Source organism: Microbulbifer sp. ABF4_107 (assembly GCF_056312215.1).
In genome coordinates, this window is record NZ_CM149983.1 from 288,357 (window position 1) to 342,500 (window position 54,144).

General features: G+C 57.8%; 45 protein-coding genes and 1 pseudogene (2 of these 46 running past the window's edge). 32 read left to right on the top strand and 14 right to left on the bottom strand.

The features are described 5' to 3' along the window. On the bottom strand, nt 1-1,006 hold the 5' end (the start) of the coding sequence (gene uvrA / locus ACYX4K_RS01040) for an excinuclease ABC subunit UvrA (protein WP_475090634.1). It extends 1,820 nt beyond the left edge of the window; the window shows 1,006 of its 2,826 coding nt (coding positions 1-1,006); its start codon is at nt 1,004-1,006; the stop codon falls past the left edge of the window. A 150-nt stretch (nt 1,007-1,156) separates the two neighbouring features. Here uvrA and ACYX4K_RS01045 point away from each other — a divergent pair, with 150 nt between their 5' ends. From ACYX4K_RS01045 to ACYX4K_RS01060, 4 genes are all read left to right on the top strand, one after another. After that, nucleotides 1,157-2,560, top strand: a complete 1,404-nt coding sequence (locus ACYX4K_RS01045; RefSeq protein ID WP_475090633.1) for a mannose-1-phosphate guanylyltransferase/mannose-6-phosphate isomerase — start codon at nt 1,157-1,159, stop codon at nt 2,558-2,560. A 115-nt stretch (nt 2,561-2,675) separates the two neighbouring features. Further along, nucleotides 2,676-3,848 (top strand): MFS transporter, encoded by a 1,173-nt coding sequence (locus tag ACYX4K_RS01050; RefSeq protein WP_475090632.1) that lies wholly within the window; start codon nt 2,676-2,678, stop codon nt 3,846-3,848. A 250-nt stretch (nt 3,849-4,098) separates the two neighbouring features. Continuing rightward, entirely contained in the window at nt 4,099-4,668 is a 570-nt protein-coding gene (ssb, locus tag ACYX4K_RS01055) for a single-stranded DNA-binding protein (RefSeq protein WP_475090631.1), read from the top strand. A gap of 16 nt (nt 4,669-4,684) precedes the next feature. Next, nucleotides 4,685-5,533: a sugar nucleotide-binding protein gene (locus ACYX4K_RS01060; protein ID WP_475090629.1), complete on the top strand. Its 849-nt coding sequence runs from the start codon at nt 4,685-4,687 to the stop codon at nt 5,531-5,533. A 95-nt stretch (nt 5,534-5,628) separates the two neighbouring features. Here ACYX4K_RS01060 and fabB read toward each other — a convergent pair whose 3' ends face one another. Continuing rightward, complete coding sequence (gene fabB / locus ACYX4K_RS01065; protein ID WP_475090628.1) at nt 5,629-6,852, bottom strand: beta-ketoacyl-ACP synthase I; 1,224 nt, start codon at nt 6,850-6,852, stop codon at nt 5,629-5,631. Nucleotides 6,853-6,928: 76 nt separating this feature from the next. Continuing rightward, a complete protein-coding gene (gene fabA, locus ACYX4K_RS01070; protein WP_105103213.1) occupies nt 6,929-7,453 on the bottom strand; it encodes a 3-hydroxyacyl-[acyl-carrier-protein] dehydratase FabA in 525 nt (174 codons plus the stop codon). Nucleotides 7,454-7,751: 298 nt separating this feature from the next. Here fabA and galU point away from each other — a divergent pair, with 298 nt between their 5' ends. Together galU and ACYX4K_RS01080 are read left to right on the top strand one after the other, a co-directional pair. After that, a complete protein-coding gene (gene galU / locus ACYX4K_RS01075; RefSeq protein ID WP_475090626.1) occupies nt 7,752-8,588 on the top strand; it encodes a UTP--glucose-1-phosphate uridylyltransferase GalU in 837 nt (278 codons plus the stop codon). Further along, nucleotides 8,589-9,938, top strand: a complete 1,350-nt coding sequence (locus tag ACYX4K_RS01080; protein ID WP_475090624.1) for a phosphohexomutase domain-containing protein — start codon at nt 8,589-8,591, stop codon at nt 9,936-9,938. It abuts the gene before it with no gap. Between the two features lie 423 nt (nt 9,939-10,361). On the opposite strand, the gene ispB is transcribed toward ACYX4K_RS01080, so the two are convergent. Continuing rightward, complete coding sequence (gene ispB, locus ACYX4K_RS01085; protein ID WP_475090622.1) at nt 10,362-11,324, bottom strand: octaprenyl diphosphate synthase; 963 nt, start codon at nt 11,322-11,324, stop codon at nt 10,362-10,364. 369 nt (nt 11,325-11,693) lie between these two features. Here ispB and rplU point away from each other — a divergent pair, with 369 nt between their 5' ends. The 4 genes from rplU (at nt 11,694) to proB (ending at nt 14,809) form a co-directional block, all read left to right on the top strand. After that, nucleotides 11,694-12,005: a 50S ribosomal protein L21 gene (gene rplU, locus ACYX4K_RS01090; protein ID WP_010132159.1), complete on the top strand. Its 312-nt coding sequence runs from the start codon at nt 11,694-11,696 to the stop codon at nt 12,003-12,005. Nucleotides 12,006-12,036: 31 nt separating this feature from the next. Next, on the top strand, nt 12,037-12,294 hold the full coding sequence (gene rpmA / locus ACYX4K_RS01095; protein ID WP_010132157.1) for a 50S ribosomal protein L27: 258 nt from the start codon (nt 12,037-12,039) through the stop codon (nt 12,292-12,294). A gap of 102 nt (nt 12,295-12,396) precedes the next feature. Then, entirely contained in the window at nt 12,397-13,602 is a 1,206-nt protein-coding gene (gene cgtA, locus ACYX4K_RS01100) for an Obg family GTPase CgtA (RefSeq protein ID WP_475090621.1), read from the top strand. Nucleotides 13,603-13,675: 73 nt separating this feature from the next. Then, nucleotides 13,676-14,809 carry a glutamate 5-kinase gene (gene proB, locus ACYX4K_RS01105; RefSeq protein WP_475090619.1) on the top strand — a complete coding sequence of 378 codons (1,134 nt, stop codon included), beginning with the start codon at nt 13,676-13,678 and terminating at the stop codon, nt 14,807-14,809. A gap of 218 nt (nt 14,810-15,027) precedes the next feature. On the opposite strand, the gene rpsT is transcribed toward proB, so the two are convergent. The 5 genes from rpsT to ACYX4K_RS01130 all read right to left on the bottom strand — a co-directional run bounded on the left by rpsT (nt 15,028) and on the right by ACYX4K_RS01130 (nt 19,685). Further along, the gene (rpsT, locus tag ACYX4K_RS01110; RefSeq protein WP_043320846.1) at nt 15,028-15,294 is read right to left on the bottom strand and encodes a 30S ribosomal protein S20; all 267 of its coding nucleotides are present in this window, start codon (nt 15,292-15,294) and stop codon (nt 15,028-15,030) included. 299 nt (nt 15,295-15,593) lie between these two features. After that, on the bottom strand, nt 15,594-17,654 hold the full coding sequence (locus ACYX4K_RS01115) for an ATP-binding protein (protein ID WP_475090617.1): 2,061 nt from the start codon (nt 17,652-17,654) through the stop codon (nt 15,594-15,596). Nucleotides 17,655-17,663: 9 nt separating this feature from the next. Continuing rightward, the gene (gene pdsR / locus ACYX4K_RS01120) at nt 17,664-18,356 is read right to left on the bottom strand and encodes a proteobacterial dedicated sortase system response regulator (protein WP_475090616.1); all 693 of its coding nucleotides are present in this window, start codon (nt 18,354-18,356) and stop codon (nt 17,664-17,666) included. A 279-nt stretch (nt 18,357-18,635) separates the two neighbouring features. Next, entirely contained in the window at nt 18,636-19,346 is a 711-nt protein-coding gene (locus tag ACYX4K_RS01125; protein ID WP_475090615.1) for an OmpA family protein, read from the bottom strand. Between the two features lie 198 nt (nt 19,347-19,544). Continuing rightward, nucleotides 19,545-19,685, bottom strand: a complete 141-nt coding sequence (locus ACYX4K_RS01130) for a hypothetical protein (protein WP_475090614.1) — start codon at nt 19,683-19,685, stop codon at nt 19,545-19,547. Between the two features lie 196 nt (nt 19,686-19,881). On the opposite strand from ACYX4K_RS01130, the gene murJ reads away from it, so the two are divergent. From murJ to ACYX4K_RS01195, 13 genes and pseudogenes are all read left to right on the top strand, one after another. Next, nucleotides 19,882-21,528 (top strand): murein biosynthesis integral membrane protein MurJ, encoded by a 1,647-nt coding sequence (murJ, locus tag ACYX4K_RS01135; RefSeq protein ID WP_476178746.1) that lies wholly within the window; start codon nt 19,882-19,884, stop codon nt 21,526-21,528. Between the two features lie 85 nt (nt 21,529-21,613). Further along, on the top strand, nt 21,614-22,591 hold the full coding sequence (gene ribF, locus ACYX4K_RS01140; RefSeq protein ID WP_475090613.1) for a bifunctional riboflavin kinase/FAD synthetase: 978 nt from the start codon (nt 21,614-21,616) through the stop codon (nt 22,589-22,591). Nucleotides 22,592-22,688: 97 nt separating this feature from the next. Then, complete coding sequence (ileS, locus tag ACYX4K_RS01145) at nt 22,689-25,493, top strand: isoleucine--tRNA ligase (RefSeq protein WP_475090612.1); 2,805 nt, start codon at nt 22,689-22,691, stop codon at nt 25,491-25,493. Then, entirely contained in the window at nt 25,486-26,004 is a 519-nt protein-coding gene (lspA, locus tag ACYX4K_RS01150; protein WP_475090611.1) for a signal peptidase II, read from the top strand. The genes ileS and lspA overlap by 8 nt, the downstream gene beginning before the upstream one ends. 17 nt (nt 26,005-26,021) lie before the next feature. Then, entirely contained in the window at nt 26,022-26,462 is a 441-nt protein-coding gene (locus tag ACYX4K_RS01155) for an FKBP-type peptidyl-prolyl cis-trans isomerase (protein WP_475090610.1), read from the top strand. 34 nt (nt 26,463-26,496) lie between these two features. Beyond that, nucleotides 26,497-27,429, top strand: a complete 933-nt coding sequence (gene ispH, locus ACYX4K_RS01160; RefSeq protein ID WP_475090609.1) for a 4-hydroxy-3-methylbut-2-enyl diphosphate reductase — start codon at nt 26,497-26,499, stop codon at nt 27,427-27,429. Between the two features lie 190 nt (nt 27,430-27,619). Then, nucleotides 27,620-27,700 (top strand): annotated as a pseudogene (locus tag ACYX4K_RS01165) (prepilin-type N-terminal cleavage/methylation domain-containing protein); the annotation flags it as partial. Between the two features lie 45 nt (nt 27,701-27,745). Continuing rightward, entirely contained in the window at nt 27,746-28,141 is a 396-nt protein-coding gene (locus ACYX4K_RS01170) for a GspH/FimT family protein (RefSeq protein ID WP_475093892.1), read from the top strand. A gap of 11 nt (nt 28,142-28,152) precedes the next feature. Next, on the top strand, nt 28,153-28,644 hold the full coding sequence (pilV, locus tag ACYX4K_RS01175; protein ID WP_475090608.1) for a type IV pilus modification protein PilV: 492 nt from the start codon (nt 28,153-28,155) through the stop codon (nt 28,642-28,644). A 1-nt stretch (nt 28,645) separates the two neighbouring features. Beyond that, the gene (locus ACYX4K_RS01180) at nt 28,646-29,611 is read left to right on the top strand and encodes a PilW family protein (protein WP_475090607.1); all 966 of its coding nucleotides are present in this window, start codon (nt 28,646-28,648) and stop codon (nt 29,609-29,611) included. After that, nucleotides 29,611-30,144 (top strand): pilus assembly PilX family protein, encoded by a 534-nt coding sequence (locus ACYX4K_RS01185; RefSeq protein ID WP_475090606.1) that lies wholly within the window; start codon nt 29,611-29,613, stop codon nt 30,142-30,144. The genes ACYX4K_RS01180 and ACYX4K_RS01185 overlap by 1 nt, the downstream gene beginning before the upstream one ends. A 39-nt stretch (nt 30,145-30,183) precedes the next feature. Next, nucleotides 30,184-33,516 (top strand): pilus assembly protein, encoded by a 3,333-nt coding sequence (locus ACYX4K_RS01190; protein ID WP_476178747.1) that lies wholly within the window; start codon nt 30,184-30,186, stop codon nt 33,514-33,516. A 50-nt stretch (nt 33,517-33,566) separates the two neighbouring features. After that, nucleotides 33,567-34,007 carry a type IV pilin protein gene (locus ACYX4K_RS01195; protein ID WP_475090604.1) on the top strand — a complete coding sequence of 147 codons (441 nt, stop codon included), beginning with the start codon at nt 33,567-33,569 and terminating at the stop codon, nt 34,005-34,007. 32 nt (nt 34,008-34,039) lie between these two features. Here the strand turns inward: ACYX4K_RS01195 and ACYX4K_RS01200 are convergent, their stop codons facing one another. The 3 genes from ACYX4K_RS01200 to ACYX4K_RS01210 form a co-directional block, all read right to left on the bottom strand. Then, nucleotides 34,040-34,603 (bottom strand): GspH/FimT family pseudopilin, encoded by a 564-nt coding sequence (locus tag ACYX4K_RS01200; protein WP_475090602.1) that lies wholly within the window; start codon nt 34,601-34,603, stop codon nt 34,040-34,042. Nucleotides 34,604-34,694: 91 nt separating this feature from the next. After that, nucleotides 34,695-36,092, bottom strand: coding sequence for a sigma-54-dependent transcriptional regulator (locus ACYX4K_RS01205; protein ID WP_475090601.1), 1,398 nt, complete (start codon nt 36,090-36,092; stop codon nt 34,695-34,697). A 39-nt stretch (nt 36,093-36,131) separates the two neighbouring features. Further along, on the bottom strand, nt 36,132-37,781 hold the full coding sequence (locus ACYX4K_RS01210) for an ATP-binding protein (protein WP_475090600.1): 1,650 nt from the start codon (nt 37,779-37,781) through the stop codon (nt 36,132-36,134). Between the two features lie 114 nt (nt 37,782-37,895). On the opposite strand from ACYX4K_RS01210, the gene ACYX4K_RS01215 reads away from it, so the two are divergent. Beyond that, nucleotides 37,896-39,524, top strand: a complete 1,629-nt coding sequence (locus ACYX4K_RS01215; protein ID WP_475090599.1) for an NAD+ synthase — start codon at nt 37,896-37,898, stop codon at nt 39,522-39,524. 80 nt (nt 39,525-39,604) lie between these two features. Here the strand turns inward: ACYX4K_RS01215 and ACYX4K_RS01220 are convergent, their stop codons facing one another. Next, nucleotides 39,605-40,552, bottom strand: a complete 948-nt coding sequence (locus ACYX4K_RS01220; RefSeq protein ID WP_475090597.1) for an outer membrane protein assembly factor BamD — start codon at nt 40,550-40,552, stop codon at nt 39,605-39,607. 166 nt (nt 40,553-40,718) lie between these two features. On the opposite strand from ACYX4K_RS01220, the gene rluD reads away from it, so the two are divergent. The 5 genes from rluD to ACYX4K_RS01245 all read left to right on the top strand — a co-directional run bounded on the left by rluD (nt 40,719) and on the right by ACYX4K_RS01245 (nt 49,876). Then, a complete protein-coding gene (rluD, locus tag ACYX4K_RS01225; protein ID WP_475090596.1) occupies nt 40,719-41,684 on the top strand; it encodes a 23S rRNA pseudouridine(1911/1915/1917) synthase RluD in 966 nt (321 codons plus the stop codon). A gap of 45 nt (nt 41,685-41,729) precedes the next feature. After that, nucleotides 41,730-42,491, top strand: coding sequence for a peptidoglycan editing factor PgeF (gene pgeF, locus ACYX4K_RS01230; RefSeq protein ID WP_475090595.1), 762 nt, complete (start codon nt 41,730-41,732; stop codon nt 42,489-42,491). 287 nt (nt 42,492-42,778) lie between these two features. After that, entirely contained in the window at nt 42,779-45,385 is a 2,607-nt protein-coding gene (clpB, locus tag ACYX4K_RS01235) for an ATP-dependent chaperone ClpB (RefSeq protein ID WP_475090593.1), read from the top strand. A 178-nt stretch (nt 45,386-45,563) separates the two neighbouring features. Beyond that, nucleotides 45,564-46,757 carry an efflux RND transporter periplasmic adaptor subunit gene (locus ACYX4K_RS01240; RefSeq protein ID WP_475090591.1) on the top strand — a complete coding sequence of 398 codons (1,194 nt, stop codon included), beginning with the start codon at nt 45,564-45,566 and terminating at the stop codon, nt 46,755-46,757. A gap of 29 nt (nt 46,758-46,786) precedes the next feature. Further along, entirely contained in the window at nt 46,787-49,876 is a 3,090-nt protein-coding gene (locus tag ACYX4K_RS01245; protein ID WP_475090590.1) for an efflux RND transporter permease subunit, read from the top strand. A 51-nt stretch (nt 49,877-49,927) separates the two neighbouring features. Here ACYX4K_RS01245 and ACYX4K_RS01250 read toward each other — a convergent pair whose 3' ends face one another. Beyond that, nucleotides 49,928-50,416: a DUF4124 domain-containing protein gene (locus ACYX4K_RS01250; protein ID WP_475090588.1), complete on the bottom strand. Its 489-nt coding sequence runs from the start codon at nt 50,414-50,416 to the stop codon at nt 49,928-49,930. 532 nt (nt 50,417-50,948) lie between these two features. On the opposite strand from ACYX4K_RS01250, the gene ACYX4K_RS01255 reads away from it, so the two are divergent. The 3 genes from ACYX4K_RS01255 to ilvC form a co-directional block, all read left to right on the top strand. Further along, entirely contained in the window at nt 50,949-52,685 is a 1,737-nt protein-coding gene (locus ACYX4K_RS01255; protein ID WP_475090586.1) for an acetolactate synthase 3 large subunit, read from the top strand. Between the two features lie 15 nt (nt 52,686-52,700). Further along, entirely contained in the window at nt 52,701-53,192 is a 492-nt protein-coding gene (ilvN, locus tag ACYX4K_RS01260; RefSeq protein WP_043320882.1) for an acetolactate synthase small subunit, read from the top strand. 78 nt (nt 53,193-53,270) lie between these two features. Then, nucleotides 53,271-54,144: the 5' portion of a ketol-acid reductoisomerase gene (gene ilvC, locus ACYX4K_RS01265; protein ID WP_475090584.1), read on the top strand. 152 nt of this gene lie beyond the right edge of the window; 874 of the gene's 1,026 nt are visible here — the first part of the coding sequence; its start codon is at nt 53,271-53,273; the stop codon falls past the right edge of the window.

A 54,144-nucleotide genomic window follows, 5' to 3' on the forward strand; every position in this document is an offset into this window, starting at 1 on the left:
TCCACGGTTTGTCCAGGTCGAAGCCGTAATGCTCGGAGAGAGAGTCGAGCATGTGGTAGTAGTAGATATTGCGTCTGTCCCAGCCGCGGATAGCGCCTTCTGAAATGCTGCTCTCGGGGTCGAGGATCACCTTGTCCTCGTCGAAGAACTGGTTGACGCCGAGGCCGTCACAGCTGGGGCAGGCACCGGCCGGGTTGTTAAAGGAAAACAGGCGCGGTTCCAGTTCGTCCAGTGAGTAATCACATACAGGGCAGGCGTGGCGTGCGGAGAACAGGTGATCATCGCGGTCGCCGTCCATAAAGCTGATGGACGCGATACCGTCGGTGAGGTTCAGGGCGGTCTCGAAGGATTCCGCCAGGCGCAGCTGCAGGTCGTCGCGGACCTTGAAGCGGTCCACCACCACCTCGAGGGTGTGTTTTTTGCGCTTGTCCAGCTTGGGTGTGTCGTCGAGATCGCACACGGTGCCATTGATGCGCGCGCGCACGAATCCGTCCCGCCGCAATTGTTCGAACACATGCAGGTGTTCACCTTTGCGGTCGCGTACCACCGGCGCCAGCAGCATCACCTTGGTGCCCTCCGGCAGCGCCAGTACATGGTCCACCATTTGGCTGATGGTCTGGGCCTGGAGCGGTACGTGGTGATCCGGGCAGCGGGGCTCGCCGACGCGGGCAAACAGCAGGCGCAGGTAATCGTAAATCTCGGTGATGGTGCCCACGGTGGAGCGCGGGTTGTGGGAGGTGGACTTCTGCTCAATGGAGATGGCCGGAGACAGACCCTCTACCGTGTCCACATCCGGCTTTTCCATCATCGACAGGAACTGGCGCGCGTAGGTGGAGAGCGACTCCACATAACGGCGTTGGCCCTCGGCGTACAGGGTGTCAAAGGCGAGTGAGGACTTACCAGAACCGGACAGGCCGGTAATCACAATAAGCTTGTCGCGGGGAATATCCAGGTCGATATTCTTCAGATTGTGGGTGCGGGCACCCCTGACGTAAATCGTGTCCACTCGGATTCCTGTTTCGGTATTTGGTGTGACTCGCGCGTCGGGTTAGGCGGGACCCGGCGGAAGCAAACGGTCAAGTATAATGTGCTGCGCCGTTGTGCCAAAATCCCCGGCCATCCGAACGTGAATAATTCTGCAGTGGATACGGCAATCATGATCCCCGTTATTTTGTGTGGTGGCACCGGTTCGCGCCTGTGGCCGCTTTCCCGCGAGGCCTACCCGAAACAATTTCTTTCCCTGGTCGGTAGCGAGACCATGCTGCAGGCCACTGCCCTGAGGCTGGAGGGGCTGGCCGAGGTGCAGGCGCCGATACTGGTGTGTAACGAATCCCACCGCTTTGCCGCCGCCGAGCAGCTGCAGGAAGTGGGCCGTGCCGCCCAGTCGATTTTGCTGGAGCCCTGTGCACGCAATACCGCGCCGGCCATTGCCCTGGCTGCGCTGGCGTCGCTGGAAAGCGGTCAGGATCCGCTGCTGCTGGTGTTACCGGCGGATCATGTGGTCGCCGACAAGACCGCTTTTCAGGCGGCGGTGTCTGCGGCAACCCCGCTTGCCGAGTCCGGTCGCCTGGTGACCTTTGGCATCGTGCCCACCTCTGCGGAGACTGGGTATGGCTATATCCGTAGCGGCGGCCGCCTTGAGGGCGGATGGGAAGTGGCCGAATTTGTGGAAAAGCCGGACCTTGCCACCGCGGAAAAATATCTCGCCAGCGGTGATTACAACTGGAACAGCGGTATGTTCCTGTTCCGTGCGTCCCGTTTTCTTGAGGAGCTTGCTCAGTTCCAGCCGGAAATTCTGGAAAGCTGCCGCGCCGCCATTGCCGGTGCAGTGCGCGACCTGGACTTCACGCGGGTGGATGCCAAGGTGTTCGCCCACTGTCCATCGGACTCGGTGGACTATGCGGTAATGGAGAAAACCGAGTCTGCCGCAGTGGTACCCATGGATGCCGGCTGGAGTGATGTGGGCTCCTGGTCGGCACTTTGGGAGCTGGCGCAAAAGGACGAATACGGAAACCTGTTGCAGGGCGATGTGCTGACCGAAGATGCCAGCGGCTGTCTGATACACGGCGGCGACCGGCTGATCGGTGTGCTCGGCGTCAGGGATCTGGTGGTGGTGGATACCGACGATGCATTGATGGTCGCGGACAAGAGCCGGGTACAGGACGTCAAAAAACTGGTTGCGCAGCTTAAACACAGCGAGCGCAGGGAAGCAGAGAATCACCGCAAGGTGTTCCGTCCCTGGGGTTATTACGACTCCATCGATGCCGGCCCCCGCTTCCAGGTGAAGCGCATCGTGGTCAAACCCGGCTGCCAATTGTCCTTGCAGATGCATCACCATCGCGCCGAGCACTGGATCGTGGTGCGCGGCACCGCAAAAGTGACCCGCGGCGACGATCAGCTGCTGCTGACCGAAAACGAATCCACCTTTATCCCTCTCGGGGTGGTGCACCGTCTGGAAAACCCGGGAGCTATCCCCCTGGAACTGATCGAGGTCCAGTCCGGCAGCTATCTCGGCGAAGACGATATTGTGCGCTTTGAGGATCAATACGGGCGCGACTGAACGGCCGCCCCGCCATAGCTTTGAACTATGTTGCTGTTTGGCCGCAGGGGGATCATTCCCCGCGGCCAGCACTGGTACAATGCCCGCCGTTATTCCCTGTGTCCGGATCTTTTGAATGAACTCCACCGAACGCCGCGCGCTCGCCGGTCTCGCTTCCCTCTACGTCTTCCGCATGCTCGGCCTGTTTATGGTGCTGCCGGTACTGTCCCTGTATGGCAGTGATTATGCGGGTAGCACGCCGGCTTTGCTGGGGCTGGCGCTGGGTGCTTACGGCCTGAGTCAGGCGATTCTGCAGATCCCTCTGGGGGTGTTGAGCGACCGGTGGGGCCGCAAACCGGTCATCTTCCTGGGGCTTATCGTGTTTGCCCTGGGGAGCGTGGTGGCGGCGACCACCGACTCTGTATACGGGCTGATCGCCGGGCGAATCCTGCAGGGGGCCGGCGCTATCGCCGCTGCGACTATGGCCCTCGCCGCCGACCTGACGCGGGACGAAAACCGCGGTAAGGCGATGGCGGTCATCGGCGCCTCCATCGGAGTGGCGTTTGTGCTGGCCGTGGTTCTGGGGCCGCTGGTCGCGGGGCTGGGTGGCCTGTCGGCCATTTTCTGGCTGACCGCGGTGCTGGCCCTGTTGGGGATGCTGCTGGTGTGGCGGTTGGTACCGAATCCGGAACGCACTGAACGCCGCGGCCCCCAATCCGGTGACTTCTCGAAATTGCTTGCCGACGGCTCCGTGTGGCGCCTGGTGTGCGGGGTGTTCTTCCTGCACTTGCTGCTCACCGCCCTGTTTGTCCCGCTGCCGCTGATGCTGGTCGAACAGCTGCAATTGCCCAGTGAGCAACACTGGAAGCTCTATGCACCGCTAATGCTGGGTGCCTTTGTGGTCATGCTGCCATTGATGCGCATGGCGGAAAAGCGCCAGCAGGTACCTGCGGCCATGCGCCTCGCCTTGCTGGGACTGGTATTTGGCGGTGTGGCTCTGATGCCCTCGGTGCAGGGAAGCTGGATTGTGGTCTGCCTGGGGTTGTTCTTCCTCGCCTTCAATCTGCTGGAAGCCTTGCTGCCGGCGCAGCTTACCCGGGTGGCTCCGGCGGAGTGTCGCGGTGCGGCAACCGGTCTCTACGCCACCGCCCAGTTCCTCGGCGCGTTTGTCGGTGGCAGTGTGGCCGGAACCCTGTTTGGGCTGGGGGGCGCGGGCCCGGTCGCGACCTTCGTTCTGGGCGTGCTGGTGCTCTGGTCCATCAGTTGGCGGCAACTGCGCGGTACCCGCGTGCCGGTTGTCAGCAGCTGATTCGGCGATTTCTGCAAATCTTCCATCGAGTCGGGCAGGTCGGCTGCGGCGGCGGTGACGGCGCCCCGCCGAGTGTTGTATCCTGCTGGATATAAATACACTGCTGGCTGCGCTCAGAGCCCCGGACGAGGGTTCCGAAAGAGGGGGCTTATTGAAAGTCCTGAGAGCGCTGATTTTCCGTCAGAATTTTTAACTTTATCTTGAACATGAGAGCTCCCGTGATTTCGGGAGCGGCAGAGAGGAGAGGCACATGGCTTCCAGAGGCGTGAACAAAGTAATCCTGGTGGGCAACCTGGGTGGTGATCCGGAGACCCGCTACATGCCGAGCGGCGGAGCCGTAACCAATATCACGGTAGCCACTTCCGAGACCTGGAAGGACAAACAGAGTGGCCAGCAGCAGGAGCGCACCGAATGGCACCGCGTGGTGTTTTTCAACCGCCTTGCGGAAATTGCCGGTGAATACCTGCGTAAAGGCAGCAAAGTGTATCTGGAAGGCTCTCTGCGTACCCGCAAATGGCAGGACAAGAACTCCGGCCAGGATCGTTACACCACCGAGATTGTTGCCGCTGAAATGCAGATGCTCGACAGCCGTGGCGAAGGTGGTTACCAGCAGAATCAGGGTGGTGGTTACCAGCAGCAACAAAACCAGGGTGGCTACGGTCAGGATCAGGGTGGCTACCAGGACGACTACTCCCAGGGCCGCTCCTCACCGTCTCCCATGGCCCCGGCGCAGCAAGGCGGCCAGCCGCAGAACAAGCCTTCCAATCAGCCGCCAGCCGGTGGTTTTGACAACAGCTTCGACGATGATATTCCGTTCTAATCGAGGCTGAGTTTCGATGCAGCATACGGGCTACAAACCGGATACGGTGGCGGTTATCGGAGCCGGTAACGCACTGGATAGCGCCCTGCAGAAAGGTCTGCAGAAGGTGGGGTTTCGGGTGCAGCTGCTGGGGGCGGAACAGTTTGCTTCGGGCGGTCTTACCGCCGGCGCCAAGCCGATTGTGCTGAATGCCGCCAGCTGTGCTGGCGGTGCCCGCATGGGCGAAGCCAAGGCGGTGTGTGAAGCTCTGTTGGATCAGCCCTGTCATGCGGTGCTGCATCTTTCTTCCTACGGTGTTTTTGGTCGCGTTCGCGGCAAAAAAATTGATGAGGAGTCTGAGCCCGGCCCTCTGTCCGAGCGCGGTAAAGACTGGCTCGCTTGCGAGCAGATCCTGTCCGGCGTGGATAATGCCAGTGTGCTGCGCCTTGGCTGGCAGGTGGATCGCAGTGAGGATGCGCTGCTCGGACGGATACTGCGCAGTCTGCTGGATGGGCGCGCGGTATCACTAGACGATGTGAGTCGCGGTAACCCGGTGACTGTGTCGGATCTGGTGCGGGTTGCCGTCGCGGTTACCCAGCAGCTGGCCAGCGGCGCCCCTAAATCCGGTTTGTATCACTACGGCTCCGCCGATACCTGCACCGCCATGGATTTCGGCCGTGAGGTGGTGGACCGGGTGCGCTCCCTGTACGGGGAGGACTTTGCCGCGGAACTGGTTACTCTGGAGCCAGATGAGGAAGACCGCTCGTCGGTACTTTCCTGCGAGCGACTGCGCGATGTGTTCGGCATCCAGCAGCGCAGCTGGCGCCAGGGGCTGACCCGTCAGGTGGAGTTGTGGCTCGAGCGGTTGCAGAAGAGCGCGATCTGACCGGACTGATTGCTGAGTTTCAACACGAAAAAGGGCGAATCCCACGGGATTCGCCCTTTTTCGTTCTGCTTGCCGGACAGTGCCCGGCAGCGCAATCAGATCTTGTCGAAGATCAGGCTGGCGTTGGTGCCGCCAAAGCCGAAAGAGTTCGACAGCGCGCGATCGACTTTGGTCTCCCGCAGCTCGGTCACCAGATCCAGGCCTTCCGCCGCTTCATCCACAGTCTCCACATTGGCGGAGGCGGCGATAAAGTCGTTCTGCATCATCAGCAGGGAGTAGATGGCTTCCTGTACGCCAGCGGCGCCCAGGGAGTGGCCGGTCAGGGACTTGGTGGAGGCAAATGCCGGTACCTTGTCACCGAATACTTCCTTCATCGCGCGCAACTCGGCCACGTCGCCCACCGGGGTGGAAGTGCCGTGGGTGTTGATGTAGTCCACATCGCCTTCCAGGCCCTTGCCGTCCATACCCGCCAGTGCCTGCTGCATGCAGCGCGCCGCGCCCTCACCGCTCGGTGCGACCATGTCGTAACCGTCAGAAGTGGCGCCGTAGCCCACCAGCTCAGCGATGATGTTGGCACCGCGGGCCTTGGCGTGTTCGTACTCTTCCAGCACCACACAGCCGCCGCCGCCGGCGATGACAAAGCCGTCGCGATTGGCGTCGTAGGGGCGGGATGCGGTAGTGGGGGCATCGTTGTACTTGGAGGACAGGGCGCCCATGGCATCGAACAGATGGGTCAGGCTCCAGGCCAGCTCCTCACCGCCACCGGCAAAGACCACGTCCTGCTTGCCCATCTGGATCAGCTCCGCACCGTTGCCGATACAGTGTGCGGAGGTAGCACAGGCGGAGGAGATGGAGTAGTTGACGCCTTTGATCTTGAAGGGGGTGGCCAGACACGCGGACACGGTACTGCCCATCACCTGAGGTACCCGGTAGGCACCTACGCGGCGCACACCCTTGGTTTTCAGGATGTTGGCGGATTCGATAATGGCAGCGGTGGAAGTACCACCGGAGCCCATCACTAGACCGGTGCGCGGATTGGAAACGTCGGATTCTTCCAGACCGGACATTGCGATGGCTTCCGCCATGGAAATGTACGCATAGGCGGCGGAATCGCCCATAAACCGCAGGTGCTTGCGGTCGATATGCTCTTTGAAGTCGATATCGACCACACCGGCGATCTGGCTGCGCAGACCCAGCTCGGCGTACTCATCCATGGTGCGGATGCCGCTGCGGCCGGCTTTCAGGGAGGCCAGCACTTCTGTCGTGTTGTTACCGATGCAGGAAGTGATGCCCATTCCGGTAATGACTACCCGGCGCATAGTGATCTCCAGTAAAACTTGTTGTGTAAATTGTTATTGTTTTATGTGACAGGCGGTCGTTTGACCGCCGATCGGATCAGAAGTTGTCGGTGCGGGTGAACAGGCCCACACGCAGGTCTTTGGCGGTGTAAATCTCACGGCCATCGACGGAAACGGAGCCGTTGCCGATACCCATCACCAGCTTGCGTTCAACCAGGCGGCTCATCTGGATATGGTAAGTCACTTTTTTGTTGGTCGGCAGGATCTGGCCGGTGAACTTCACCTCGCCACAGCCCAGGGCGCGTCCGCGGCCGGGGTTGCCTTTCCAGGCCAAAAAGTAACCGAGCAGCTGCCACATGGCATCGAGGCCGAGGCAGCCGGGCATGACCGGGTCGCCGGGGAAGTGGCAGTCAAAGAACCACAGGTCCGGCGTGATATCCAGTTCGGCGATCAGCTCCCCTTTGCCGAATTCACCGCCGTCTTTGGCAATGTGCGTAATGCGATCCAGCATCAGCATGTTGGGAGCTGGCAGCTGGGCGTTGCCCGGGCCGAACATTTCGCCCCGGCCACAGGCCAGGAGTTCTTCACGGGTGTAGCTGCTTTTTTGAACGAAATTACTCATTGGGTCCCCGATTCTGGGTATTTCTTACACGAGCCGGCATTCTAAGCGCTAAGGCGTCCTTGTCCAGTCGGTCATAACCCTTTTTGTGACCGGAACTGTCCCAATTAGCCCTTGACCAGCCATCTGTGGCTTGAAACTCCGGACATCTTGCCAGATTGCCCGGCCACGCTGCCGGATGCGAGCTGGCGGGATATTGCACCTGAATGTTGCAACAGAATTGTGATAACTTTCGGCGTTTCGGGAAATGGCCAGATGCTGCCACAGGTTCCCAGGCACGAATATTAATGAAGGGAGTGTCATGCTCAAAAAATGTCTTTTCCCGGTTGCCGGCTACGGTACCCGCTTTTTACCCGCCACCAAGGCCATGCCCAAGGAAATGTTGCCTCTGGTCAACAAGCCCCTGGTGCAATACGGAGTAGAGGAAGCCATTGAGGCGGGGTTGACCGAAATCGGCTTTGTGACCGGTCGCGGCAAGCGCGCCATCGAAGACCATTTCGATACCAACTTTGAGCTGGAACACCAGATTGCCGGAACCGGTAAAGAGCGCTATCTGGATTGTGTGCGCCAGGTGATCGACAGCGCCAGCTTCTCCTACACCCGCCAGGGCGAAATGCGCGGCCTCGGGGACGCCATCCTGCAGGGGCAGCGGCTGATTGGCGATGAGCCCTTCGGCGTGGTGCTGGCAGATGACCTGTGCCTGAATGAGGAGCTCGGTGTACTGGGCCAGATGGTGCAGCTGTACAAGCAGTTCCGTTGCAGTATCGTAGCGGTCGAGGAAGTGCCCAAGGAGCATATCCACAAGTTCGGTGTGATTGCCGGCAACGAAATCAAGCCCGGCCTCTACCAGGTCACCGACATGGTGGAAAAACCCAAGGCCGAAGATGCGCCGAGCAATATGGCGATTATTGGCCGCTATGTGCTGACCCCGGATATCTTCGATCTGATTCGTGAAACGCCGCCGGGCAAAAACGGCGAGGTGCAGATCACCGATGCGCTGCTGACGCAGGCCAAACGTGGTTGCGTTCTTGCATACCGTTTTAAAGGCCGCCGTTTTGACTGCGGCTCGGTGGATGGCTTTATCGAAGCCACCAACCATGTATACCAAAATATTTATCTGCCAGGGGAGAGTGGCTGAATGTCTGAGTTAACCTGTTTTAAAGCCTATGACCTGCGCGGCCGCGTGCCGGATGAGCTGAACACGGATGTCGCTTATCGAGTAGGTCGCGCCTTCGCGCAATTCCTCGGCGCCCGCCGCGTGGTGGTTGGTCACGATATCCGTCTGACCAGTAGCGAACTGACCGATGCCCTGGCCAATGGCCTGCGCGATGCCGGCGCCGACGTTTACCACATCGGTGAATGCGGTACCGAAGAGATTTATTTTTCTACCTTCCATGGCGACTTTGATGGCGGCATCTGCGTGACCGCCAGCCACAACCCCATGGACTACAACGGCATGAAGTTCGTGCGCGCCGGCTCCCGCCCGATCAGTGGTGATACCGGCCTGCTGGATATCAAAAAGCTCGCCGAAGAGAACAACTTTGGCGAGGTGGAAAAGCGCGGAGAAATGCACACCTTTGCGCACCGCGACGATTTCGTAAAACACCTGCTGGGTTACGTGAACGTTTCCGAACTGAAGCCGCTGAAACTGGTGGTCAACGCCGGCAACGGCGGTGCCGGTAGCGTGGTCGATGCACTGGCTCCACACCTGCCGTTTGAGTTTGTGCGGGTACACCACGAGCCCGATGGCAATTTCCCCAACGGTATCCCCAACCCGATCCTGCCGGAAAACCGCGAGTCCACTGCGGCCGCGGTGCGTGAAAGCGGTGCGGATTTCGGTATCGCCTGGGACGGCGACTTCGACCGTTGTTTCTTCTTTGATGAAAGCGGCAACTTTATCGAGGGTTACTACGTTGTTGGCCTGCTCGCTGAGGCCTTCCTGAGCAAGCACCCGGGTGCGAACGTGGTACACGATCCGCGTCTGACCTGGAATACCGAAGACATCGTAAAGGCGGCCGGCGGCGAGCCGGTGCAGAGTAAAACTGGTCACGCGTTTATTAAGGAGCGCATGCGCAAGGAAGACGCTATTTACGGCGGCGAGATGAGCGCACACCACTATTTTCGCGACTTTGCCTACTGCGACAGCGGTATGATCCCGTGGTTGCTGGTGGCCGAACTGGTAAGCCGCAGCGGCAAGTCCCTGTCCCAGCTGGTGGGTGAGCGCATGGCTGCTTTCCCTTGCAGTGGCGAGATCAATTCCAAAGTGGAAGATCCCAAAGCGCTGCTGAAAGCGGCGGAAGAAAAATACGCGGGCGGCGCCAATAGCGTCGAACACGTGGACGGCCTGAGCGTTGCATTCGACGATTGGCGATTCAACCTGCGTATGTCCAACACTGAGCCGGTTGTGCGTCTGAACGTTGAATCCCGTGGGGATGAGGCGTTGATGAAGGCCAAGACCGAGGAGTTACTCGGCCTGATTCGCGGGTAGTTATTTGCTTCGTAGAGATGTGTTTTCGGCGCTCGTCGTTGGGTTCTATCGAGCTCCGTAGTTGAGGCTAGTGGCGGCTCTGCTACCGGGTACGACTTTGCGAGACACGCCGTGAACCCATCCCTGGGGGCTCTTCCGCGAGGTCCCTCTCGCGGAAGGTCTCGCAAAGTCGTACCCGGTATCAGAGCCTTAGCGTGAAATCTTTTACTTCGTTTCGTATAGAGCAAAGGAATCGAAGCGCAACAGTTAAGTGCGAAGGCGGGGTGCCGGGGGAAAGGTTTCGAAAGCGTCGGCGACAGGGATGTATTCACAGGGGGGCGCCTAGCTCGGTTTCGAAACCTTTACCCCGGTGCCCCGCCGCCACCTCAAGAAATTAAAGCCTCTAAAACCAAGAAAGCCCCGGAATAACTCAGGGGCTTTTTGTTAAGTGGTCCGCTGAATCGAAAACTCTGCCAGCTGCCGAAGCGCAGTCTTGTATTCACCGTCCGGCAAAAACTCCAGCTTCTCCAGAGCAAGCGCGACTTCGTTCTTCGCGCGATCAAAGGTGTAATCCAGGGCGCCGCAGCTCTCGATGGCGGCAACGATCTCGGTGAGCTTCTCTGAACTCTTCTGTTCAATGGCTTCCCTTACCAGTGCCGCCTGTTCCGCAGAGCCATTGGCCATCGCGTAGATCAGCGGCAGAGTCGGTTTGCCCTCGGCCAGGTCATCGCCCACATTCTTGCCCAGCTCCTCGGAATTGCCCCGGTAATCCAGCGCATCGTCCACCAGCTGGAACGCGGAACCCAGGTGGCGGCCGTACAGTTTCAGGGATTCCCGTTCGTCGTCAGTACAGCCGGCCAGTACTGCCGCGGTCTCACAGGCGGCCTCGAACAGGGCGCCGGTCTTCTTGTGGATAACCGTCAGGTAGTTTTCTTCGCTGACCGCGGGATCGCCAGCGTTCACCAGTTGCTGCACCTCACCCTCGGCGATGGTGTTGGTGGTGTCGGATAGGATGGACATGATGTCCATATCCTTTAACGCCACCATCATCTGGAAGGCGCGAGAGTAGAGGAAGTCCCCCACCAGCACCGCCGGCGCATTGCCCCACTGGGCATTAGCGGTGATGCGGCCGCGGCGCATGTCCGAGGTGTCCACCACATCGTCGTGGAGCAGGGTCGCGGTGTGGATAAACTCGATGATCGCGGCCAGGGTGATATGGCTGCTGCCCTGGTAGCCCGCCGCGCGGCTGCACAGCAGAACTAATAGAGGCCGCAGGCGCTTGCCGCCCGCCTCGACCAGATAGTGTCCGATGCTCTCCACCAGAGGAACGTCGGAGTGCAGCTGGTCAATGATATGTTGGTTGACGGCCGCAAAATCGTCGGCGGCTACCTGGTGGAAGGGCAACATGCAGGGGTCCTTACTAGGGTACTTATCGATTACTTATCTATGCGCTGATCATTTCTCTCGGCGGCAAGACTAGCCGTTTTGGCCGCGGTCGGAAAGGCAGGTTGTTCGCTTGGGGACTGCGAGCTTGAACGAGGGCCACAAAGCCCGCCTGTCCGAAAAACGCACTATTGTATCAATCGGACGAATTGATTAGAATCTGCGCCCCGCTCGAACCGGGTGCCTTGTCTGTGGATACAGGCTATGGGTACCGGGCGAAGGGAAAAGAAGTTTTCAACATCAACGGCGCAAGCTCCCAAAATGCTGGCTGACCGGTCATTTTTAACCTGACCAGGCCGCTGCTTCGTGTCGTCCATTTTGGAGCATAGAAATATGTACGCTGTTATCGAAAGCGGTGGCAAACAACACCGTGTAGAAGAAGGCGAAGTACTGCGCCTGGAAAAAATTGAAGTCGCTACTGGCGAATCTGTCGATTTCGACAAGGTTCTGATGGTAGTGAACGGTGACACCATCAACATCGGTGCGCCGGTAGTGGAAGGTGCCAAGGTGACTGCAGAAGTGCTGAGCCACGGCCGCGGCGAAAAAGTACGGATCATCAAGTTCCGTCGTCGTAAGCATTCCATGAAGCGTCAGGGCCACCGTCAGTGGTACACCGAAGTTAAAATCACTGGCATCAAAGGCTAATCACCAGGTAATAGAAGAGGAGTAACTACTCATGGCACATAAGAAAGCTGGCGGTAGTACGCGCAACGGTCGCGATTCCGAAAGTAAACGCCTGGGCGTTAAGCGCTTTGGCGGCCAAGCGGTTTCCGCAGGCAGCATCATCGTTCGTCAACGCGGCACCAAGTTCCACGCTGGCGTAAACGTTGGTATGGGCAAAGATCACACCCTGTTCGCAACTGCCGATGGCGTTGTGAAGTTTGAGGTGAAAGGCGCCAACAACCGCAAGTTTGTTTCCATCGAAACAGCCTAAGCGGTCATAACGCCCGATCGAAAAGCCCCGCATTCGCGGGGCTTTTTTGTATTGATCAGCCGCAAATTACACTGAAGACCGGACAACCCGGTAAGTAGAGACATGAAATTTGTAGATGAGGCGCCGATTACGGTGCAGGCCGGCAACGGCGGTAAAGGGTGCTTGAGCTTCCGTCGTGAGAAGTTTGTCGCCAAAGGCGGCCCCGATGGGGGTGACGGCGGCGACGGCGGCTCCGTATATCTGGTGGCCGATGAGTCACTGAATACTCTGGTGGATTACCGCTACCAGCCCAACTATCAGGCCCAGAACGGCGAGGCCGGTCGCGGCCGCAACTGTACCGGTGCCAAGGGCGAAGAGCTGGTGCTCAAGGTGCCTGTGGGCACTACCGCCATCGACGTGGACACCGGCGAGACCCTCGGCGACCTGCTGGAACCCGGTGAGAAGCTGCTGGTGGCCCAGGGCGGCTGGCACGGCCTCGGCAACACCCGCTTCAAATCCAGTACCAACCGCGCCCCGCGCCAGACCACGCCGGGCAGCGAAGGTGAGCGCCGCAATATCAAGCTGGAGCTGAAGGTGCTGGCGGATGTGGGCATGCTCGGTTTGCCTAATGCGGGCAAGTCCACCTTTATTCGCGCGGTGTCTGCGGCCAAGCCCAAGGTTGCCAACTACCCGTTTACTACTCTGGTGCCGAATCTGGGCGTGGTGAAGGTGCAGAAATACCGCAGCTTTGTGATTGCCGATATTCCCGGTCTGATCGAGGGGGCCGCGGAAGGTGCCGGCCTCGGTATCCGCTTCCTCAAGCATTTGACCCGCTGTCGCGTGCTGCTGCACCTGGTGGATCTGGCGCCGTTCGACGGCTCCGATCCCGTGCAGAACGCCCTGGCGATCGAGCGCGAGCTGGAAGCTTTCAGTCCGACCCTGGCCGGGCGCGAGCGCTGGCTGGTGCTGAACAAGACCGACCTGGTGCCGGCGGATGAGCTGGAAGAGCGCTGCCAGTCGGTCGTCAATGCGCTGGGCTGGCAGGGTCCGGTATTCCGTGTGGCGGCGATTCGCGGCGAAGGTACCGATGTGCTGTCCGGTCAGCTGATGGACTACCTGGAAGATATCAAGGAGCAGGAGGAGCGCGATGGCGAGCTGTTCGAGGCCGAGCAGGAAGCCCAGCGCCAGATGCAGCGGGAAGCCCGCGAGCGCATCGACCACCTGCGCGAGGCCCAGCGTGCCAAGCGCAAAGCGGCGAAAGAATCTGGTGAGGATGACGAAGATTGGGACGACGATGACTACGACGTCGATGTAGAATATCGTCCCTAAGTAGTCTGCCCCTGCAGCGCAAAATCCTGTGTGAGGATTTGACCGCAGGGGCATATCCCCACACGAGGAAGAAATGGACTCCATCTCGCCGCGCCAGCAGCTTGCCGCCAGCAAGCGCTGGGTCGTAAAAATTGGCAGTGCCCTGTTGACCGACAACGGCCGCGGCGTAAACCGCGCGGCCATCCAGAACTGGGCCGGCCAGATCAGCGCCCTGCGTCGTCAGGGCATCGAAGTATTGCTGGTTTCCTCCGGGGCTGTGGCGGCGGGGATGGATCGATTGGGTTGGCGCAAGCGCCCGGAGTCCATTCATCAATTGCAGGCGGCGGCTGCCGTCGGTCAGAGCCATCTGGTGCAGGTCTACGAGCACGCCTTTGGCCAGTTCGACTGCCGCACCGCACAGATCCTGCTGGATCACGACGACCTCTCAAATCGCACCCGTTACCTGAATGCCCGCAGCACCATCAAGACACTGCTGTCTCTCGGCGCGGTGCCAATCATCAATGAAAACGACACAGTGGTGACCGACGAGATCCGCTTTGGCGACAACGACACCCTGGGTGCGCTGGTGGCCAATCTGGTGGAGGCGGACGTGCTGTTAATTCTCACCGATGCCGATGGTCTGTTTACCGAAGATCCTCGCGATAACCCCGCTGCTGAGCTGGTGCGTGAGGCGACAGCGACGGATCCGCGCCTGGTGGCCATGGCGGGCGATTCCCGCAGCGGCCTGGGGCGCGGAGGGATGGCGACCAAGGTGCGCGCGGCGCAGCTGGCGGCGCGCTCCGGTGCGCGGACAGTGATTGTGGGTGGCGCCGAAGATTCGGTGATCGAGCGTGTGGCGGCGGGGGAGGATCTGGGCACGCTGCTGCTGCCGGAGGCCGATCTGCTGACAGCGCGCAAGCGCTGGCTGGCGGGGCAGTTGCAGGTGCGCGGCAAGCTGGTGCTGGATGCGGGTGCCGAGCGGGCGCTGCGCGATCAGGGTAAGAGTCTGCTGCCGGTGGGTGTTGTGGAGCTTGAAGGCCGCTTCCACCGCGGTGAGCTGGTCAGCTGTGTGAATAGTGCAGGGGAAGAGATTGCCCGCGGGCTGGTGAATTACGACAGTTCCGAGGCGGTAAAAATCTGTGGTCAACCCTCTGACCGCATCGTCGAGCTGCTCGGCTATCGCGACGACGACGAGCTGATCCACCGCGACAACCTGATTCTTCTTTAGGTTTTCTTCTGGATATTTTGGCGGTTCCGCTACCGGTTAAAGCCTTGCGAGACACGCCGTGCACCCATCCCTGGGGGCTCTGCGAAAACATCCCTGTTTTCGAAGGTCTCGCAAGGCTTTAACCGGTATCGAAACCTTCTCGTCGGCTGCTGGTAGTTTCTTTCCGGCAATAAAAAACCCCGCATTAGCGGGGTTTTTTGTGCTCAAAAAGCGGCGGCTTAGGCAGCCAGCTTCTTGATCTGGGCATTCAGGCGGCTCTTATGGCGAGCGGCCTTGTTCTTGTGAATAATGCCCTTGTCAGCCATGCGGTCGATAACCGGCACAGCAGCCTCGTAGGCAGTCTTGGCTTTTTCCGCATCACCTGCATCAATGGCCGCAACTACCTTTTTGATGTAGGTGCGCACCATGGAGCGCAGGCTGGCGTTGTGATTGCGGCGCTTTTCGTTCTGGCGCGCGCGTTTCTTCGCTTGGGGTGAGTTGGCCACCGGTTGCTCCTGTCTGGAATCTGTAAAATCTCGAACAATCGGGCCGGGGGCCCGTTTGGGACGCGACATTATCCCCAGCGTTGGTTGTTTGTCAACCGCTTGGGGTGTCAGTTTGTGACCACCTAGGCGGGGGTGGATACGCCTCGATGGTTTGCCTGATGTAAAACCCCGTCATGCCGGACTTGATCCGGCATCCAGCGTCGTGGCACTGGATTCCGGGTCAAGCCCGGAATGACGAGTTGGTGTCTGATCGTAGGGTGGATAAGCGCAGCGAATCCACCTGAATTATCCGGGGAGTATTAACGGGGCATTAAAAGCGTAAACACGACGCCGCGCCCGTCTTCCCGGTTGGCCGCCTTAAGCTCCCCCTGGTGGAAATCCGCAATCAACCGCGCGATATGTAACCCCAGCCCCAGATGCCCCGCCTTGCCGCCGTCATTGCGCACCGATACCAGTGAGTCAAACAGCTTTTGCCCGAAGCCTTCCGGTAGCAGAGGCCCATCATTGCTGACACTGAGCAGATACGCCTTGGTTGTTGCCTCCAGTGCAAACCGGATTTCGGTGTTTTCTGGGGCGAAACTCACCGCGTTGTCGGCGAGCTTGTCCAGCAGCTGTGCCAGCAGCTCCGGGGCGCCGTAATAGAGCTGGGGGCCGTCCGGGCTGTGCAGGGTAAACCGGTGTTGCGGGTGTGCGTCGGCGTAGCTCTGGGTGAGCAGCTGCAACAGGTCGTGCAGGTCAAACTCCTCACGCTCCGCCTGACTGATACTGGCCTCCAGATGATTGGCGGCAGACAGCGCGTTGAGGATGGAGGACAGGCGCGCGCCCCCTTCCGCAGCGCGCTCCGCGTAGCGCCGGCTGTCGCTATCCAGTTCACCGGCGGCGAGGTTGTCGAGGGAGGAACGCATGACCGCCAGGGGCGTGCGCAGCTCGTGGGAGAGCTTGCTGGCCAGGCTGCGCAGATACTGGTGGTAGTGATCCAGCTCATTCAGCAGGCTGGCGAAGGCCCGGTTCAGGGCGCCGAGCTCGTCGTTGAGAATCGGCCGTGGAAAGTCGCCGCGCAATCGCCCGCTGGCGTCCACGGCGGTTTGCGCCGCCTTGTGCAGTTTGCGAATGCGCCAGGACAGCCAGCTGGCGTAGCCCAGCAGCAGTAGTAAAACCAGGCCGGCAGCGCCGGCGGTGGTCAGCCACAGGCGGCGTGCGGCGGATTCGGTCAGCGATTGTAGGGCGCTGGTGGACTGGGCGGTGATGACCCGCCCCAGCAGCGGGCGCTCGATAATATTGTCTGCGCGCGTGACGACCGGCACGCTCACCGCGCCGATGCGTTCGTCGCTGGCCGCGTTTCTGTATTCGGATGGCGCGCCAAACCACTGGCTGGCGGTGTCCCGGTTCTGTGTCAGCGCATTCGGGAAATGGTGGTCCGGCAGTGGCGGCAATTGGTCGGTAGCGAGCACCTGCCGGTAGAACCAGTCTCTCAACCAGTTGCGCCCCCCGCTCGTGTTGTCCTCGGATTCGCGGGTGTGCCAGTCGCGGCCAGTGCGCGCCAGTACAAATCCTTCCTGATCCACAATCGTCAGTTGTAGTTCCGGGCGCGCAAAGTGCTCCAGTTCCTGTTGCAGCGCCGGCAGAGGCTCTACCAGCGCGCCCGGCCTGCCATCGGCGGGGAGTGTGCTGGCAATGCGCGCTGGCTGACCGCCGTCGCTGCGCTCGCGGTCCAGTATGCGCACCGCCAGTTCGCCACCGGTAAGGGCAAAGGGCATGCGCAACTCCAGCTGGTAGCCGCGCGGGGAGGCGGTCCAGCGGCCGCGGATACGCAGCTCCCGTTCGTACTGCCCGCGCCGCGGGTTGTACCACATGGCCTGCACCGGGCCCTGGCTGGCCACCGGCAGAGTGTATTGCTGGCGGGCGGTAAACAGTTCGACGGTATCGCCGTTGGATACCCCGGCAATGCGCGGGTCCCGGTAGCTGGGGGATTTATCTTTGGCGGTAAGCAGCAGGTAGATCTGGCTGCCGTGCCTGCCGAGGGTGATGCGCGCCTGTGTCTCGCCCTCCTGATCTTGCAGCACTCTGGGGCTCAGTCCGCGGGCGCGCCATTCTTCGCCATAGCCGTCCAGCACAGGTGTCTGCTCAAGTGGGTTCAGGTACAGCTGAGCGCCCGGTGGTCGCCCGGTGCGTTTGGCGTCTGGCGCAATCAGTTCCGGGGCGCTGGCGAGGCGCGCGGCAATGGCGTTGCCCGTTGCCTCTAAAGTCTGCATCTGTCCCTGGCTCAGGGCGTCGTCCACCTGACGCAGGTACTGGCAGCCGGCCCAGGGCAGGGCGAGTGTACAGAGGCTCAGTAAAACCAGTTGGCTGCGAAGCTTCATAAAAAGGCGTTACACCTGCCAGCGATAGCCCATGCCATAGGCGGTGCCAATGGCATCAAAGTGGCTGTCGATGGTCTGGAACTTGCGGCGGATGCGCTTGACGTGGGAGGTGATGGTGTTGTCGTCCAGTACCACCCGCGCGGCTTCCATCAACTGACTGCGGGATTTCACGTGGCCGGGGCGCTTGGCCAGGGCGTGCACGATCCAGAACTCGGTGACAGTGAGGTCAACCAGCTCGCCTTTCCAGTGGCAGTGCAGTCGCGAGACGTCCAGTTCCAGATCGCCCTGGGTGATGACTTCCTCATCGCCACCTTTCGACTGCATGACGCTCACCCGGCGCAACAGGGCGCTGATGCGCGCCTGCATATGGGGCAGGGAAATGTCTTTGGTGAGGTAGTCGTCGGCGCCGAGACGCAGGCCGGAGATGATATCCAGCTCCGAATCCCGTGCGGTGAGAAACAGAATCGGCAGCGTCGGCGCCATCGCACGCAGCTCCCGGCACAGCTCGAAGCCCCCTTCGATTTCCGCGCCCAGCCCCACATCGATCACCGCCAGGTCCGGCAGGCGTTGCTGAAAGGCGGCCAGGGCATCCGGGCGGGTGTGGTAGAGGTTGACCTGGTAACCGCTGCGGCGCAGGGCGTCGCGGTAATTTTCTGCGATGGCGATTTCGTCTTCGACGATGGCAATGGTGGGGCTGCTCATGGGGCTTTATTCTGATTTCCGGCGGAGAAAAACGGTTATTCGTATGGGATGCGGAAAATCATGCCCGAAGTGCGTGGAGCAGGCAAAAGTAACTGGAGGTCCGTTGCTTGATCGTCGCGGGTTCAACACAAAAAAGCGCGCAGCCAGTGGCGCTGCGCGCAAGGTTACTGCTTACAGGGTTGCACTTGAGTTGCTCGGTGAGCCGGTTACCGCTTTTGTAGAGCGGTAACCGGCGACTATTCAAGGGACCGAGAGGTCGAATGGTCGGTTCGGGGGGGGTTAGAATGAGCCGGCTACAGCCTCTGGCATTCCGAAGTGGATGTCGACACGACGCTCCATCGCGTAGGCGTCGAGATCACCTTTGCCGGCTTTGGACTGGCTGGCGCCAAGGGCGCGGCGTTCGATGCGCTCGGGAGCGACGCCATAGGCTTCCAGGGTGCGCTGGACGCTCAGGGCGCGCTGGTCTGAAAGTACATTGTTGTAGCCGTCGCTGCCGCGCGGGTCGGAATGACCTTCCAGGTATACCTGCAGCTGCGGGTTGCGATTGAGGAAGTCTGCCATGGCGGCCACCTGCTGCTCCTGCGCCTCCTGCAGCTCGTCGTCACCGGTAGTGAACAGCATCTGGAATTCCAGGCTCTCCAGTGCCAGCTCCCGGGCGTCGTTGGCGGACAGTCGCGCCGCATCCAGCTGTTGTGCGAGGTTACCCAGTTCGGTACGGCTATCTGTGAGTTGAGTTGCGAGCATGTCTGCCTCTTCTGCTTGCTTGATCTGTTCGCCCAGCCAGGCTCCACCGAGGGCGCCGGCAATGAAGCCGATCGGGCCACCCACGGCGGCGCCCGCAACTGCGGCGCCGGTAAATACTGTGGCCTGCTTGGCCGGAGTCAGGGCAGAGCCCTGTAATTCTTTCTCGGTGTCAGTAGCGGCCTCGGCGGAAGCAATAGCATTCAGGGTCAGAGTGCTTACGGTTACTGCCATCAACAACTTTTTCATGATCGTGTTCCTTGCGATTGGATAGAAATGACTGCTCTTTGTTTCCGACCGGGTGTGTATCCCGCTTCGGTTGAGTGTCATTTAAATCCCGCAAGGAGGCACTGACGTGGCGCCTCTGGGGCAAATTCCGCAGCAATTATGGCGAAATGTGGCAATGCCCCCCGTGACTCAGTTCAGCGTCTGGATTTGAGGGCTGTCTCAGTCTCCGCGTCGCCGGTAGCGCCGATCCCGTGGCTGGTCGATGCGCACCCGTACCCGCTGGGGGCGAGGGCCCATGGCGACTGCGGCGTACAGTAGTACCGCCAGGATCAGTGCGATAATTAACGCGTTGATGGTCATTCCGTCTCTCCTTTGTTGCTACCGCTCCCTGTAGCGCGCCAACTGCTTAACCTGAGTATAGTTCCCCCTCGCGCCAAACGTAGGGCGCCTTTTGGAATGAAAGAGGGGTTACCGTCTCAGACCAGATGGCCGAGAAAGTGGATTGCGGTAGACTTGCCGGCCATTATGTAGCGATCACAAATCAGGAATCAGGGAAGTGGCAGGAACTTCGCCAAACCAGACGCCTAATCCGCAGCCGGAATCTTCCGAGCAGGCACCGCAGGCTCCAAAAGATAGTCCGCAACGGGGATTGTTGCGCGGAACCTCGGTAGTGGGTGGTGCCACTTTATTGTCGCGGGTAATGGGGCTGGCGCGAGATATCGTCTTTGCACGACTCACCGGTGCCAGTGATGCCGCGGACGCATTTTTCGTGGCGTTTAAAATCCCCAATTTCTTCCGCCGATTATTTGCCGAGGGTGCCTTCTCGCAGGCCTTCGTTCCTGTGCTGGCGGAATATCGTACAAAGGGTGGCATTGCCGCGGTGCGCGAACTGAATGACCGGGTGGCCGGTGCCCTCGGTGGTACCCTGTTGCTGGTGACTCTGTTCGGCGTGCTGTGTGCGCCACTGGTGGCCGGGCTCTTTGCCTTTGGCTGGTGGTGGGGCGGCAGCGAGCCGGCAAAGTTTGCCCTGGCCACCGAGATGCTGCGCATCACCTTCCCCTACCTAATGCTGATTTCGCTGACCGGCTTTGCCGGCGCCATGTTGAACAGTTTCGACCGCTTCGCGATTCCCGCATTGACCCCAATACTGCTGAATCTGGTGTTGATTGGTGCGGCCACCATCGCTGCGGGCTGGTTTGAGCCCGAGGTGATGGCGCTCGCTTGGGGGGTGCTGGTTGCCGGGGTGGTGCAACTGCTGTTTCAGATTCCGTTCCTGATGCAGCAGGGGTTACTGCCGCGGCCCAAGTGGGACTGGCAGTTTCCGGGGGTGCGCAAAATCTTGCGCTTGATGGCGCCTGCGATCTTCGGTGTGTCCGTGACTCAGATCAGTCTGGTGCTGGATACGGTGCTGGCTTCCTTCCTGCCCACCGGCTCCGTAACCTGGCTCTATTTCTCCGATCGCCTGGTCGAGTTGCCCCTGGGGGTGTTCGGGGTGGCGGTCGCCACTGTGATATTGCCCAACCTGTCCCGCCAGCACGCCGGCGGCGACCCGAAAAAATTCCGCCACACCATCGACTGGGCCCTGCGCAGCGTCACTCTGATTGCCTTGCCCGCAGCTGTCGCTCTGTTTGTGCTGGCGGAGCCGCTACTCACAGTGTTGTTCCAGCACGGCAATATGACTCCGTGGGATATGGATATGGCTGCCTGGTCACTGCGCGCCTATACCTTCGGCTTGCTGTTTTTCATGCTGATCAAGGTGCTCGCACCGGGCTATTTCGCCCGCCAGGACACGGTAACTCCGGTGAAATTTGGTCTGATCGCCATTGCCTCAAAAATGGTGCTGAGCCTGTTGTTCGTGATCCCTCTGCATATTTACTTCAAGCTCGGCCATATGGGCCTTGCCGCGGCCACTGCCGGCCAGGCTGCCATCAATGCCTTCCTGCTCTATCGCGGTCTCCGCCAGGGTGGTGTGTATACGCCGGAAGCCGGTTGGCGCGGGTTTCTGGTTCGCCTGTTGCTGGCCAATCTGGCCATGGCTGGTGTGTTGCTGGGCATTTTGCATTACTGGCCGGATTGGCATCTTTGGGTCTGGTGGGAGCGTGCCTGGCGCATGGGCGTGGTGGTGGCCGCTGGCGGCGCCACCTACGGGTTGATCTTGCTGGCCAGTGGCCTGCGACCGCGGCATTTCCGGGCGACGTCGTGAGTGCGGGCGGTGCCCAGATGCCATGGAAATCCGGTATACTGCGCCGCTTGATTTTGCAATGGCGACTTAAGGTGGTGGAAGCACTGTGACCGAGCAACGGGAGCTGATACGCGGGCTGCACAACCTGCGGCCGCACCATCGGGGCTGCGTGGCCACCATCGGTTCATTCGACGGGGTGCATCTGGGCCATCAGGCCATTATTACCCAGCTGCGCGCGCGGGCGGCTGAACACAGGCTGCCCTCAGTGGCCATCGTTTTTGAGCCGCAGCCCCACGAGTACTTCTCCGGAGAAAAAGCGCCGGCGCGGCTGATGCGCTTCAAAGAGAAGGTGCTGGCCCTGTTCGATGCCGGCGTGGACCGGGTATTGTGCCTGCAATTTAACGAGCGCCTGCGCAGCCTGAGTGCCGAAGCGTTTATCCAGCAGGTGCTGGTTGATGGCCTCGGCGTGCGCCATCTTGTGGTGGGCGACGATTTTCGTTTTGGCTGCGATCGCAGTGGTGACTATACGCAGCTGCACAAGGCGGGTGCGAAAGCGGGCTTTACCGTCGAAGACACCGCGACCCTGGAAATCGCCGGCGAGCGGGTAAGCAGTACGCGTATCCGCGAGGCGCTGCAAAACGCAGATTTTGAACTGGCCGAGCAGCTGCTGGGCAAGCCCTACCGGATCACCGGCCTGGTCGCCCGCGGCCGCGCCCTCGGCCGGCAACTGGGTGCACCTACCGCCAATGTGCGGCTGCATCGCTACCGTTCGCCGCTGGTGGGGGTGTATACCGTCACCGCCAAGCGCACTAACGGCAGCCCCATGAGTGGTAGCTGCATGGAGGTCGCCGGTGTTGCCAATGTGGGTTTTCGCCCAACGGTAGAGGGCGAGGGTGCTAAACCATTGTTGGAAGTGCACCTGTTTGATTTCAGTGGCGACCTGTATGGCCGTGAAATTGCCGTGACCTTCTGCCACAAACTGCGCGATGAAGAAAAGTTTGAGTCTCTAGACATTCTTAAACAGAAAATCGCCGAAGATATCGAAAACGCGAAAGACTGGTTTGCGCACCGCCCAGCAATTTAAACCTGGGCGAATCAGAACCAGCGAAACAATTGACCCTTCGCATCTGTCGCAATCTGACGATGCAAAACTCCTGAGCTACAACTGAAGTAGATAGCCAATGACCGACTACAAAGCGACCCTGAATCTTCCTCAAACCGACTTCCCCATGCGTGGCAATCTGCCCAATCGGGAGCCGGAGATTCTGAAAAAATGGCAGGAAGGAAAGCTCTACGAAAAAATTCGTGAAGCCCGTGCCGGTCGTGAACAATTTATCCTGCACGATGGCCCTCCCTACGCCAACGGGGATATTCATATCGGGCACTCGGTCAACAAAATTCTCAAAGACATCATCGTCAAATCGAAAACTCTGAGCGGCTTCGACGCTCCCTACGTGCCCGGCTGGGACTGCCACGGCCTGCCTATCGAACACAAAGTCGAGCAGAAAGTCGGCAAAGCCGGCGTCAAGGTGGACCACAAAACTTTCCGCCAGAAATGTCGGGAGTACGCCGCCAAACAGGTGGAAGGTCAGAAGAAAGACTTTATTCGCCTGGGCGTGTTCGGCGAGTGGGACAACCCCTACCGCACCATGGATTTCGAGTTTGAAGCGGACATCATCCGCGCCCTCGGCGGCGTGGTGAAAAATGGTCATCTGTCCCGCGGCTTCAAGCCGGTGTACTGGAGTGTGGTGGGCGGCTCAGCGCTGGCGGAAGCGGAAGTGGAGTATCAGGACAAGACCTCCTTCTCCATCTACGTGAAATACCCGGCCACCGATGAAACTGCGCTGGCCATTGCCGATGCGGCCGGTGGCCACGCCGGTGACGGCAAGCTCTCTGTGGTGATCTGGACCACTACTCCCTGGACCCTGCCGTCCTCCCAGGCGGTTTCCGTCAATGCGGATCTTGAGTACGTCGTGGTGCAGGTGGGCGACGAGCGTCTGCTGGTTGCGACAGAGCTGAAAGATGCGGTATTGGAAGCGGCAGGCCTGAGCGGCGACGTTGTCGGCCGTATTCAGGGCGCTGCGCTTGAGCACCTGAAGGTCAAACACCCCTTCTACGACAAGCAGCTGCCCATCATCCTCGGCGACCACGTTACCACCGACGCCGGTACCGGCTGTGTACACACCGCGCCGGACCACGGCCCCGATGACTTCAACGTGGGCAAGCGCTACGGCATTGAGACCCTGAACTATGTCGATGACAACGGTCTGTTCCGGGATAACGTACCGGTCTTCGCCGGCGAGCACGTGTACAAGGTGGACGGCAAGATTGTCGAGCTGCTGAAAGAAAAAAGCGTGCTGTTGCATGAAGACAAACTGGTGCACAGCTACCCGCACTGCTGGCGAACCAAAACGCCGTTGATCTACCGCGCCACCCCTCAGTGGTTTGTGAGCATGCAGCAGAATGACCTGCTGGAGCACGCGCAAAAGGCCGCGGACGAAGTACAGTGGATCCCCGGCTGGGGCAAGGCCCGCATCGACTCCATGCTGGACGCCAGCCCGGACTGGTGTATCTCCCGTCAGCGGACCTGGGGTGTGCCCATCGCGCTGTTCGTCCATAAAGAGACCCAGGAAATCCACCCGGATACGCCGGCGCTGATGGAGAAAGTCGCGCAGAAAGTGGAGCAGGGGGGGATGGACGTCTGGTTCGAGCTGGACGCCAAAGAGCTGCTGGGTGACGACGCGGACAACTACCAGAAAGTCACCGACACCCTGGACGTGTGGTTCGATTCCGGTGTAACCCACCACGCGGTGCTTGAGCGTCGTGAAGGCCTGCGTTTCCCCGCGGACCTGTATCTGGAAGGCTCCGACCAGCATCGCGGCTGGTTCCAGTCATCCCTGAAAACCTCCATTGCCATCAACGACTGCGCGCCGTACCGGCAGGTGCTGACCCACGGTTTCACCGTGGATGCCCAAGGCCGCAAAATGTCCAAGTCCATCGGCAATACCGTGGCGCCCCAGGACGTGATCAACAAACTGGGTGCGGACGTGCTGCGCCTGTGGGTTTCCGCCACCGACTTCAGTGGCGAGATGGCGGTATCCGACGAGATCCTGAAGCGCACCGCGGATTCTTACCGACGCCTGCGCAACACCGCGCGTTTCTTCCTGTCCAACCTGGCCGGCTTCGATCCCGCCAAAGACCTGTTGCCGGTAGACGAACTGCTGGCACTGGACCGCTGGGCCATCGAGCAGGCGGCCAAACTGCAGGAAGAAATCATTGCGGCCTACGATCGCTACCAGTTCCACCAGATCTACCAGAAGTTGCACAACTTCTGTGTGGTAGAAATGGGCGGTTTCTATCTGGATATCATCAAGGACCGCCAGTACACCACCAAGGCGGACAGTGTTGCGCGCCGCTCCGCGCAGACTGCGCTGTTCCACATCATGCACGGGTTCGTGCGCTGGGTCGCTCCGATCCTCAGCTTCACCGCCGAAGAGCTGTGGCAGTTCGTGCCCGGTAAAAAAGAAGACAGTGTACTGCTGGCCGAATGGCACGAATTCCCCGAATTGCCGCAGAACGCGGAAATGGACAGCGAGTTCTGGGATGCCATCGCCGATGTGAAAACCGCGGTGAACAAGGTGCTCGAAGAACAGCGCGGTGCTGGCAATATTGGTGGCTCTCTGCAAGCCTCCGTCACCCTGTTCGCGGATCCGGCCCTGCAACAGAAACTGGATGCACTGAAGGACGAGCTGCGCTTTGTATTGATCTGCTCTTCCACTTCCGTGCAGCCGCTGTCGGACGCCGCCGGCGCAGAGGAAACCGAGCTGGCCGGACTGCGCGTTGCAGTGCACAAGGTAGATGCACCCAAGTGCGGCCGTTGCTGGCACTACCGTGAAGACGTGGGCAGTAACAGCGAACATCCAGAACTGTGTGGCCGCTGTGTGGAAAACGTCAGCGGTGATGGCGAGGTGCGTCACTATGCTTAAGGCTCTGCGCTCCCCATGGCGCTGGTACCTGCTGGCGCTGGTGGTGATTGTGATCGATATCGCCACCAAGGTGTGGGCGGTAGAGCGCTTTATGTACGGCCCGGCGATGCAGATCATTCCAGGCCTGCTGCAATTCACCTACGCCGAAAACTACGGTGCTGCGTTCAGCTTCCTCGCCGATGCGGGCGGCTGGCAGCGCTGGTTCTTTGGCGCTGTAGCGCTGATCTTCAGCGTGGTAGTTATTGTCTGGATCAAGAAGTTACCCCTGGCCAAGCGCTGGGAGCCCACTGCATTGGCACTGATCCTCGGCGGCGCCCTCGGTAATCTGTGGGATCGCATGCTACTGGGCTATGTGCGTGACTTTATTTCCGTCTACTACGGCAACTGGCATTTCCCTGTATTTAACGTGGCGGATATGGCCATTTCCGTCGGCGCTGCCATGCTCGTGATTGAATTGCTGTTCTTCAAAGACAAAAGCGAAGAGCCCGGCAAAAGCAGCGCAGAAGTGTAAAAAATTAGAGAAGTACGATGAGCAATAATGTAATCGGTGAACACAGCCGGGTAACCCTGCACTTTGCCCTCAAGCTCGACGATGGATCAGAGATCGACTCCAATTTCGAAGGGGATCCGGCCACGTTTATCGTTGGCGATGGCAACCTGCTGCCGGGATTCGAGCAGTCCCTGTTCGGTCTCAAGGCCGGTGACGAAGCAGAAATTGAAATTCCCCCGGAAGCGGGCTTCGGCCAGCGCAACCCGTCCAATGTCCAGAAAGTGAAGAAGGGCCACTTTTCACCGGATATGGAACTGGAAGAGGGGCTGGTCGTGTCTTTCGATAACGGCGATGGCGAGCTTCCCGGCGTTATCCGGGAGATCGGCGAAGACGATGTGGAAGTGGACTTCAACCACCCCCTCGCCGGCCAGACTGTATTTTTCCACGTTAAAATTCTTGAAGTGGCCTCAGTAAACTAATTTGTTGGTTCAGAAGGTCAAGGACAGAACAAGCATGCAGATTCGTCTCGCTAACCCCCGCGGCTTCTGTGCCGGTGTCGACCGCGCGATCGATATCGTCAACCGCGCCCTCGACGTGTTCGGCGCGCCTATCTATGTGCGCCACGAAGTGGTTCACAACAAGTTCGTGGTGGACACACTGCGTGAACGCGGTGCGGTGTTTGTGGACGAGCTGGATGAAGTGCCTGACGATGTCATCGTCATCTTCAGTGCCCACGGCGTCTCCAAGGCGGTACAGCAGGAGGCCGAAAACCGCGGCCTGAAAGTCTTCGATGCTACCTGCCCGCTGGTGACCAAGGTGCATATGGAAGTGAGCAAATTCAGCAGCGATGGCAGTGAGTGCATTCTGATCGGCCATGAAGGTCACCCGGAAGTCGAGGGCACCATGGGCCAGTACGACAGGAGTAATGGTGGCGCCATCTATCTGGTGGAAGACGAACAGGATGTTGCTGAACTGGAAGTGAAAGACCCAGACAACCTGACCTTCGTCACCCAGACAACCCTGTCTGTGGATGATACCTCCCGGGTTATCGACGCCCTACGAGCCAAGTTTCCCAATATCCGCGGCCCGCGCAAGGACGATATATGCTATGCGACGCAGAATCGTCAGGATGCGGTGCGTCAACTCGCGCTGGAGTGTGATCTTGTACTGGTCGTGGGGAGCCCGAACAGCTCCAATTCCAATCGACTACGCGAGTTGGCGGAGCGCTGTGGTACAGATGCTTTCCTCGTCGACGGCCCAGATTGTGTCGACTCATCGTGGCTGGCGGGCAAAAGTGTTGTAGGTATCACCGCAGGAGCATCCGCACCAGAGGTGTTGGTTGAGAGAGTCATCCAGAAGCTGCGGGACCTCGGGGCAAATGTTCCCGATGAAGTGGACGGTATCCCGGAAAACATTAGTTTCAGCTTACCCCGAGAGTTGCGTTGAATTTTTGAGCTCCCGCACAGTGGGAGCTACCCCGCTTTGATCCGCTTGTCGGCCTCCCATTACCGCCTGTCAGGTCCGCGGAGAAGAGTCGACGCCTTCACTTCCTTTCCCTCCTTGAACTGATATAAAGCCATAACATTCGTGTATTGGGCTGAAACTCAGCCCTCCCGTGATTCAGGTTGAACAAACAATGAACAACACTCCAAGTCAGAGGGGCTTTACACTCGTAGAGCTTATGGTCGTGATTAGCGTGCTTGGCATAATCGCGGCTGTAGGGGTGCCCTCCTTCCGCTCATTGATTCAGGACTACCGGATCGTGACCAAAACTGATGACATCAATGCGGTTCTTCAATTCGCGCGCGCCGAAGCGGTACGCTCAAGTGGCGGCGTCGGTGTGAGCGCTGTGGGCGGTGATGTGGGCAACGGGCTCAGAGTTTACGTGGACGACAATGGTAATGACAGTTTCGATAATAGCGACACTGTGTTGCGCGTTTTCGATATCGAGAATGCGAGCCTTGCCGTGACAGCTGATGTTGGTGGTACCGATACTGCCAATCTGCAATTTATGTTTAATGCTCGTGGTGAGTCAGATTTGACTGACAAGCTTACTCTGGGTGTCTGCGACAGTCGTGCTGGCAATCACGGGCGCCAGCTGGAAGTGCTGGTGTCGGGAGCCGTACGCCTTCTTACCAATACCGCCTGTAGTGGCTAGGGGTCAGGGAAATGAAACATAAAGTGAAGCGCGGGATGTTAAAGCAGCAGGGTGCCACCTTGATAGAGGTGCTGATTTCCGTTCTGGTTCTTGCCGTTGGGTTGTTAGGTGTTGCTGCAACGCAGACGCTGAGTTTGAAAAATGGTAATGGGGCCAATCAAAGGTATATGGCTGCATTGGCTGCTCAGGATATCGTCGAGCGCATGCGCGCGAACCCCAGTGGGTTGGAACAGGGGAGTTACGACGGAACGGTAGATGGAAGCGAAACTCGCGGTAATAGCTGTAATTCTGCTTGTACGGTAAATGAATTGGCCAGCCTGGATCTATACGAATGGGGGCAGGTGATTAAATCTAACTTACCCTCGGCGTCTGGCACCATCGGCCGAAATGGTGATGAAGTTACCGTGACACTGTCATGGCAGCAGCAGCACACCGGTGAAAATTACGGTAGCTCTGAAGGTGGAGCGGAAGACACCAGTTTTGTTATGACGGTGGAGCTTTGATATGCGACTGATTGCCCGACAGCGAGGTTTGTCATTAGTGGAGTTGATGGTGGGTATCGTTCTGAGCTCACTTTTGCTGCTCGGTGTGTTACAGGTATTTCAGAGCAACACGAGCACCTCCCGCACTCAGACGGCATTCTCTCGTATACAGGAGAGTGGTCGATTTGCACTGGATATGCTGAGCAAGGAAATTCGTGCTGCCGATTACTGGGGATGCGCACCAGATCGAGACAGCATTGTAAACAACCTCAGTTCGCCGACCGGTTTTTTCGCGGCGATAGGTGCTGATGGAATTCAGGGAATAGACAACGCAGGGGCAGGCCAAAAAGTCGGCAGTATGGATGTGATCGCAGGTAGCGACATTTTGGTTATCGGAAGTTCGGCGGACGCGTGCGCAGGCGTGGGAAGAATGGCCAATGGCGGAAATCAGGTGACTGCTAATTGCCCCATTGCAGCGGGCGATGTCGTCTTGATTTCAAACTGCCGGGTTGGCGATGTGGTCTCAATTACGGGTGTTACAGGTGATATTGGCGCGGGAAACCGGACCTTTGCTCATGGCGCGACGCTACAAGAGGTGTATGGAGCTGAAGCCAAAATTTTAGCGCCATACCAGCGCACGTACTTTATTGCCGAAAGTACTGCGGGAGATAACTCTCTCTTCGTCCGGAATGAGAACGGAAATTCCCAGGAGCTGGTTCCTGGAATTGAAGACATGCAAATTGCGTATGGCCGTGATACCTCCGGTGATGGCGTGGTAGATGTCTGGCAGGGTGCGGATGGCAACCTGGATAATATGGCTGAGGTAACTTCGATTAAATTGCAGTTGCTGGTGACTAGTGACACGGCTGCGGGTGTCGATACGCAAACGATTACTGAGCTTGATGGAACTGAAACGACGTATACGGACGGTCGATTGAGAAAGCTCTATGTTGCCACCGTCAAGGTGCGTAACCGGGGGAGTATGTAATGCAAAAGGTTCACGCCCAAAAAGGGGCGGTTCTCATAGTAAGCCTGATCTTGCTGATGGTTTTGACACTGATAGGCGTTTCCGGAGCGCAGAGCGTGATAATGGGGGAGCGTATGACGTTTGCCTCACGAGACGCTAAAGTCGCCCTGGAAGTCGCCGAATCAATGGCTCGGAGAGGTGAGCTGGTTATTGACGGATTGGCGGATACTAGTGGTTTTGGGACAACCGGCTGGATGCGAACTGCCGGGGATGGACCGGACGATCTTTTTGCCGGCGCGACCTGGACCGATACAAATACCACGGAAATAGACGTAGGTATGACTGATCATCAAGGCAACGCATTGAAAGGGCGTATGTACATTGAAATGTCAGGGTTGGCGTCTGATGACTCGAATGCATCTGATGTAGACCTGAGTACGGGAAACACCGGACAGGATTATGAAGATATTCAAGTATTTAAGATCGTTACCCGAGGCGTAGGTGTTGGTGGCACAGAAAGAATAATTGTGACTTTTTACGGGCGATCTATGTAGGGCGATTTGCCGGCATAGTTTTCGAATAGAGACCGAACAATGAAATGGAATAACAGAATGAAAGCGAGACTATCTTTCTGGACGATATCTTCGTCATTCTTGCTGACGCTAGCAACCAGTGCCTCTGCTGCCCCGGGAAATTTGTCTGATGTACCGCTCTATACCCGAGGCTCTGCAGAGCCAAATATTATGTTTGTTCTCGATTCGTCGGGATCTATGGAAACAATGGTTTTACCACCTTCTGGATACGATGAAGATACAGATTATGCCAGTTGTGCGAGCCCCTTACCTGCGACTTACAGGTACTACGACTACGATAGTGAACGTTGGCGAACTGGGACTTATGAAATTGACTTTCGTGTCGATTCGGATGGTATGAACAAGGGGGAGGTTGAGTTTCGCCTGGATAATGATGGTGAGGGCTGGCGAACCTGGAACTCCAGTAGTAACTGTTTTGACAATGATACTGATTACCGAGCCTGGCTTTACGCTGAAGGTAATGACGGTGACTACTACATGTCAAACTCCGATAGTGGGAACTATCGGAAAAACTCTGTTAGTGGGCATTTGTTGAACTGGTATTTTTCTGAAGAAAGCGGAGGCTCTTATATCGCCGCTGACTTTGTGGATGCAAATGGCGATGCTCGTCGTTCTAAAATTGATATTCGCCGTACTGATATCATGAAAACCGCTGCAGCGGAATTGATTTCTGGCCTGGAGGATGTTCGCGTAGGGCTGATGCAGTTTGATGGCAGTGACGGTGGTAGAGCATTGCAAGGTCTAACGAGTATTGATGACAGCAGCAGGGCGGATTTGTTAAGTATTGTTTCCGGGGTCAGTGCTGGTGGTAATACTCCTTTGGGTGAGACATTCGAGGATGTTGGCCGTTACTTTATTAGTGGCCATGAAACTCAGCAGTTGACGTACGTTGATGACACGGGGACGGAAGTCAGTACTGCAGGACAAAATATATTTGCGAGCTCTCCGGATTGGAATGATGTTGATCCTGAAGTTCCTGTGCCTACAGCTTCAGGTGAGGGCGCGGCAATACAATACTACTGTCAGAAAAGCTTCATGGTTGCACTTACGGATGGTGCTCCAACGAGCGATAGCAGTGTTAGCGATATATTAGATGATTACGACTACGCGTGCAGCGGCCCCAAAGGTTGCACCTCAGGAAACAATGACTCAATGGATGATGTCATCAAGGCGTTGTATGACATAGATTTACGACCTGACCTAAAAGAGCCGGATGGGACCTCAGTAAAAAACAATATCATTAGTTACCTGATTGGATTTGCTAATCAGGGACTCTCCGACAGCAACGTAATGGTGAACGCTGGCCACCATGGTGGTGGCGGAGTTTATTCTGCCGATAATGCTGCCGAACTTAGTGTGACGTTTAATCAAATTATCAGCAAAGTACACGCAATTGTAGGTAGTTCCAGCTCAGTTGCATTTAATTCCACTTCGTTAGAGGCGAACTCTGCGCTGTATGCCGCTAAATTTGACAGTGGTGACTGGAGTGGTGAGTTGTCCGCGCTTTCGATCAATAGTGACGGAAGCATATCATCCACTTCTTCCTGGGAGGCGGGGAGCATCCTGGATCAGGCTGATATTACCCAGCGAGTGGTATTGACCCATAACGGGAGCAGCGGTGTTCCATATACTGAGGCCGGCCTCGATTTCACTGGTGCTGATGGTGGCACGGAGCTGGACCTGAATATCAACACTTCTTCAGGTGTTGCTGTTCAAGATGGTCGTGCTGCAGAGCGAATTGCTTATCAGCGTGGAGATCGAAGTAATGAAGGCAATGCCAGCGACGAGTTCCGTCAACGGGGTAGTCGGCTGGGCGACATTGTTAATTCTACCCCTGTGTATCTCGGTGCTCCCTCATCGAGTTGGGATAGTGCTGAATTTCCTGAGGCGAGTAGTTATGCAGCCTTTAAAAGTAGTAAGGCAAACAGAACCCCTATGGTTTATGTAGGGGCGAATGATGGTTTTCTACACGGATTTAATGCGTCAATGTCAGGAGCGAATGCTGGCAAGGAATTGATCGCGTATGCACCAGCTGCTTTGGCGAGCACTACTGCTGATGAGGGGGTCCACTCCCTGAGCTCGCAGAATTATCTTCACAAGTACTATGTTGATGGTACACCCACCGTTGGTGATGCTTATGTCGGAAGTGCGTGGAAAACCGTTCTTGTGGGCGGGCTCGCCGGAGGCGGCAAGGGGTATTTTGCTCTGGATGTGACAGACCCGGGGAATTTTTCCGAGACAAATGCTGCGTCGCTGGTCCTGTGGGAGTTCTCTGACAATGACAATAGCAACCTCGGGTACTCATTTAGTCGCCCTCAAATTGGTCGTATGTCAAATGGAAAGTGGGCCGCGATTTTTGGTAATGGCTATAACAGTCATACAGGAGATGCTGGCTTGTTTATCGTGTATCTCGACGGAAGCGGGCATGTGTATATCTCTACCGCGACCGGAAGCCAGGGAAATCCTAACGGCTTGTCCACACCGGCAATTGTCGACTCGGATCTCGATGGCACTATCGACCGCATTTACGCGGGTGACCTGCGCGGCAATATGTGGGCCTTTGATGTGGAGAGCACCGGTCAGTGGACATTGGAAAGTAACGGGGGCTCCCCTGCACCACTGTTTTCTGCGACGGGAGAACCAATTACAGCGGCGCCCCTCGTTGCACGAAATACAGCATATGAGAGTGGCTCGGGCCCCAATCTGCTTGTCACATTTGGAACTGGTCAGTATTTAACTGCGACCGATACCGCAGATACTTCTGCAGGTGGCTTTTATGCAGTATCCGATAATGGCGTATACGGACTGGATAAGAGCGATCTGGTTTCCCGGTCTATTGGTGAACAAGATGTGCCCCAAGAAGGTGGTGGCACTGTCACTCATCGGACATTGAGCGGTGATGAGTTGAGCTGGACGGAAGATTCCGGATGGTATATTCCTCTGGAGGCTGGAACCTCGCCAGACGGTGGGGAGCGGGTTACTACACGGCCAGATCTGCTTCGCAATGTCCTTTTCTTCAATACGCTGATTCCGACCGGCCAGGTGTGCTCTGCGGGAGGCTACGGTTGGCTGATGTCCGTAGATATTCGTACCGGGTTGCCGCCGACTAAATTCGCTGTGTATGACGCAAATGGCGATGGGGTGATTGATAGTGCCGATATGGATTACGTAGGTGAGCTGGTTGATGAAGGGATTCCAAACAAGCCAGGATTTCTGGGGGCAAAGAGACAGTATACGTCGACCAGTGCGGGCACAATTAACGACCGGGATGTTAACGTTGGCGGTGGGGCGCGCGAAGGACGACTGTCCTGGGAGGAAGTTACTCCTGATTAACCCGGTATTATCGAATAAATATTCTTGTTTAGAACATTTTGAGTGACACTATGAAATTACAGCGCGGTTTTTCACTTATCGAGCTAATGATTGCTGTGGCGATAATCGCCATTATTGCCGGTATCGCGATGCCTTCATATCAGGAGTATGTGAAGAGCTCTCGACGTGCGGATGCACAGGGGGCATTAATGGGGTTGGCCCAGGCAATGGAGCAACATTTTACTCAGAATGGCAGTTACAATGGCTCTGAAGCAAGTAACGTGCCTCTGATTTTTGCGACTGAGGCGCCGCTCGACGGCGGCACCAAATACTACAATTTGCGAATTACCCTGAGTAATGGTGGCAGTAGCTACGAGTTGCAGGCTCAGGCCAAAGGTGCACAAGCAGATAATGGTAATCTGCTGTTGCGCTCCAATGGCGAGAAAGGTTGGGACAGGGGGCGGGACGGTTTCGGCGCAGGTGATATGTGCTGGGATAAAACCTGCAGCTAAGTAAATAAACTGGCAGCCTAAGAGATGCTGGCTCAAGTGCCACAGCTGAGGTTTTTCCCGCTACCGGTTTCTGCGACGCCATCGCCGTCCTTATCTTTTCCAAGATATGGGCGGCCAATTGTGTTCAGTATTATTATCCAGCCGTCTTTTGCGTATCCACTGGGAGGGCAATATGAAAAATTTCCGCTTTGCGCTGGTGTTGTCCCGTTGGGGCGGAACATAATATAGCCCTTATTGTTGAAGGCATTCCAACTTAAAGCCCCCCCGGACTCTGCTCCCGAAAACAGTTTTTCGACCTGCTCTCCTGAGTCTTTATCTCCATCTCCATCGAGATCTGCAAAAAGTATAGCGCCCGCTGACCAGTCGCCACCGCAGTTGGTATTGTCGCTACTCGGGCAAAGTGTGTATTTTTCCTGTCTGTTGTAAGCTTTGCTTCGCATCAGGATTAGCAGGTTGAACAGTTCCCTGGCTTTCATGTGCGTTCGATAGCGATCGACCAGATCGCCCATAGCGGGCAACGCGATTGTTGCGATGATCGATAGAATTGCGAGAGTGACGACAAGCTCTATTAGTGTCGTGCCATGGTGCCGTTGCATCAGCAGTATCCTCATCCTTGAGTGTGCATAGCAGCATACCAAGGCCCAAGAAAATGCCAATCACAGGCTATTACAGTACGGGCGTGCTAACTTAGTCGTCCAGATTGAGCTTCTTCAATCGGTACCTCAATGAGCGAAAGCTAATTCCAAGTTTTTCCGCCGCTGCAGTCTTGTTCCAGCGAGTTTCATTTAGCGCGGCTTCAATCGCCTCTCGCTCAATTACTTCCAGAAAATCATCCAGTGTCTCGAAACCTGCGGCGGTAAATTGCCCCGGATAAACTGATCGGGGGTGTTCAGCTGGCTCGCTGGTTTCCGGGGCACGTGCTTCGGTCTCCGGCACCGGAGGTTCATCCGTAAGATCGAGATCTACGGCTCGAATGGTATTGGACTCGCACCGTGCAAGTGCTCTCTCTAGCACATTTTCCAATTCCCGCAGGTTGCCGGGAAATGAGTGCGCCTGCAGGGCCTGGGTGGCGTCCTGGCCTGCTCGGGGAGGGCTGCCGGGGGTGCTTTCTGTTAGCCTGCGGAGCAGGAAGCGCGTCAACAGCGGGATGTCTTCCTGCCTTTCTCGCAGGGCGGGGGCAGTCACCTCGATGACGTTAATGCGGAAATACAGGTCGCTGCGGAATTCACCGCGACGGGTTTCACTGGCAAGGTTTTTCCGGCTGCTGCTGATCACACGGATATCGAGGGATTGAGATACCTCACCGCCAATAGGCTGGAACCGCTTTTCCTCAATGACTTGCAGAAGTTTGACCTGAATTTCTTTAGGAAGCGCGGTGATTTCGTCAAGAAACAGGGTTCCGCCATTGGCAGACTGCAGTAGTCCCTGGACTTCTTTGCCGGCCGTCTGATTTCCGAACAGCAGCTGCTCAAAAAATTCGGCAGGGATGCTGGAGCAGTGCAGGGGCACAAACGGGCTTTCCGCACGTGGCCCCAGATCGTGAATACAGCGCGCCGCCAGTTCCTTCCCTGCACCAGGCTCGCCGCTCAAGTGCACCGGCGCGTCGCTGCGTGCTGCTTTGCTCAATGCGTCGCGTAGCGCCTGAATAGCAGATGACTGTCCTTGCAGTAATGGTGGAAACTCCTGGGCCTTGAGAAATCGGTCTTCACCCAAACGCAGTGCGAGTTGCACCAATGTACGCAAGCGCTCAAGGTTTACCGGCTTACTGACAAAGTCAAACGCTCCGAGCTTTAGCGCTGAAATTGCTGTGTCCATATTGCCGTGCGCGGTGATGACGGCGACAGGGATCGCTTGGTCGAACGGGCGGTCCTGGATGGTTTCTACCAGGTCCAGTCCATCCCCATCGGGGAGGCGCATGTCAGTCAGGCAGAAATCGTATTGTTTTTCCTGCAGGCGGCGGCGGGCTTCTGTGACTGACATGGCAATATCCGCGCGAACGCTCATGCGCTGCAGGGTCATGGAAATCAGTTCGCAGATGTCTGGTTCGTCGTCCACAACCAGGGCGATGGGTTGACGGTCGCTCATATTCTTCAGCGTTATTATTGATCGACAATCAGAAGCTCGTTAGAAAATCTGTTCGGCGTTGGCGAACTCTATTCGGAAACAGCTGCGCATTTTTTGGTCTTTGCAGTAATAAAGATTCGCTCTGGTAGATTCGCATATTTCCCGGGCAATATACAGTCCCAAACCGGCACCGGTGGCTTCGGTTGTGAAAAAAGGCTCAAAGATTTTGTCTTTGTGGTCTTCATCCACCCCGGTGCCTATATCTACAAAATCGAGCTGGGCACGTTCGCGCTCCGGGTGTAACCGAATGATCACTTCCGCATAGTAGTGGCCGGTTGCATCGTGGGAGTGTCGCACAGCGTTGTTACATAAATTTGTCGCGACCTGTGCCATTTGATGCGGGTCGAATCGCGCATAGATGGGAGTTTCCGGGCACCGTACGATGACTTTGTATCTGGTGTCTGTTTCCCGCTGGTAGTCGCCCAAAAATTGCTTGGTCCAATGGCAAAGATCGAGAAGTTGTGTCCGTGCAGGCTGTCGCCGAGACAGTTGCATCACGTTCTCAATGATCTGGTTTACGCGCTGGCTATGCCGACCTATGATTTCGGTGAGTTTCCGGTCTTCCTCGGAGATGGTGCTGGATTCCCCGAGCAGTTCTGCCGCGTGATTGATCGCGCTGAGCGGGTTGCGCACTTCATGGGCGATGGACCCGGTGAGGCGGCCCAGTGAGGCGAGTTTTAGCTGCTGAGCCTGTTGGGTCAGCTTGCGATGGTCTTCGAGAAACACGAGGCTGCTATCACTTGCCTCATTACCCAAGGCCGTGACGCTCGCGCGGATTTCGCTGTGCTCGCCACCCTGAAAAATGCCGCTTGAAGTTTCCGACTGCTGCCTGAGTTCTGTCAGGTTCCGGTGCAATTCTTCACTGAGAGTTCTTCCTTCGAATTCCTGTGGCCCGAGAAGTTGCCGGGCGGCGCGGTTGATCAGCTCTACTTCCCCTTCGCCGTTCAACACCATCACACCGGTGCGCATCTGCGCCACAATTTGCTGGGTCAGTCTCTGTAGCCGTGCTGCCTGCCGGCGTTCTTTCTCAGCTTTTTCGTTCGCGAGTCGAATATGTGTCGATAGGTACTGGAGGGCGGTTACACAGGTAAACAGCAGAATGCCAAGACTGCCAGCCGAGACAATATCCTGGGTATCAGCCTGCCCATATAAAATGCCAATCAATTGCTGGGCGATGACCGCGATACTGGTGATTGCTGCGAGGAACGCGCCCATGCGTCGGTCGAGGAGCAAGGAACCTACGGCACACGTGGTCAGTAGCAGGTAGCCGACGCCAGAGTCGAGACCGCCACTTGCCTGGATAAGCAGCAGGAAGGCGGTGATGTCGCAACCCAGAATACTGCCGATGCGCAGAGGCGTGGTGCGAAAGCCGCTGGGGTAAAGAAACATCAGCCAGGCAACATTGAGTACCGCATAGGTTATCGCGGTATTCAGGTAAAGCGCGGGAAGCAGTGTGCCAACCGCGCCGCGGCTGAGGCCTGAGGCGAATAGTCCGAGCAGGACTAGCCCAATGACCACCCGGTACCAGGCGTATATTTTAAGGAGATCTCGTTGCCGTAAATTCCACTGGAACCCGGCAGCCGGTCGCTGGGTTTCGGTGTGGGTCGTTGAATGGTCACTTGTTGGTGCGGTGAGTGGCTGACTGCTCACTTTTTATTCTCATCGTGTGCGAAGTTTCGGCGTCAGGGGCCCCAGGCCCCTGCAGATATTGTGCGCTCAGGCTGCGCGGCTACAATAGCCGCCTCAGTTTAACGGGGTTATGAGATGTCTACTTTGCAGCTAGTGCTGGCGCAAATCAATCTGCTGGTGGGGGATATTCCCGGCAATACCGACCAGGTAGTCGAGGTCGCCCGCCGCGCGCACCGAGAGCACGGCGCGGATCTGGTGCTTTTTCCGGAGCTGACTCTGTGTGGTTATCCGCCGGAAGATCTCTTGTTGCGCCCAAGCATGCAGAAACGTATCGACGATGCGCTGAATAAGTTGCTGAAGGCCGAATTACCCTGTGCGGTACTGATTGGCTACCCGCGAGTGGTGGCCGGTGCGGTACTGAATATGGCCGGGCTGATTCAGGACGGCGAACTGGTCGCTGAGTACGCCAAGCAGAAGCTGCCTAATTACCAGGTGTTCGACGAGCTGCGCTACTTCATTCCCGGCGATCAGCCCTGTGTGGTCGACATTAAGGGCGTGCCCACGGCCATCAGTATTTGTGAAGATATCTGGCACCCGGAGCCGGTGGCTCAGGCGGAGCGCGCCGGGGCGAAGCTGATGCTGAATATCAATGCCTCGCCTTTCCATCGCGGAAAGGCCCAGGAGCGCCTGGCGCTGCTGGGGCGGCAGGCCCAGGCGGGAAAGATGCCGATCGTCTATGTCAATTCTGTGGGCGGGCAGGACGAGCTTGTGTTTGACGGCGGCTCCTTTGCGGTGGACAAGGACGGCAGCCTGCGCGGCCGCGCTCCGGAGTTCGTCGAGAGCCTGCTACCGGTCACTGTACAGGCCGATGGTGAGGAAGTAAGCGTCGCTGCGGGCAATGATGCCAAGCCACTGGAAGATCTGGCGTCGGTATACCAGGCGCTGGTGCTCGGCGTGCGGGATTACGTGAACAAGAACGGCTTTAAAGGCGTGGTGCTGGGGCTGTCCGGCGGTATTGATTCCGCCCTGACCCTGGCGATCGCGGTGGACGCCCTCGGCCCGGATCGCGTGGAAGCGGTGATGATGCCGTTCCGCTATACCTCGGATTTGTCCAAGAACGATGCGGCGGACCAGGCGAAGCGCCTCGGTATTCACTACCGGGTGATCGGCATCGAGGGCATCTTCGATGCCGCTATGGGCGCCCTGGCCCAAGAGTTTGAGGGTAGCGAGCGGGATACCACCGAGGAAAACCTGCAGGCTCGCGCCCGCGGTATGCTGCTGATGGCCATCTCCAACAAAAAGGGCTACATGGTCCTGACCACCGGAAACAAGAGTGAGATGGCCGTGGGCTATGCCACCCTTTACGGCGATATGGTGGGTGGCTACAACGCCCTGAAGGATGTGCCCAAGATCCTGGTGTACGCGCTGTCCCGCTACCGCAATACGGTGTCCCAAGTCATCCCGGAAACGGTGATCACCCGTGAACCCAGCGCGGAACTGGCGCCGGATCAGGTGGATTCCGACAGCCTGCCTCCCTACGAGGTTCTCGATGAGATTTTGCGGCTGTATATCGACCTCGACCACAGCGCCGCGGCCATTATCGCCAAGGGCTTTGACGAGGAGACGGTAATGCGGGTGGTGCGTCTGGTAGACCGCAATGAGTACAAGCGCCGCCAGGCGGCAGTTGGGGTGCGGGTTTCCGAGCGTGGTTTCGGTCGCGACCGGCGTTACCCGATCACCAATGGCTGGAAGGCTGGGGAATAAACTCCGCCTGTATACGGCACAAAAAAGCCCCCGGTACCTTGGGTAACGGGGGCTTTTTTTATTTGGCTGCTGTAACCGGATCAGTTCAGCTCGGGAGGCAGCGGCGCCTGCTCCGGCCGGAACTCGGCATTGTACAGCTCGCGGCTGTCAAACCCGCGGGGGTCCGATTTCTCGAACAGCCCCAGGGTGAGGCGATGGGCAATATTGCGGCCCTTGGCACCAGCGTAGTACTTGTAGTTGAAGGAGCCGTCCTTGCGGAACGCCGGGTGATCCGGGTAGTTGGTGCGCAGTACCGCCAGGGAGCTGGCTTCCAGCTGTGGCATTTCCAACAGGTGGTAGGACTGTACCATCACCGCCAGGGCGTCCGGCACGGCCGGGGTCTGCTGGAAGTTTTCCACAACATAGCGGCCGCGGTTGGCGGAGGCCAGGTAGGCATTGCGCTTGAAGTAGTAGTTGGCCACGTGAATTTCGTAGCGCGCCAGCAGGTTGCGCAGGTGGATCATGCGCTTCTGCGCATCCGGCGCATAGCGGCTCTCCGGATAGCGCGCCATCAGCTGGGCGAAATAGGCGAAGGATTCCCGTGCGGAGCCCGGGTCACGACGGGTCATGTCGGTGGGCAGGAAACGCTCAAACAGGCCGCTGCCTTCGGTGAAGGAGGCCAGGCCCTTCATATAATAGGCGTAGTCCACATTGCGATGCTGCGGGTGCAGGCGGATAAAACGGTCCGCAGCGGAGATGGCCGCATCGTTCTGGTAGTCGCGATAGTAGGCGTAGATCAGCTCCAGCTGCGCCTGTTCGGCGTAGTTGCCGAAGGGGAAGTTGTCTTCCAGTGCACGCAGGTTCTTGATCGCCAGTTCCCACTGGCTGGACTTCAGCTGCCGCTGAGCGGCCTCATAAAAGGCCTGTTCGGTACGGTTACCGGTGGGCAGGCCCTCTTCTTCCTCGTCCGTACTGGCACAGGAGGCTACCAAAACAGCCAAAAATGCGACACACAGGGTTTTCCAGGACTGTCTATTCCAAGACCGCATTGCCCCTCGCTCTATCATTATTCGTCTCAACCTTATTAAACTAGCCGCCCAAAATTCACCGGGGGCCGAAGGGCAGCTATTTAACCACAGCGCCCCGCCAGCCCAAAGTACAAGCAACCTGCTGGCAACCACATTTATTGCGTTACAGGACACTAGACCCTCTCGGATGAGCAATCAAATACAACTCGAAATTGAAGTGCCCGCGGAGTACGCCGGGCAGAGGTTTGACCAGATCGCAGCGGATTTGATCCCTGATTATTCCCGAGCGCGCCTGCAAACCTGGATAAAAGGTGGCCAACTTACCGTAGATGGCCGTACCGGCAAGCCTAAAGATAAGCTGTTTGGCGGAGAACTGCTGACTCTGAGTGCGGAATTAGAGGCTCAGGGGGAGTGGTTGGCGCAGGAAATGCCCCTGGATATCGTTTATGAGGACGATGCCATTCTTGTGATCAACAAGCCCGCCGGGCTGGTGGTACATCCGGCCGCCGGCAATCCGGACGGGACCCTGCTGAACGGCCTGCTGGCCCACTGCGCGGGCCAGCAGAATATTCCCCGCGCTGGTATCGTGCATCGACTGGACAAGGATACCAGTGGCCTGATGGTGGTTGCCAAGACCCTGCCGGCGCAGACGGATCTGGTGGATCAGCTCAAGGAACGCAGCGTCAGCCGCCTCTACGACGCTGTGGTGCAGGGCACGCTGAGTGGTGGGGGTACCGTGGATGCACCCATGGGCCGTCACAAAACCCATCGCCTGAAAATGGCGGTATTGCAGATCGCAGGAATGGGGGGCGCCAAGGAAGCGATTACTCACTATCGCTTACAAGAGCGGTTCCGCGCGCATACCCTGGTGCGCTGCCAGCTGGAAACCGGTCGCACCCACCAGATCCGCGTGCATATGGCGCATATCCGCCATCCGCTGATTGGCGATCCGCTCTACGGCGGGCGCAGCAAGCTGCCCGCTGGCGCCAGTCAGGAGTTGATCCATGCACTGCAGCAGTTCCCGCGGCAGGCTTTGCACGCTGCAGAGTTAGCGCTTATTCACCCGGAAACTGGCGAGCCAATGCACTGGCAGGCACCAATGCCGGAAGATATGCTGCAACTGCTCGAATTGTTGCGCGCGGACAATTTCTGATCCGCGGGCGCGTTGTCCCCGGTTTAACCTCACAGGACCTTTCCCATGTCAGCCGACCATTACCTCAAGCCCGACTGGCCCGCGCCCGCCAATGTGCGCGCCGCAGTTACTCTGCGCCACGACGGGCACAGTGAGGGGGATTACTCTGCGTTCAATCTCGCGGACCATGTGGGGGATGCCCCCGAAGCGGTGCAGGCGAACCGGGATCGGCTGCAGCGGGAATTGAATTTGCCGAATCCGCCCCAGTGGCTGGAGCAGATTCACAGCGATAAGGCGGTAGTGGCGCATTCAGATGGCAAGATTCTGACCGCCGACGCCAGCTATACCGGTGAGCCCGGAATAGTGTGTGCGGTGCTGACCGCCGATTGCCTGCCGCTGTTGATTTGTAATCGCGATGGCAGCGAAGTCGCCGCCATTCATGCGGGCTGGCGTGGCCTCACCGGTGGCGTGATTCGCGAAACCATCTACGCGATGAATAGCGAGCCGGAAGATCTGCTGGTGTGGCTCGGCCCGGCCATTGGTCCGGAGGCGTTCGAGTGCGGTGTGGATGTACTTGAAGCCGCTTTCGAATCCTCCCTGAGCGAATCCCATGCGGAAGCCATCGCCCAGTGCTTTGTGCCTCATTCCCAAAAACCGCTGCACTTTCTGGCAGACATTTACGCCCTCGGCCGCGCCGAGCTCGCCGAACTGGGTGTCGCGGAAGTTTATGGCGGAGACCGCTGTACCGTTTCCGAGGCCAGTGAATTCTTTTCCTACCGTCGGGATGGCAATACCGGCCGCATGGCTTCTCTTATTTGGTTTGAGTAAGTAACTTTTTGGTGGATGCGCTGCGCTTATCCACCTTACGGGTTTCCCATTCTCAGCGTCATTCCGGGCTTGACCCGGAATCCAGTGCTACGAAGCTGGATGCCGGATCAGGTCCGGCATGACGTGAAATCTATTTCTCGCCGTACTTCCCCCTTTAAAACCCGCCTCCTGCCCGCAAATTACTGATCAGCACTAGACTGTATTCGTCATTGCGTTTCCGCGCGTCGCCTGCCTTTGTGTCCGGCGCGTTTTATATCAGGAAGAGGATCACAAGAGGTTATTAACACATGCGCATCGACCGGATGACCAACCCATTGCAGGCCGCCATTGCGGACGCGCAATCCATTGCCGTTGGTCGCGATCACAATCAGATTCTTCCCGAACACCTTATTCAGGCTCTGCTGGATCAATCCAATGGCAGCGCCACCGCATTTCTGAATCAGGCCGGTTTTAATATCAACGGCCTGCGCAATGACCTCGCCAAGCGCCTGGATAGCCTGCCCACCGTTGGCACGCCCACCGGCGACGTCGGCATGTCTCAGGAGCTGATGCGCCTGTTCAATCTGGCGGATAAAAAAGCCCAGAAAAATGGCGACAGCTTTATCGCCAGCGAAACGGTATTGCTTGCAGCCTTTGACCCCGCTGCCGGTGCAGTGTCGAAAATCCTGAACGCCCACGGTGATCTGAAGCATCTTCAAGATGCGATTACCAAAATACGCGGCGACGAAAAGGTCAACGATCCCCAGGCGGAAGAAGCCCGCCAAGCGCTCGATAAGTACACCATGGATCTCACGGCGCGCGCCGAAGCGGGCAAGCTGGATCCAGTAATTGGTCGCGACGACGAAATTCGCCGCACCATTCAGGTTCTGCAGCGCCGGACCAAAAACAACCCGGTACTGATTGGCGAGCCCGGCGTGGGCAAAACCGCCATTGTCGAAGGCCTGGCTCAGCGCATCGTCAATGGCGAGGTGCCGGAAGGATTGAAAGACAAGCGACTGTTGTCTCTGGATCTCGGATCGCTGCTCGCCGGAGCCAAATTCCGCGGTGAGTTCGAAGAGCGCCTGAAAGCGGTACTGAACGAACTTTCCAAACAGGAAGGCCGCGTCATCCTGTTTATCGATGAACTGCATACCATGGTGGGCGCGGGCAAGGCCGAGGGCGCCATGGATGCGGGCAATATGCTGAAGCCCGCGCTGGCTCGCGGTGAATTGCACTGCGTTGGCGCCACCACTCTGGACGAATACCGCCAGTACATTGAAAAAGACGCCGCGCTGGAACGCCGCTTCCAGAAAGTGCTGGTGGACGAACCTTCGGAAGAAGACACCATCGCCATTCTGCGTGGACTGAAAGAGCGCTACGAAGTGCACCACGGTGTCGATATCACCGACTCCGCCATTATTGCCGCCACCAAGCTGTCCCAGCGCTATATCACCGATCGCCAGCTACCGGATAAGGCGATCGACCTGATCGATGAAGCAGCCAGCCGTATCCGTATGGAAATCGACTCTAAGCCAGAGGAAATGGACAAACTGGAGCGCCGCCTGATTCAGCTCAAGATCGAGCGCGAGGCAGTAAAGAAAGACAAGGACGACGAGGCCGCGAAGAAGCGTCTGGCGAAGCTGGAAGAGGATATCGACAAGATTGAAAAAGAGTACGCCGACCTGGAAGAAATCTGGAAAGCGGAAAAAGCCAAACTGGCCGGCAGCGCCGACATCAAAAACAAGCTGGAGCAGGCCAAACTGGATATGGACGCCGCGCGCCGCGCCGGCGACCTCACCCGCATGTCGGAAATCCAATACGGCGTAATCCCGCAACTGGAGCAGCAACTGAAACTGGCATCGGACAACAGCGATACCAGCGAAAACCAGCTGCTGCGCAACCGGGTTACCGACGAGGAAGTCGCGGAAGTCGTATCCCGCTGGACCGGGATCCCGGTCTCCAAAATGCTCGAGGGCGAGCGTGAAAAACTCTTGCGCATGGAAGAATCCTTGCACGATCGGGTGATCGGCCAGGACGAAGCCGTGGAGGCGGTGTCCAACGCGGTACGCCGGTCTCGCGCCGGCCTTGCGGATCCGAATCGGCCTAACGGTTCCTTCCTGTTCCTCGGCCCTACCGGTGTGGGTAAAACCGAGTTGTGCAAGGCATTGGCGCAATTTCTGTTCGACACCGAAGACGCCATGGTGCGTGTGGATATGTCGGAATTTATGGAGAAGCACTCCGTCGCCCGGCTGATCGGCGCGCCTCCTGGTTATGTTGGCTACGAAGAGGGTGGTTACCTCACCGAAGCCGTGCGCCGCAAACCCTACTCGGTACTGCTGCTGGATGAGGTGGAAAAAGCCCACCCGGACGTATTCAATATTTTGCTGCAGGTACTCGAGGACGGTCGCCTTACCGACGGCCAGGGTCGCACCGTCGACTTCCGCAACACCGTGGTCGTGATGACGTCTAACCTCGGTTCGGACCTGATCCAGAAATACGCCAGTGCCCGCGACGACGATGAAATCGATTCGGAGATTCACTACCGGCAGATGAAAGCGGCGGTGATGGACGTGGTTGGCGAACACTTCCGCCCGGAGTTCATCAACCGTATCGACGAGGTCGTGGTATTCCATCCCCTGGATCGCGCAGAAGTGCGCTCCATTGCCGAGATACAGCTGCAGAACCTGCGCAAGCGTTTGCTCGACCGGGATCTGAAAATGGAGATTTCCGACGAGCTGCTGGGCAAACTTGCCGATGTCGGGTTTGACCCGGTGTATGGCGCGCGTCCACTTAAACGTGCTATTCAGATGTGGATCGAAAACCCGCTGGCTCAGGATGTGCTGTCCGGGAAGTTTGTACCTGGGGACACCATTCATGCGACTTTGGAAGGGGATAAGGCGGTTTTTGAAAAGTAGCTCAAAGGTATTTGGGAAGGTGGCGGGGCCGGGTAGCAACTTGTGAGACCTTCAAAAACAGGATGTTTTTGCAGAGCCCCCAAGGATGGGTTTACGGCGTGTCTCACAAGTTGCTACCCGGTTGCGCCGCCGCCACCTGCGAGGAATCGAAGTGCTTACGCTTCAATGGATCTGATGTATGACACTGGCAAGGCAGCTATTTAACCGGCGCATGTTGTGGATGCTGCTGGCCTGCCTTGTCGTGTTCGGCGGTATCTTCGGTTTCAAATTTTTCGGCAATTACATGATGAACCAGTTTATGGACAACATGTCATTGCCCCCCGCCACGATAACCACCTCGCAAGTGCAGTCACAACGTTGGCAAACCCGCTTGAATGCGGTAGGTAGCCTGCGCGCCATTAATGGCGTCGACGTCACCACGCGCGCGCAGGGTGAAGTTAAAGCCATTTACTTTGAGTCCGGCCAGGCGGTCGATAAAGGCGCACTGCTGGCTGAACTCACCGCCGATCCGGAAACAGCACAGATTGAAGTACTGGAAGCCGAACGCAGATTGGCGGAGCGAGACTTTAAACGGATATCGCAGCTTTACACGAAAGGTGTCGCCACCCTTCGTGAATTGGATCAGGCCCAGGCCACCCTGGATCAGGTACTGGCAAACCTGCTTGTGCAGCGTGCCACGATTAGTGAGCGCACGATTATCGCCCCGTTCTCCGGTCAGCTCGGTATTCGCCAGGTTGATCTTGGACAAAACGTTTCACCAGGTGATGCTGTGGTATCACTGCAGCAGCTACATCCGATCTATGTGGACTTTTCCCTGTCCGAGCGGGACTTTACCCGGGTTACGGAAGGCCAAAGTGTCGAACTCACCGCGGCCGCGCTTCCGGCGCGTAAGTTCCAGGGGCGTATTACGGCCATTGACCCGGCGATCGACCCGCGCAACCGCACCTTTCTGCTGCAGGCCACACTCGAAAACCCGCAGCGGCAATTGCGCCCGGGTATGTTTGCCGATGTCGCCGTGAAGGTGGAAAAATTTCGCAATGTACTCGTGGTACCGCGTACAGCCATCAGCTATGCGCCCTACGGAAATGCGGTATTTGTTATTCGCAAGTCGAAGAGTAAAGCGGCAGCCAGTACCAACGACAAGCAGTTGATGGGACGTGAAAGTGGGAAGCCCGCCGAGTGGATTGCGATCAAGCGATTTGTGAAGACCGGCGAGGAGCGCGGTGACCTGATCGAAATAACCGAGGGGGTAGAGGCTGGTGACCAGGTTGCCACCAGCGGGCTGCTGAAATTGCGCAACGAGGGTGGGGTGATCATCAACAACGACAACCCGCCGCCCGAGCAGATCGCTCCGGACCCGGAAAACAGCTAGCGGGCGGCGCCTGCCGGCAAGGACGCCGAGTGCATTTTACCGACATCTTTATTCGCAAACCGGTACTGGCCTGTGTAGTCAGCCTGTTTATATTCCTGTTGGGGCTGCGTTCGACCTCCGAACTCAATGTGCGTCAGTATCCGGAACTGGAAAATGCCGTCATTACCATCAGTACCGTCTATGTGGGCGCGGATGCGGATTTGGTTCAGGGGTTTATCACTACCCCCCTTGAGCAAGAGATCGCCAGCGCCGATGGCCTGGACTATATCGTCTCCACCAGTATCCAGGGTATCTCGGTTATTCAGGCATATGTGCGGCTCGACTACGACCCCAGCGAAGTGCTCACCCAGGTTGCCGCCAAGGTAAACAAGCTGCGCGACGAGCTTCCGGATGAGTCGGAAGACCCGACGGTAGACCTCGCTGTCGGTGAAACCATCGCCGCCATGTACCTCTCATTTTCGTCTGAAATCCTCGACAACAATCAGATCACCGATTACATCACGCGAGTGGTGCAGCCCAAGTTGTCTACGATCGCCGGTGTGCAGCGTGCGGCACTGCTGGGAAACCGCACCTTCGCCATGCGCATATGGCTTAAACCCGCGGAAATGGCCGCGCAGGGTGTGACCCCGGGGGATGTCAGCAGTGCGCTGCGTCTGAACAATGTACTGGCCGCAGTGGGCAGTACCAAGGGATCGCGGGTTGCCATGGATATCCGTGCGGATACGGATATCGCCTCCGAGCAGGCATTTCGTCGCCTGGTAGTGCGCGCCGATGATGATCAGTTGGTGCGCCTTGAAGATGTTGCCGATGTCGAACTGGGATCTGAATCCTACGAAACCTCGGTGACCTTTAATGGGCGCTCGGCGACCTTCGTCGCAGTTGAGGTGGCACCGGATGCGAACGCCCTGGAGGTGATCGCTGAGGTTCGGGACAAGCTGCACAAGGAGATTTTTCCTCAATTGCCTGAGGGGATGTTGGGGGAGGTTCCCTATGACAGTACCGAATACATTCAGGACTCCATCAATGAGGTTGTTAAAACCATTGTTGAAGCGGTGCTGATAGTCATTGTTGTGATCTACCTGTTTCTTGGCTCTATTCGCAGCGTCATTATTCCGGCGGTGGCGGTGCCGCTTTCTATGGTGGGAGCGCTGTTCCTGATGCTGCTGATGGGCTTCTCCATCAATCTGCTTACCCTTTTGGCCATGGTGCTCGCCATTGGCATTGTGGTGGATGACGCGATCATAGTGCTGGAAAATGTGCATCGACACATTGAAGAAGGTATGGCGCCAGAGGATGCAGCAGTGCAGGGCGCCCGCGAGCTTGCCTGGCCGATCATTGCCATGACCACCACGCTGATAGCGGTATACCTGCCGATTGGTTTTCTCGGCGGGCTCACTGGCACGCTGTTTGTGGAGTTTGCTTTTTCCCTCGCCGGGGCTGTACTGCTGTCCGGTGTAGTTGCGCTTACCCTGTCGCCCATGATGGCGGCGAAGGTATTGCGGGCGGAGGATGGTCAACGCAGTAATCGCTTTGAGGCATGGCTCGAGCGGCGACTGGAAGGGCTTGAATCCGGTTACCGGCGACGGTTGCACGGTGCCCTGAACGAGCGGCTGGTCATTCTGGTTTTTGGGCTCATTGTTCTTGGCAGTTGCTATTTTCTGTTTGTCACGTCCCCCAGTGAGCTGGAGCCAAAGGAGGATCGCGGATTTGTATTGGGTATTGCCAGTGGTGACTCCTTCGCCACCCTGGATTACATGGAGCAGTACACCCGTCAGATCAATTCCGTGCGCGATCGACACCCGGAAGTCGAAAACCTTTTCCTGCTCAACGGTGTCGGTGGTGCGGGCAACAGTACCAATAGTGCGATCGCCGGTTTCGTATTGTCTTCCTGGAACAAGCGCGACAAAAACACCCAGGAAATGCAGGAAGTCATTAGCGGTGAGGTATCGGAGATCGCGGGTCTCAAGGTCGCGACCTTTGTGCCTCCCAGCCTGCCCACCGCCGGCGGTACCTTGCCGGTGGAGTTTGTAATTGGCACTACCGAGCCCATTTCCACGCTGGCCAGCTTTGCCGATGAAATTATGGAGCGCGCACTGGCCAGCCGACGTTTTATCTTCCTCGATGCAGACCTGAAGCTGGACAAGCCGCGACTGTCGGTGGTCATAGACCGGGATAAGGCGGCCTCAATTGGCATCACCATGGCAGATCTGGCGCGGGAGCTGGGGGCAATGATGTCCGGCGCCTACACCAACCGCTTCTCTCTGGAGAACCGCAGCTACAAGGTGATACCGCAGGTGGTGCGAGTGGATCGTCTGACTGGTGAGCAGTTAAAGCAGTATTACATTCGCGCCGGCGATGGCAGCCTGGTGCCGCTCTCCACACTGGTGCGGCTTGAGGAAACCGTAGAGCCGCAGCAGCTGAAGCGCTTTCAGCAGTTGAATGCGGTGACTATTTCCGGGGTTCCACGCCCCGGGGTGCCACTGGGGGAAGCACTGGGGGTTCTCGAGACTGCCGCCCAGGAGATTTTGCCGCGGGAATACTCTACCGATTACTCCGGGCAGTCGCGGCAGTACAAGAATGAAGGGTCTGACCTAGTGCTCACTTTCTTCTTCGCACTGGTCGTGATTTATCTGGTGCTGGCGGCGCAGTTTGAGTCCTGGCGGGATCCGCTCATCATGCTGATGACCGTGCCCATGAGTGTGTGTGGGGCAATGATTTTTGTCAGCCTCGGGCTCACCACTCTGAACATCTACACCCAGGTGGGGCTGGTTACCCTGATTGGTGTGATCTCCAAGCACGGGATTTTGATCGTCGAATTTGCCAATCAGTTGCAGCTGCAGGGGCGCAGTCGGCGCGAGGCTATTGAAGAGGCGGCGACTATCCGATTGCGGCCGATTCTGATGACCACGGCTTCGCTGGTTCTGGCCATGGTGCCGCTGCTGATTGCGGCAGGGCCCGGAGGTGGTGCGCGATTCGCCATGGGATTGGTGGTGGCTTCGGGTATGACCATTGGCACCCTGTTCACATTATTTGTGGTGCCGGCGATGTACCTGATGTTGGGGCGGGACTTCGGGAATAGCGGGAGCGTGTTGCGTCAGCAAAGCGACAGTGCGCGGTAAGCCCGCCTGGTCAGTGCCCGGCGGATTGGGCTCCGCCGACTCCGTGAATACTCAGCAGTTGTTTTGCAGAGCCTGGCGGGCTTGCTGGATTCGCTGCTGGCGCTCTTCCTCCGGCAGTACCCGGTAATTCCCGGAGGCATCCACTTCGCGTACGCGCGCATGGGCTTCCAGCTGCTGCAGTCGCTGCCGGGCACTCTGGCAGCGCTGCGCGCGGGCAGCCATTTCTGCCTGATTTACTGCTTGCGGCTCCTGCTGTTCATCATGGCCGGACTGTGTCGGCGCCGCCGTGGGCTGAGCCTTGTCATCCGGTTTGGCTGCGGTGGTGAGCTGCTGTTTCGCCTGCAGCGCCTGTTGCTCGCTCTGCCACTGACGGTATCGTTCCGACTTTGGCGCCTTGACCACTTCCACCTGCTCCTTTTTGGGGGGCTGGGATCCGAAGTGAACTACGCCGTTCTCATCCACCCACTTATAAATGCCATCAGCGTGTGCGGTTGCCATCAGGCCCAGAGAAAGAGTGAGGGTTGCCATCAGTGTGCGCATGGGGGGTCGCCTTTGTACTGTCTTGTTTTCGCAGGTCATTATTGTCGCATTGTAACGGGCGTCACCGGGTATCTCGCAACCCAGTTAACAATTTATAGGCGGAGGGCGCTTTGCTGGTGGGGCGGCAGTCGCGGCACAGTTGGCGAATTTGTGAATGGCGGTCACGCTCTGGTTGACACTGGCAATTCAAACTGGACAATTTGCGGTTCACTCGGCGAAGTAGATGTCACCGCAACACCCCGCGGCCCGCACTCTCTCCCCAGTGGGTTAAGCACCCACTACCTCCTGCCGAGGAGGCCCTCCCCATCTGGAGGCCTTGGGGCCCGCACCCCGGTTCCGCGACCGGTCGGGTTCCGCGCAGTTTTGGCATTGCCGTGAAGTTATCCTAAAAAACGGGCTAATTCTGCGTTTAAGGCTGATATTTATCACGCTTTTCCTTTAGAATCGCCGTCTGGCTTTCGCGCCACCCGGCTATTCTGTGGTTTGTGGATGATGCGGATCCTAACAAATGGGAATTATTGAGGGGGCTCAAGTGGAATTACTCTCCGGCGGCGATATGTTGGTTCGCGCGCTGCAGGATGAAGGGGTAGACCTGATATTCGGTTACCCCGGCGGTTCGGCGCTGCATATATACGATGCCATCTTCCGACAGAAAGGCATCAAGCACCTGCTGGTGCGTCACGAACAGGGTGCAACACACTCTGCAGACGGTTATGCCCGGGCAACCGGCAAGACCGGTGTGGTGCTAGTGACTTCCGGCCCCGGTGCCACCAATGCCATCACAGGTATTGCCACCGCCTATATGGACTCCATTCCGATGGTGGTGATCTCTGGTCAGGTGCCGTCGGACAAAATCGGTGAAGACGCTTTCCAGGAAACCGACATGGTCGGCTGTTCACGCCCGATCGTGAAGCACAGTTTCCTGGTGAAAAAGGCGGAAGAAATCCCCGAGGTGGTTAAAAAGGCGTTTTACATCGCCTCCACTGGCCGTCCTGGTCCCGTCGTAATCGATATTCCCAAAGACGTCACCAACCCCGTTGATCGTTATCCTTACGCCTATCCGGAAAAACTGCGCATGCGCTCTTATACGCCTGCGGGTAAAGGCCATACCGGCCAGATCCGCAAGGCGGTTGCATTGCTGCTGGCCGCCAAGCGCCCGGTAATTTATGCCGGCGGTGGTGTGGTGCAGGGGGATGGCTCCGAGCTGTTGACGGAACTGGCGCAGCGGCTGAATTTCCCGGTGACCAATACGCTGATGGGGCTGGGTGCATTTCCGGGTAGCGATAAGCGGTTCCTTGGCATGCTGGGTATGCACGGTACCTTTGAGGCCAACACCGCGATGCACCATGCGGATGTCATTCTCGCGGTGGGCGCTCGTTTCGACGATCGGGTGACCAATACTCCTAACAAGTTTTGCCCGGGTGCCAAGGTGATCCATATCGATGTGGATCCTGCCTCCATTTCCAAAACTATCACTGCCGATGTGCCGATCGTGGGCACCGTGCAGTCGGTATTGAAAGAAATGCTGGAGATGTTGAAAGCCTCCAAGGATATGCCGGATCAATCCGCGATCGTGGACTGGTGGCGGCAGATCGACGACTGGCGCGAGCGCCATGGACTTTACACGGCGCCGCGCTACCGTACAGATGGCGATATGCTGATGCCGCAGGAAGTGATCAGTGCGGTGCACCAGATTACCAATGGTGATGCCTATGTCACTTCCGATGTTGGTCAGCACCAGATGTTTGCTGCGCAGTACTATCTGTTCGACAAGCCCCGTCGCTGGATCAATTCCGGTGGTCTCGGCACCATGGGCTTCGGCCTGCCGGCGGCCCTGGGGGTGAAGGCGGCACATCCGGATGCGGAGGTCGTCTGCGTGACCGGGGAAGGCAGTATCCAGATGTGTATTCAGGAGCTGTCTACAGCAACCCAGTACAACCTTCCGGTAAAAATCCTGTGTCTGAATAACCAGGCCCTGGGCATGGTTAAACAGTGGCAGGAAATGCAGTACGAAGGGCGTCTGTCCAACAGCGTGTATGAAGAGTCCCTGCCGGACTTTATCAAGCTGGCGGAAGCCTACGGGCATCTTGGAATGAAGATCGAGCATCGCGACGAGCTCCACGGCAAGTTGGCCGAGGCCTTCGCGATCAAAGATCGCACCGTGTTTATCGATGTTTATGTCGACCCGTCTGAGCACGTCTACCCCATGCAGGTCATGCCAAATGGCTCCATGCGGGATATGTGGCTCAGCAAGACGGAACGGACATAAAGGGAGGTAAACAGGATGCGCAGAATCATTTCAGTTCTGATGGAGAACGAACCCGGTGCACTGTCGCGGGTGGTTGGCCTGTTTTCCCAGCGAGGCTACAACATTGAGAGCCTGACGGTAGCGCCAACCGAGGATGCGACCCTGTCGCGTCTTACCCTGACAACGATCGGGGACGACCACAAGATTGAACAGATCACCAAGAATCTGAACAAATTGATCGATGTGGTAAAGCTGGTGGATCTGACAGAAGGGTCCCACATCGAGCGCGAGCTTCTGCTGGTAAAGGTCCGTGCGACCGGTGCGCAGCGCGATGAAGTCAAGCGCAGCGTGGATATATTTCGCGGCCAGATAGTCGATGTCACCAGCAACATGTACACGGTACAGGTGTCAGGTACCAGTGAAAAACTCGACGCTTTCTTACAGGCGCTGGGCGAGCACACCATTATGGAAGTGGTCCGTTCCGGGGTGAGCGGGATTGCCCGCGGTGAGAAAATTCTCAGTATTTGAGCGTCAAACATTGAAACAGGAATTTCCGGGGTCTGATCCCGGGCTGAAATTCAAAGCACACTAAGCAGGAAGTAAGTTATGCAAGTTTACTACGATAAAGATTGTGACCTCTCTTTGATCAAGTCCAAGACCGTTGCCATCATCGGTTACGGTTCTCAGGGCCACGCCCACGCCAACAACCTGAAAGACTCCGGTGTGAGCAACGTTGTGGTTGGTCTGCGCAAAGGTTCTGCTTCCTGGGCGAAGGCAGAGAAAGCGGGCCTGCGCGTAGCGGAAGTTGCCGATGCAGTGAAAGACGCTGACGTAGTGATGATCCTGACTCCGGACGAGTACCAGGCTGGCGTATACCGGGAGCAGGTTGCGCCGAACCTGAAAGCTGGTGCCGCCCTGGCATTTGCCCACGGATTCAACGTGCACTTTGAGCTGATCGAGCCGCCGAAAGAGGTCGACGTTATCATGATTGCCCCGAAAGGCCCGGGCCACACTGTGCGTTCTACCTACCTGGAAGGCGGCGGTGTTCCGACCCTGATCGCGATCTACCAGAATGCTTCTGGTAACGCCAAAGAGCTGGCTCTGTCCTACGCCTCTGCCAATGGCGGCGGTCGCTCCGGTATTATTGAAACCAACTTCCGCGAAGAGACCGAGACCGACCTGTTCGGCGAGCAGGCGGTACTGTGTGGTGGTGTATCCGCACTGGTGCAGGCTGGCTTTGAAACCCTGACCGAAGCGGGTTACGCGCCGGAAATGGCTTACTTTGAGTGTCTGCACGAACTGAAGCTGATCGTCGACCTGATGTACCAGGGCGGCATCGCCGACATGCGCTACTCTATCTCCAACACTGCAGAGTACGGTGACTACGTAACCGGCCCGCGTATTGTGACCGAAGAGACCAAAGCGGAAATGAAGCGTGTGCTGAAAGATATTCAGACCGGTAAGTTCGCTAAAGACTTCA

Coding starts and splice junctions, on each gene's coding strand:
- ACYX4K_RS01045 (WP_475090633.1), top strand. CDS start 1,157: ATGATCCCCGTTATTTTGTGTGGTGGCACCGGTTCGCGCCTGTGGCCG.
- ACYX4K_RS01050 (WP_475090632.1), top strand. CDS start 2,676: ATGAACTCCACCGAACGCCGCGCGCTCGCCGGTCTCGCTTCCCTCTAC.
- ssb (WP_475090631.1), top strand. CDS start 4,099: ATGGCTTCCAGAGGCGTGAACAAAGTAATCCTGGTGGGCAACCTGGGT.
- ACYX4K_RS01060 (WP_475090629.1), top strand. CDS start 4,685: ATGCAGCATACGGGCTACAAACCGGATACGGTGGCGGTTATCGGAGCC.
- fabB (WP_475090628.1), bottom strand. CDS start 6,852: ATGCGCCGGGTAGTCATTACCGGAATGGGCATCACTTCCTGCATCGGT.
- fabA (WP_105103213.1), bottom strand. CDS start 7,453: ATGAGTAATTTCGTTCAAAAAAGCAGCTACACCCGTGAAGAACTCCTG.
- galU (WP_475090626.1), top strand. CDS start 7,752: ATGCTCAAAAAATGTCTTTTCCCGGTTGCCGGCTACGGTACCCGCTTT.
- ACYX4K_RS01080 (WP_475090624.1), top strand. CDS start 8,589: ATGTCTGAGTTAACCTGTTTTAAAGCCTATGACCTGCGCGGCCGCGTG.
- ispB (WP_475090622.1), bottom strand. CDS start 11,324: ATGTTGCCCTTCCACCAGGTAGCCGCCGACGATTTTGCGGCCGTCAAC.
- rplU (WP_010132159.1), top strand. CDS start 11,694: ATGTACGCTGTTATCGAAAGCGGTGGCAAACAACACCGTGTAGAAGAA.
- rpmA (WP_010132157.1), top strand. CDS start 12,037: ATGGCACATAAGAAAGCTGGCGGTAGTACGCGCAACGGTCGCGATTCC.
- cgtA (WP_475090621.1), top strand. CDS start 12,397: ATGAAATTTGTAGATGAGGCGCCGATTACGGTGCAGGCCGGCAACGGC.
- proB (WP_475090619.1), top strand. CDS start 13,676: ATGGACTCCATCTCGCCGCGCCAGCAGCTTGCCGCCAGCAAGCGCTGG.
- ACYX4K_RS01115 (WP_475090617.1), bottom strand. CDS start 17,654: ATGAAGCTTCGCAGCCAACTGGTTTTACTGAGCCTCTGTACACTCGCC.
- pdsR (WP_475090616.1), bottom strand. CDS start 18,356: ATGAGCAGCCCCACCATTGCCATCGTCGAAGACGAAATCGCCATCGCA.
- ACYX4K_RS01125 (WP_475090615.1), bottom strand. CDS start 19,346: ATGAAAAAGTTGTTGATGGCAGTAACCGTAAGCACTCTGACCCTGAAT.
- ACYX4K_RS01130 (WP_475090614.1), bottom strand. CDS start 19,685: ATGACCATCAACGCGTTAATTATCGCACTGATCCTGGCGGTACTACTG.
- ileS (WP_475090612.1), top strand. CDS start 22,689: ATGACCGACTACAAAGCGACCCTGAATCTTCCTCAAACCGACTTCCCC.
- lspA (WP_475090611.1), top strand. CDS start 25,486: ATGCTTAAGGCTCTGCGCTCCCCATGGCGCTGGTACCTGCTGGCGCTG.
- ACYX4K_RS01155 (WP_475090610.1), top strand. CDS start 26,022: ATGAGCAATAATGTAATCGGTGAACACAGCCGGGTAACCCTGCACTTT.
- ispH (WP_475090609.1), top strand. CDS start 26,497: ATGCAGATTCGTCTCGCTAACCCCCGCGGCTTCTGTGCCGGTGTCGAC.
- pilV (WP_475090608.1), top strand. CDS start 28,153: ATGAAACATAAAGTGAAGCGCGGGATGTTAAAGCAGCAGGGTGCCACC.
- ACYX4K_RS01180 (WP_475090607.1), top strand. CDS start 28,646: ATGCGACTGATTGCCCGACAGCGAGGTTTGTCATTAGTGGAGTTGATG.
- ACYX4K_RS01185 (WP_475090606.1), top strand. CDS start 29,611: ATGCAAAAGGTTCACGCCCAAAAAGGGGCGGTTCTCATAGTAAGCCTG.
- ACYX4K_RS01190 (WP_476178747.1), top strand. CDS start 30,184: ATGAAATGGAATAACAGAATGAAAGCGAGACTATCTTTCTGGACGATA.
- ACYX4K_RS01195 (WP_475090604.1), top strand. CDS start 33,567: ATGAAATTACAGCGCGGTTTTTCACTTATCGAGCTAATGATTGCTGTG.
- ACYX4K_RS01200 (WP_475090602.1), bottom strand. CDS start 34,603: ATGCAACGGCACCATGGCACGACACTAATAGAGCTTGTCGTCACTCTC.
- ACYX4K_RS01205 (WP_475090601.1), bottom strand. CDS start 36,092: ATGAGCGACCGTCAACCCATCGCCCTGGTTGTGGACGACGAACCAGAC.
- ACYX4K_RS01215 (WP_475090599.1), top strand. CDS start 37,896: ATGTCTACTTTGCAGCTAGTGCTGGCGCAAATCAATCTGCTGGTGGGG.
- ACYX4K_RS01220 (WP_475090597.1), bottom strand. CDS start 40,552: ATGCGGTCTTGGAATAGACAGTCCTGGAAAACCCTGTGTGTCGCATTT.
- rluD (WP_475090596.1), top strand. CDS start 40,719: ATGAGCAATCAAATACAACTCGAAATTGAAGTGCCCGCGGAGTACGCC.
- pgeF (WP_475090595.1), top strand. CDS start 41,730: ATGTCAGCCGACCATTACCTCAAGCCCGACTGGCCCGCGCCCGCCAAT.
- clpB (WP_475090593.1), top strand. CDS start 42,779: ATGCGCATCGACCGGATGACCAACCCATTGCAGGCCGCCATTGCGGAC.
- ACYX4K_RS01240 (WP_475090591.1), top strand. CDS start 45,564: ATGACACTGGCAAGGCAGCTATTTAACCGGCGCATGTTGTGGATGCTG.
- ACYX4K_RS01250 (WP_475090588.1), bottom strand. CDS start 50,416: ATGCGCACACTGATGGCAACCCTCACTCTTTCTCTGGGCCTGATGGCA.
- ilvN (WP_043320882.1), top strand. CDS start 52,701: ATGCGCAGAATCATTTCAGTTCTGATGGAGAACGAACCCGGTGCACTG.